General features: G+C 70.6%; 17 protein-coding genes and 1 pseudogene (1 of these 18 running past the window's edge). 16 read left to right on the forward strand and 2 right to left on the reverse strand.

Annotation, left to right across the window (positions count from 1 at the left end; translation table 11 throughout):
* The 16 genes and pseudogenes from AC07AG_RS41315 to AC07AG_RS41390 all read left to right on the forward strand — a co-directional run.
* Window positions 1-4,662, forward strand: a pseudogene (locus AC07AG_RS41315) (type I polyketide synthase) (its annotated part extends 1,809 nt beyond the left edge of the window); the annotation flags it as partial.
* A gap of 5 nt (window positions 4,663-4,667) precedes the next feature.
* Complete coding sequence (locus AC07AG_RS41320; RefSeq protein WP_478762152.1) at window positions 4,668-7,808, forward strand: type I polyketide synthase; 3,141 nt, start codon at window positions 4,668-4,670, stop codon at window positions 7,806-7,808.
* Between the two features lie 193 nt (window positions 7,809-8,001).
* The gene (locus AC07AG_RS41325; protein ID WP_478762154.1) at window positions 8,002-11,124 is read left to right on the forward strand and encodes a non-ribosomal peptide synthetase; all 3,123 of its coding nucleotides are present in this window, start codon (window positions 8,002-8,004) and stop codon (window positions 11,122-11,124) included.
* A gap of 694 nt (window positions 11,125-11,818) precedes the next feature.
* Entirely contained in the window at window positions 11,819-12,034 is a 216-nt protein-coding gene (locus AC07AG_RS41330; RefSeq protein ID WP_478762156.1) for an MbtH family protein, read from the forward strand.
* A 308-nt stretch (window positions 12,035-12,342) separates the two neighbouring features.
* Window positions 12,343-13,929, forward strand: a complete 1,587-nt coding sequence (locus AC07AG_RS41335) for an amino acid adenylation domain-containing protein (protein ID WP_478762157.1) — start codon at window positions 12,343-12,345, stop codon at window positions 13,927-13,929.
* A 33-nt stretch (window positions 13,930-13,962) separates the two neighbouring features.
* The gene (locus AC07AG_RS41340; protein ID WP_478762159.1) at window positions 13,963-14,193 is read left to right on the forward strand and encodes a phosphopantetheine-binding protein; all 231 of its coding nucleotides are present in this window, start codon (window positions 13,963-13,965) and stop codon (window positions 14,191-14,193) included.
* Window positions 14,194-14,331: 138 nt separating this feature from the next.
* The gene (locus AC07AG_RS41345) at window positions 14,332-15,522 is read left to right on the forward strand and encodes an NAD(P)/FAD-dependent oxidoreductase (RefSeq protein WP_478762161.1); all 1,191 of its coding nucleotides are present in this window, start codon (window positions 14,332-14,334) and stop codon (window positions 15,520-15,522) included.
* Window positions 15,523-15,566: 44 nt separating this feature from the next.
* A complete protein-coding gene (locus AC07AG_RS41350) occupies window positions 15,567-23,333 on the forward strand; it encodes an amino acid adenylation domain-containing protein (protein WP_478762162.1) in 7,767 nt (2,588 codons plus the stop codon).
* A gap of 11 nt (window positions 23,334-23,344) precedes the next feature.
* The gene (locus AC07AG_RS41355; protein WP_478762164.1) at window positions 23,345-31,123 is read left to right on the forward strand and encodes an amino acid adenylation domain-containing protein; all 7,779 of its coding nucleotides are present in this window, start codon (window positions 23,345-23,347) and stop codon (window positions 31,121-31,123) included.
* Window positions 31,120-36,105 (forward strand): non-ribosomal peptide synthetase, encoded by a 4,986-nt coding sequence (locus AC07AG_RS41360; protein WP_478762166.1) that lies wholly within the window; start codon window positions 31,120-31,122, stop codon window positions 36,103-36,105. The genes AC07AG_RS41355 and AC07AG_RS41360 overlap by 4 nt, the downstream gene beginning before the upstream one ends.
* The gene (locus AC07AG_RS41365) at window positions 36,105-36,854 is read left to right on the forward strand and encodes a thioesterase II family protein (protein ID WP_478762168.1); all 750 of its coding nucleotides are present in this window, start codon (window positions 36,105-36,107) and stop codon (window positions 36,852-36,854) included. The genes AC07AG_RS41360 and AC07AG_RS41365 overlap by 1 nt, the downstream gene beginning before the upstream one ends.
* A 101-nt stretch (window positions 36,855-36,955) precedes the next feature.
* Window positions 36,956-38,179 (forward strand): cytochrome P450, encoded by a 1,224-nt coding sequence (locus AC07AG_RS41370; RefSeq protein ID WP_478762170.1) that lies wholly within the window; start codon window positions 36,956-36,958, stop codon window positions 38,177-38,179.
* 37 nt (window positions 38,180-38,216) lie between these two features.
* Complete coding sequence (locus tag AC07AG_RS41375) at window positions 38,217-39,599, forward strand: aminotransferase-like domain-containing protein (RefSeq protein WP_478762172.1); 1,383 nt, start codon at window positions 38,217-38,219, stop codon at window positions 39,597-39,599.
* Window positions 39,600-39,632: 33 nt separating this feature from the next.
* Complete coding sequence (gene hppD, locus AC07AG_RS41380; protein WP_478762174.1) at window positions 39,633-40,706, forward strand: 4-hydroxyphenylpyruvate dioxygenase; 1,074 nt, start codon at window positions 39,633-39,635, stop codon at window positions 40,704-40,706.
* Window positions 40,707-40,785: 79 nt separating this feature from the next.
* Complete coding sequence (locus tag AC07AG_RS41385) at window positions 40,786-45,768, forward strand: non-ribosomal peptide synthetase (protein WP_478762175.1); 4,983 nt, start codon at window positions 40,786-40,788, stop codon at window positions 45,766-45,768.
* A gap of 87 nt (window positions 45,769-45,855) precedes the next feature.
* Window positions 45,856-46,956 carry an alpha-hydroxy acid oxidase gene (locus tag AC07AG_RS41390; protein ID WP_478762177.1) on the forward strand — a complete coding sequence of 367 codons (1,101 nt, stop codon included), beginning with the start codon at window positions 45,856-45,858 and terminating at the stop codon, window positions 46,954-46,956.
* Between the two features lie 180 nt (window positions 46,957-47,136).
* On the opposite strand, the gene AC07AG_RS41395 is transcribed toward AC07AG_RS41390, so the two are convergent.
* Both AC07AG_RS41395 and AC07AG_RS41400 read right to left on the reverse strand, forming a co-directional pair.
* Window positions 47,137-48,369 carry a serine hydrolase domain-containing protein gene (locus AC07AG_RS41395; RefSeq protein WP_478762179.1) on the reverse strand — a complete coding sequence of 411 codons (1,233 nt, stop codon included), beginning with the start codon at window positions 48,367-48,369 and terminating at the stop codon, window positions 47,137-47,139.
* Between the two features lie 41 nt (window positions 48,370-48,410).
* On the reverse strand, window positions 48,411-48,800 hold the full coding sequence (locus AC07AG_RS41400) for a DUF1048 domain-containing protein (protein WP_478762181.1): 390 nt from the start codon (window positions 48,798-48,800) through the stop codon (window positions 48,411-48,413).
* Window positions 48,801-48,875: the final 75 nt, after the last annotated feature.

The following is a 48,875-nucleotide window of genomic DNA, read 5'->3' on the forward strand; positions in this document are numbered from 1 at the left end:
GAGGTCTGCGAACGCTTCGACGAGCATCTGCCCTTCGCTCTGAAGCCCCTGCTCCTGGCGGACGAGCCCGCCGGCCGTGAGCGCACCGACATCACGCAGGCCGCGCTGTTCGCCCTGCAGGTCAGCCTGTACCGGCTCCTGGCCGGGTACTGCCCACCGCCGGACCGGCTGATCGGTCACTCCGTCGGTGAGATCGCCGCCGCCCACGTGTCCGGAGTCTTCGGCCTGGACGTGGCGACCCGACTCGTCGCCGCTCGCGGACGGGTCATGCAGGCGGTCGTCGAGCGCGGCGCGATGCTGGCCGTACGCGCCTCGGAAACCGACGTGAGCGCTCTGCTGGGCCCCTTTGAGCGCGTCGGCGTCGCCGCCGTCAACGGCCCGGAATCGGTGGTGGTCTCGGGCCTTCGCGACGAGGTCCACGCCCTGCGTGACCGGCTGATCGAAGGCGGCACGTCGGCCAAACTCCTCGACGTCGACCACGCGTTCCACTCCCCGCTGATGGACCCGGTCCTGGAGGAGTTCGCACGATCCCTCGGCGAGCTCCCCCCGGGCGAGATGTCGATTCCGATCGTCTCGACCAGGCTGGGCCGCGAGGCCACGCTCCAGGAGCTGACGTCCGTCGCGTACTGGGTGGCCCACGTCCGCGAACCCGTGCGCTTCTACGACGCGGTGGAGTGCGCCCGCGCGGCCGGCGCGGACGTCTTCCTCGAAGTGGGGCCCGGAGCGACGCTCGCGAGCATCACCAAGGAGGCCTTCGCCGGCGAGGGCGTGAGCGGCGCACTGGTCCTGTCCGCGGCACGGCGGGACCGTCCGGGAGCAGCCGCACTGGCCGACGCGCTGGCCCAACTGCACGTGCGGGGCGTGCCCGTGGACTGGGACACCCTGTTCGGCACGCGCCGGCAGGTGGACCTTCCCACGTACGCCTTCCAGCGGCAGCGCTACTGGATGGACGCCCCCGCCGGGACGAGGTCGGCGGACATCGCCTCCGCAGGCCTCTTCGCGCCGGGCCACCCGCTGCTCGGCGCCGTGGTGGACCACCCCGGCACCGACGAGGTGGTGTTCACCGCCCGATGGTCCCTGCGGACCCACGAGTGGCTGGCCGACCACGCCGTGTTCGGCGCGGCCGTCGTCCCCGCGACCGCCTACATGGACCTGGCGCTGTCGGCGGGCGACTTCGTCGGCTGCGCCGCGCTCGAGGAACTCTCCCTGGAAGTCCCCCTGATCCTCCCCGACTCGGGCGACGTGCAGGTACGCGTCGTCGTCGGCGCACCCGACGAGGCCGGACGCCGCTCCCTGGACGTGTACTCGCGTCCCGGCGAGGACGGCCGGACCGTGGGCGGCTGGACCCGCCACGCGATGGGGAACCTGACACCGGACACCTCGCGTACGACCGCGTGGACCGACGACACGCGACCGCTCGCCGTGTGGCCGCCGGCCGGGGCGCAGAAGCTCGACATCGACGGTCTCCACGACACGCTCGTGGACGCGGGCTTCGACTACGGCCCGGCGTTCCGCGGACTGCGGGAGGTCTGGAGGCAGGGTGACGACCTCTATGCCCTCGCCACGCTGCCGGAGAGCGCCGACGACCGGGCCGGGGGCGGGTTCGCCCTGCATCCGGCGCTGATCGACAGCGTGCTGCACGCGGTCTTCGCCGGCGGTGTCGTCGAGGTGACGGGCGACCAGGGCTGGTTGCCCTTCTCGTGGTCCGGTGTCGACCTGATCGGGGAGTGCGGCCCGACCGTGCGGGTCCGGCTCTCCCCGGCCGACGAGGGCGTCGTGTCCCTGACGGTCGCCGACGAGCACGCGAACCCGATCGCTCACATCGACGCGCTGACGTTCCGCCCGGCGAGCGCCGAGCAGGTGCGCGCCGCGCGCGGCGGGCAGGAGCGCTCGCTCTACGAACTGCGGTGGCGGCCGCTCACGCAGGGCAAGCAGGAGACCCGCCGCGGACCGTGGGGCGTACTCGGCGCGAAGGACGGCCTGGCCTCCCGGCTCTTCGCGGCGGGCGACGAGAACGTCGCGTTCTACGAGTCCATGGACGACGTCCTCGCGGGAGAGGCACCCGAGCACATCGTCCTGTGCCTGGACGACTTCGTGGCCCACGACCCCGATCTGCTCGCCGCGGTCGGCGGCGCGGGCAAGCGCGTCCTGGACTGGATCCAGCGGTTCGTCGCCGCGCGGACCCACGCCGGATCCACGCTGGTGGTCCTCACCCGCCTCGCCCTCGACACCGGTGCGGGGGAGCGCGTCGAAAGCCTCCCCGGCGCCTCCGTGTGGGGCCTGATCCGGTCCGCGCAGACGGAACACCCCGGCAGGTTCCGGCTGGTGGACATCGACGACCAGGAGACCTCCTGGGCACGCGTGCTGGACGCGCCGGCCACCGGTGAGGACCAACTGGCGCTGCGCGAGGGCACGTACCTCGTTCCCCGCATGGCGCCGGCCGCGCCCGCCGACCACCAGATCGAGCCGCCGGCCGACGGCGCCCACCGGCTCGGCATCCCGAGCAGGGGCACGCTGGAGAACCTGACGTGGGTTGCGTGCCCCGAGGTGGAGGCGCCCCTGACGAGCGGGCAGGTACGCATCGCCGTCCGGGCCGCGGGGCTCAACTTCAAGGACGTCACGATCGCCCTGGGCCTGGTGAACAGCACGGTCGCCGATGCCCCCATCGGCCTTGAGGGCGCCGGAGTGGTCACCGAGGTGGCGGACGACGTGACACGTCTTTCGCCGGGCGACCGGGTGACCGGCGTCTTCAACGGCGCCTTCGGCCGCGTCGCGGTGGCGGACAGCCGGATGCTCACGCCCGTCCCCGACGGATGGAGCTACGCCGAGGCGGCGTCCATACCGACCACCTTCCTCACCGCCTACTACGCGCTCTTTCGTCTGCGCAAGCTCAAGAAGGGCCAGCGCATCCTCATCCACGCCGCGGCCGGCGGCGTCGGGATGGCCGCCGTCCAACTGGCCAAGCACGTCGGCGCCGAGATCTACGCGACCGCGAGCCCGGCCAAGTGGCCCGCCCTGCGCGCCCTGGGCCTCGACGACGAGCACCTGGCGTCGTCGCGCGACCTGGAGTTCGCGGAGAAGTTCCTGCACTCCACGGGCGGCCGGGGGGTGGACTTCGTACTGAACTCCCTCGCGCACCGCTTCGTCGACGCCTCACTGACGCTGCTCACCCGCGGCGGCGACTTCGTCGAGATGGGCAAGACGGACATCCGTGACCCGCGCCAGGTGGCGGCCGATCACCCCGGAGTCGACTACGAGGCCTTCGAGCTCTACGACGCGGGCCCCGACACCATCCACGAGATGTTCCGGGCCGTCATGGAACTCTTCGCCGACGGGCGGATCCAGCTGAACCCGATCTCCGTACGGAACATCCGCGACGCACGCAGGACATTCCGCGAGATGAGCCAGGGCCGCCACATCGGCAAGCTGGTCTTCGAGGTGGCCGACGGCTTCGGCGGCGGCACCGTGCTGGTCACGGGCGGTACCGGCGGCGTCGGTTCCCTGGTGGCGCGCCACCTCGTCGCCGAACGCGGCGTACGCAGCCTGGTGCTCGCGAGCCGTCGCGGCCCGGCGGCCGACGGGGTGGGCGAGCTGGTCGCGGACCTGGAGGGCGCGGGCGCCGCGGTCAGGGTCGTGGCATGCGATGTCGCGGACCGGGCCGCCGTGGCGGACCTGCTCGCGGACATGCCCCGGAAGTACCCGCTGACGGCGGTCGTGCACGCGGCGGGCGCACTGGCGGACGGCACGGTCGAGTCGATGACCGCCGAGAGCTTCGACCACGTTCTGCGCGCCAAGGTCGGCGGCGCGGTCAACCTGCACGAACTGACCGAGCGGCACACCCTGTCGGCGTTCATCCAGTTCTCCACCGTCGCCGGGACGCTCGGCACCGGAGGGCAGGCGAACTACGCGGCGGCGAACGTGTTCCTGGACGGACTGGCGGCGTGGCGCAGGGCATCCGGCCTGGTCGGCACCTCGCTGTGCTGGGGCTGGTGGGAGCAGAGCAGCGGCATGACCGGCGGCCTGGACCAGGCCGACCTGTCACGGCTGCGGCGGATGGGCATCGCCCCGATGCCGACCGACGAGGCGCTGGCCCTGTTCGACGCGGCCTGCGCGCTCGACCGGCCGGTCCTGATCCCGGCCCGGGTGGACGTCGCCGCGCTGCGGAACAAGACGGGTCAGGAGCTCCCGCTCCTCCTGCGCGACCTCGTCGACGGCGGCCGTCCGCGCCGCAACAGGTCGAGTGCTGCGAAGGACGGCGGCGCTCCCGGCCTGGCCGCCAGGCTGGTCGCCCTGCCTGCGGACGAGGCGAAGGCAGCCGTACTCGACTGGGTCCGCGACCAGGTCGCCGTCGTGCTCGGGCACCCGTCCGGCGCGGCCGTCGACGTCGACCAGGCGTTCAACCAGCTCGGATTCGACTCACTGACGTCGGTCGAACTCTGCAACCGCCTGGCTTCCGCGACCGGACTGCGCCTGCCCTCCACCCTCGTCTTCAGCTACCCGACGCCGCGCGAACTGGGCGAGCACCTGTCCGGCCTGCTGCGTCCGGAACCGGACACGAGCGACGCCGATGACGCGGAGGTCAAGGAAGCGCTGGGTGCGGACGAACTGTCCGACCTGGACCTGGAAGCACTGGTCGGTCTGGCTCTGGATGAGAAGAGGTAAGTGACATGACCAACTCCGCGGATCGTACGGCGGACGGCGCGGACCGGGTCCAGCGTGCGCTCCGCACGCTGCTCGAGGAGCGCGACCGCCTCCGGCAGGAGAACGACGCCCTGCGGGCCGGCCGCGGCGAACCCATCGCCGTGGTGTCCATGGCGTGCCGCTACCCGGGAGGCGTGTCGACGCCCGAGGAACTGTGGGACCTGCTCCGCGAGGGCCGTGACGTCGTGGAGGAGTTCCCCAAGGACCGCGGGTGGCGGGACGTGTACGACGCGGACCCCGACGCCGTCGGCAGCACGTACGCGCGTCGGGGAGGCTTCCTGAGCGACGCGGCCGGCTTCGACGCGGGCTTCTTCGGCATCAGCCCGCGTGAGGCGCTGGCGATCGACCCGCACCACCGCCTGCTCCTGGAGACGTCGTGGGAGGTCCTCGAACGGGCCGGCATCGTCCCCGCCGACGTGCGCGGATCCGAGGTCGGTGTCTTCTCCGGGGTGAGTTCGTCCGAGTACGGGTGGCGCTTCCTGGAGGGCGGCCAGAAGGACCTGGAGGGCTACCTCCTGTACGGCAGCGCGCTGAGCGTCGCCTCCGGCCGGGTGGCCTACGAACTGGGCCTGACCGGACCGGCGGTGTCGGTGGACACCGCGTGCTCGTCGTCGCTGGTGGCCCTGCACATGGCGGCGCAGTCCCTGCGTTCGGGGGAGTGCTCGCTCGCGCTCGCGGGCGGGGCGACGGTGATGGCGACGCCCTCGTTCTTCGTGGAGTTCGCCCGGCAGCGCGCCCTGTCGGCCGACGGCCGGTGCAAGGCCTTCTCGGACGCCGCCGACGGAACCGGCTGGGCCGAGGGCGTGGGCGTACTGCTCCTTGAGCGGCTGTCCGACGCCCGCCGCAACGGCCACCCGGTGCTCGCCGTCCTGCGCGGTTCCGCCGTGAACCAGGACGGCGCCAGCAACGGACTGACCGCACCCAACGGCCGCGCCCAGGAGAAGGTGATCCGCAAGGCACTGGCGAACGCGGGGGTGTCGGCCTCCGAAGTGGATCTGGTCGAGGCCCACGGCACCGGGACCAAGCTGGGTGACCCCATCGAGGCGGGTGCGGTCCTTGCGACCTACGGACAGGGCCGGGCGGAGGGCAGGCCGCTGTGGCTGGGCTCCCTGAAGTCGAACATCGGTCACTCCATCGCCGCCGCGGGCGTCGGCGGGGTCATCAAGTCCGTGCTGGCCCTGCGCCACGGGTACCTGCCCAAGACCTTGCACGTGGACGCGCCCTCACAGCACGTGGACTGGTCGTCCGGCGACGTGGAAATCCTGGCGGAGGGGCGTGAGTGGCCCCGGACGGACGGGCCGCGGCGGGCCGGTGTGTCGTCGTTCGGGGTCAGCGGCACCAACGCGCACGTGATCCTGGAGGAGGAGCCGCCGCTGGAGTCCCCGCAGGATCCCTCACCGGATCTTGCACAGGAGCGCGCGGCGGACCCGGGCGTCGTCGGCGGCCTCGTGCCGTGGGTGGTGTCGGGCAAGAGCGCGGCGGCCCTGGAGCGGCAGGCGGGCAGGCTGAGCGAGTTCGTCGCCGCGGATCCGGGCGCCGATGTCGCCGACATCGGCGGGTCGCTGGTGTCGGGCCGGTCGCGCTTCGAGCACCGCGCGGTGGTCCTCGGCCGCGGTCGTGACGAGCTCCTGAGCGGCTCGGTGGCGCTGAGCGAGGGCGCCGAGTCCGCAGCGGTGGTGCGGGGTGTCGCCGGGAAACTCGGCGGCGTCGCCTTCATGTTCCCCGGCCAGGGATCGCAGTGGGCCGGCATGGGCCGGCAGCTGTACGCGAACTTCCCCGTCTTCGCGCGGTCCCTCGACGCGTGCGCGGCAGCGCTGTCCGAGTGGGTCGACTGGTCGCTGCTGGACGTGGTGCACGGCGTGGAGGGCGCGCCGACCCTGGAGCGGGTGGACGTCGTCCAGCCGGCGCTGTTCTCCGTGATGGTGTCCATGGCCGCACTGTGGCGGTCCTGGGGTGTGGAACCGGCCGCGGTGGTGGGACACAGCCAGGGCGAGATAGCCGCCGCCCACGTGTGCGGTGCGCTGTCCTTGCGGGACGCCACCAAGGTCGTGGCGCTGCGCAGCAAGGCCCTCCTGGACGTGATCGGGCACGGCGGCATGGCATCGGTCGCGGAGTCCGCGGACGTCGTGGCGCAGCGCCTGGCTCCGTGGAGCGACCAGGTGAGCGTCGCCGTGGTCAACGGACCCCGCTCGGTGGTGGTGTCCGGAGAGCCGGACGCGCTGGACGAGTTCGTCGAGAAGATGAAGGCCGACGGCGTCCAGGCCCGGCGGATAGCGGTCGACTACGCCTCCCATTCCCACCATGTGGCCCGGGTCCGGGACCAGGTGATCGACGCGCTGTCCGACGTGAGCCCCACGACGTCGACGCTTCCCTTCTGCTCGACGCTGTACGGCGAGACCATCGACACCGCCCGGCTGAACGCCGACTACTGGTACAACAACCTGCGCGAGAAGGTCCTCTTCGAGCCCTCCGTGCGGCAGTTGGCCGACGACGGCTTCCGGGTGTTCATCGAGATGAGCCCGCACCCCGTCCTGACCGTCCCGGTGCAGGAGACCGTCGAGGACGTGGACGACGCGCTGGTCCTCTCCTCGTCGCGGCGGGAGCGGGACGAGGTGGAGTCCGTGATCGGCTCGCTGGCCCAACTGCACGTGCGGGGCGGGTCCGTGGACTGGGACTCCCTGCTCGGGACGCGTCGGCGGGTCGATCTGCCGACGTACGCGTTCCAGCGGCAGCGGTACTGGCTCAGCTCATCGCACACGGCGGTGGAGGCGTCCTCGACGGAGCTGCCGCCCGAGGCCGACGACCACGTCGTCTCCCTGGCGGACAGGATCGCCGCCCTCGCCGACGACGACGCCAGGGCACTCGTCCTGGACCACGTACTCGAGAAGGTCGCCGTCGTGCTCGGACACTCCTCCGGTGAATCCGTCGACCCCGACCAGCAGTTCAAGGAGCTCGGATTCGACTCACTGCTGTCGGTGGAGCTGAGCAAGCGCCTGAGCGCGTCGACCGGACTCAAGCTGCGCGCGAACACGGTGCTGCGGCACCCGTCACCGCGACTGGTCGCCGAGCACGTCACGACCACGATCGCCAAGCGGGGACCGCGGTGAACCGACCGTCCCGCCGGCGGGACACCGCAAGGCCGGGAGCGGAGTGTCCCGCCGGGCACCGACTTGTCTTGAACGGCTGGATCACTTCCCGGAAGGTGGGAGTGATCCGTGGAATTCTCCGATTCCCGGTCCTATTTGCTTTGAGGGGTTGATTTCTGTGCGTTCGTTCGGTGCGTCGTCTGCGCATATTGGGATGTGGCGGGCGCAGGAAATGTTTCCCGACATGCTGAACCATGCGCTGACCATGTGGGACGTGGACGGTGAACTGGACACGGCGGTCATGGAATCCACGTTCCTGCACGTGATGAACGAGGCGGAGGTGCTGCGCGTCAATTTCGTCGACGGCGACAGCGGACTGCGCCTCGTGCCGAGGGAGTTGGGGGACTGGCGGCCGTTCTTCCTGGACCTGAGCGCCGAGGCCGACCCCGAGCAGGCGGCGCGCGAGGCACTGGCCGACCTGGTGCGCAGGCCCTTCGACCTGGAGCGGGACCTGCTGTTCCGGCTCGGCGCGGTCAAGCTCGGGGCGAGCCGCTCCCTCCTGGTGATCGCCTACCACCACCTCATATCGGACGGGTTCGGCTCGGGCGGTCTGCTCTCGCGGCGCCTGGCCGAGGTGTACACGGCGCTGGCGCGGGGCGAGAAGGCACCGGAGCCGGCGCACCCGTGGGACGCCGAGTCGTTCGCGACCGAGGCGACGCAGTACCTCGCCTCCCCCCAGGCCACCGAGGACACGGAGTTCTGGCGCGACTACCTGAAGGACGCGCCCGCGCCCGCCCAGGTACCGCGCGTCGCCCTGTCCGACGCGCAGCGCACCGCACTCGACGAACCGACGGGCAGCGCCGACCGCTGGGGTGAGCTGACCGAACCCCTCGGCATGGTGAGCCGCACACTGAGCGTCGGGCGCGCCGAGGCGGACGCGTGGGCCGAGACCGCGACGTCCATGGGCGTATGGACGTCGTCGCTGCTGACCGCGGCCGCCGCGGTGTACTTCCGGCACCGCTGCGACCGTCCGGAGTTCCTGCTCTCGCTGGCCGTGGGCAACCGGGTCGGCGTGGCGAGCAGGACGCCGGGCCTCGCGGTGAACGTGGTGCCGGTGCGGGTGAAGGCTCCGCTCGGCGCGACCTTCACCGAGATCGCCGACGCGATCGGCGACGAGACGTACGACATCTTCGATCACACCGCATGCCACTACTCGGAGATCCAGCGCGCGATCGGCACCGTCCTGGACGCGCGCGGCAGCTTCGGTGCCGTCATCAACGTCGTCGACTTCGTGGAGCAGCTCCACTTCGCGGACAGCCCGGCGCGTTACCTCGGCGGGACGACCGGTGTCTTCGACGAACTCTCCATCGCCGTCTACAACGACGGGACCGCCGACAGCGACCTGTTCATCCGGCTCGACGCCCCTGCGAGCCTGTACTCCCGCGCGGAGCTGCGCTTCATCGGCGAGGATTTCCTCGCCCACGTCCGTGCCGCGGTGGCCGCCGACGAGCAGCCGGTCGGCGCGCTGGACGTGGTGAGCGGCGCCGAGCGCGACCGGCTCCTGACGGCGCCGGACGACACGGACGCGCGGGTGCCCGGGACGACGGTCGCGGAGCTGTTCGCCCGTCAGGTGGAGCGGGACCCCGATGCCGTCGCGGTGGTGTCCGGGGACTCGGCCGTCGCGTACCGCGAGCTGGACGAGCGCTCCAGCCACCTGGCCCGCTCGCTGCGACGCAGGGACGTCGGGCCCGAGACGGTCGTGGCGGTGGCCATGGCTCGGTCGGCGGACCTGGTCGTCGCCCTGCTGGGCGTGGTGAAGGCGGGCGGGGCCTACCTGCTGCTCGACCCGGCGCTCCCGGCCGAGCGGCTCAGGTCAGCGGTCAAGGACGCGTCGGCGAGCGCACTGCTCACCGACACAAAGACGGCCGAACGGCTCCCCTCCGACCTGGGAGTTCCGGCGATCGCCTTCCAGGACGTCGCCGCGGACACCTCCGGTGACGACAGCGGCGGCGCGGGGGAGACACCCGCCCCGTCGCATCGCGACAGCCTGCTGGCCGTGTCGTACGGATACGCGGCGAACGGCGAGACCACCCCGGTCGCCGTGACGCACGGCAACCTGCGCCGGTTCGTCCTGGACCACCGCCTGCGGGAGACCGGCGACCGTACGGTGCTGTGGCATGCGCCGCACAGCGCCGACGTACTCGCCATCGAAGTGTGGGCGCCTTTGCTGAACGGCGGCCGGGTGGCCGTGGCTCCTGCAGGGGAGCTGGACACCGACGCGCTGGCCGAGGCGCGGGCGGCGCACGAGATCTCATCGGTGTGGCTGCCCGCGGGCCTCTTCTCGGCGATCGCGGCGCAGCGCCCCGAACTCCTCGCCGGGTTGCGCGAGGTGTGGACCGGCGGTGACCGCGTGTCCGCTGCCGCGCTGCGCCGGGTGCGCGAGGCCTGCCCCGAGCTGACGGTCGTCGACGCCCACGGCCCGGCGGGAGAGACCGGCTTCGCCGCGTCCGCCCGCTACGTCCTGGGCCCGGGACTCGCCCCCGTCCCCGTCGGTGTCACCGGGGAGCTGTACGTGGCAGGACCCGGCGTGGTGCGCGGATATCCCGGGCGCCCCGGTCGGACCGCGGCGGACTTCGTGCCCTGCCCGTTCGGTCCGGCGGGCGGGCTGATGCACCGGACCGGACAGCGGGTGCGGTGGGCCGCCGACGGACGGCTCGAGTACGTGGGCGGCGCCGGTACGCGGACCGATGTACGCGGTGTCCGGGTGGAGCTGGCCGAGGTCGAGGAGGCGCTCTCCGAGCACACGGGCCTCGCCCGGGCGGTGGTGGCCGTCCGGCAGGACGACGCCGGGCAGCAGCGGCTCGTGGCCTATGTGGTCCCGGCGGGCGGCCGAACCGTCGAGGCCGAGGAACTGCGCCGGTTCGCCGCGGGGCGGTTGCCCGAGACGATGGTGCCGTCGGTGTTCACGGTCGTCGAAAGCCTGCCGGTGACCGCCGACGGGAGGGTGGACCGGGCGTCGCTGCCGAAGCCCGTGCTCGACGACGGGAAATACCGCGCACCGCGCAACGAGACCGAGCGCATCCTGGCCGCGGCCTTCGCCGAGGTGCTCGAACTGGACCGGGTGGGCATCGACGAGGACTTCTTCGACCTCGGCGGCAACTCGCTGCGGGCGATCAGGCTGGTCGGTCTGATCCGGTCGGAGCTGAACCAGGAGGTGTCGATCCGCCGGGTGTTCGCGGCGCGCACCATCAGCGGTCTTTCGGACATGTGGAAGGACCTCGCCCGGTCCAGCAGGCCGGCCCTGCGCAGGAGGACGAAGGAGGGCGCGGTCGTCTGAGCGGGCCGACGACAGGACCTCCCGGTGTCCCGCCGACTCATGTCGGTCGGACACCGGGAGGTCCTGTCGTCGTTGTGTCTCGATGCCGGTCAGGCAGCGGCGGCGCCCGCCACCGCCTTGGCCGTGAACGCGGAGGCGTTGTCGAAGTCCGGCAGTCGGCCATCGAGGCCGCCGAGGCCGCCGAGGCCGCCGAGGCCGTCGAGCAGCCGTGTGAGTGGTCCGTCGTTCCCCCTTGGATCGGACCAGCCGCGTATCGACCTTAGAGGGGCGTTGGTGGGGCGGGGCGTGGGCGCGAGGGGAGTTCCGCTGCTGCTGGAGCGGCTCTTGAGTGGTTCTCGGAGGGCCGGCGGTGCTGGGGGTTGGTGCTCGGGCCGCCCGGTGGGCTGCGTCCGGGCTGCGTCCGGGGTGCGGGTGGGGTGCGGCCGGGCATCGTGGCACATGAAGGCGGTGGGGTACAGGAGTTCGGGGTGGGTGTGGGCTGGGGTGGGTGGCTGGTTGGTGGCGGAGCTGGTCGCTCTTGTAGCTGCGGTGGCGGCGTCCTTACGGTGACGTCGCAGTGCCGGGGTCGCCTCTTGTGTCGGATGTCCCGTCGACCGGACAGCACCGACGGGTGACCCGCGCCCGGTGCCTTTTGGCATCCGGCCCGGCGATGCCTGTTTCCCAGTAGCTCTGTGACGGTTAAGGACGGTGCCAGTTGAGCGCGAACCCGTTTGATGACGAGGACGGCCGCTTCTACGTCGTGGTCAATGACGAGGAGCAGCACTCCCTGTGGCCGGTGTTCACCGAGGTGCCCGTCGGCTGGCGGGTGGTGTTCGGTGAGGCGGCCAGGGCCGAGTGCCTTGAGTACGTCGAGCAGAACTGGACCGACCTGCGTCCCAGGAGCCTGCGCGAGGCCATGGCCACGGACTGAACACCACCCGCATCTCTGCCGAGTTGATGCGGCCGGGCCGTTGGACCTGCGCGTCACCGACGACGCCGACGCGCTGCTCCGCCCCGCCTGCCGCGGCTGAATCCTCGGCCGGCCACGTCCGCAGCTGCTGAAACGCGCCCGGCAAGGTCACCACGTCGGCCATCGAGCTGCCGGTCCGCCCACCGGAGCGCTACCCGCACATCGGCTGCCCTGCACGGTCTGCCCCTCGACAAGGGGGCGGCCCAGGTGCTCGACACGCAGACCGGCCCGCTCCGGACCGGCACCTCTCACACGTTTGGAGTCAGTCAATGAACCTTCAGGGAAGGCGAGTTGCCCTGCCCCCGGAGCCCGTCGTCCACCAGCAGTTCGAGGCGCACGCGAAGGCCACCCCCGACGCCGTGGCCGTCTTCTGCGCCGGTCGGCAGGTGACGTACGCGGAGCTGGACGCGAAGGCGAACCGGTTCGCGCACTTCTTGATGGCGCGCGGACACGGCCGGGGGGCGAAGGTCGGTGTCTGTCTCGACTATTCGATCGACATGCTCGTCGCCATCCTCGGCACGCTGAAGGCAGGCGCGGCCTACGTACCGTTCGACCCGGCCTACCCCGCGGCGAGACTCCAGCTGCTGCTGGGCCAGGTGCCCTCTCTCGCCCTGATCGTGGCCTCTCCGGAGACGGCCGGACTGGTCGGGTCCACGGATACCGAGGTCGTCGATCTGGAGCAGCTCTCCGATCAGCTGGAAGGCCTCCCGCCGACCGGTCCCGGCGTCCGCGTCACCGGCGACGACGTGTGCTACGCGGTCTTCACGTCCGGATCGACCGGCACACCGAAACTGACCGCGGTGCGGCACGAGGGCTGGTTCAACCTGATGAACTGGCTGCAGATCGAGTACGGCCTGCACAGCGGGTCGAACAACCTGGTCGTCAGCGCGTTCGGGTTCGACCTCTCCCAGCGCAGTCTGATGACGCCGCTGTTCTGCGGCGCCACCCAATACCTCATGGCGAGCCGGAACTTCGACGCCCTGATGGCCTACCGCATGCTGACCGACCACGAGATACGCACGGTGCACTGCGCCTCCAGCACGCTGTACCTGCTGGTGGACTGGGAGACCGCACGCGGTGGTGAGGTGCTCTCCAGGCTCGACTACATGCTGTTCGGCGGGGAGCCGCTGAAGGTCGAACGGATCGCCAACTGGGCGCACCGCGAGGGCAATACGTGCACCCTCCTGCACCAGTACGGCGTCGCCGAGTGCACGGATGTCGCGACGTCGTACGACCTTGCCGCGTACCGGCCCGGCGACCAGGACATCCCGCCGGTCGGAAAGCCGGCCTACAACACCGGCATCCACCTCCTCGACGAGCAGTTGCGCCCTGTCGGGCCGGGGGAGCACGGCGAGATCTGCATCTCCGGGGCCGGCATCGGAGCGGGTTACCTCAACGGCACCGGTCCCGAGAACGAGAAGTTCACGACCATCGAGGTCGACGGTGCGCCGTGCAGGCTGTACCGGACGGGTGATCGCGGGCACGTGACCGAGGCCGGTGAACTCGTCGTCGCAGGCCGGATGGACGCACAGGTGAAGGTGCGAGGCATGCGCATCGACCCCACCGACATCGAGCGTGCGCTCGGCAGGCTGGCCGGGGTCCGCGAGGCCGCCGTGGTCGTCGCCCACAACGCCTCCGGCGAGGCCGAGCTGATCGCGTTCGTCGTCCCGTCGGCGAACGAGCTCACTGAGGACGATCTGCGCGCCCGCCTCCTGAGGACGCTGCCGCGGAACATGGTTCCTGCCAGATTCATGAATGTCCTGCGAATTCCCCTGAGCCCGCACGGAAAAGTCGACCGCGCGGCGCTGGTCGAAACATGCCGGAACCTGTACGCCAACAGCGGCACGGCGGCATAGCCGACGGCCTTGATGACAACCGAGAGGACTGTGATGATTGCCGATAGGGTGCGCGCCATATGGTGCCGGGAACTCCAGCGTGACGACATTTCTTTCGATGACGATTTCTTCGCCGTCGGAGGCCAGTCCGTGATCATGTCGAAGATTCAGATCGCCTTCATCGACGAGCTGGGAGTCGAGGTCGCCATGGACCGGATGTACCTCAACCCGACGGTTGCTTCGATATCTGCGTACATCGAATCCATGGATTCGGTTGTGCTGTAACTCGAGGCCGGATTGGTTCCGCATTCTCTTCCGTCGACCCGCTGCCGACTCGCTGCGTCGACCGTGCTCCACCGCATTTACTCTCTCGGCTACGGCCGTTGGGATCTTTGAATCCAATCTGGTACGAGAGGTGCCGCCATGTACGACGTAATTGTCATCGGTGCCCGCTGTGCGGGTTCGCCGGCGGCCATGCTGTTCGCTCGGCAGGGATATCGCGTCTTGCTGCTCGAGAAAGCGAAGTTCCCGCAGGACACGCTGTCCTCGCACTACATCCACCAGCCGGGTGTGGCGTTGCTCGATCGATGGGGGCTGCTCGACGAACTCCGCGACGCGGGGTGCCGGCCGATCAACCACCAGAGCTATGAGGCGCTCGGTGTCCGGCTGGAAGGGTTCTCCCTGCCGGTCGACGGCCATCGGACCACGTACGCGCCCAGGCGCTTCGTGCTCGACCCGATCCTCGCGCGCGGGGCCGTGGCCGCCGGCGTGGAGTTCCGCGAGTCGTGTGCCGTCAACGACCTGCTCTACGAGGGTGACCGGGTCGTCGGCGTGCGGTACACGACGCCCGGCGGCGCCGAGGCGACGGAGCGTGCGCGACTGGTCGTCGGTGCGGACGGCATGCGCTCGCTGGTGGCCCGCAAGGTCGGTGCGCCGAAGGTCGTCGAGCGCCCGCGGATGACCTGCGCCTACTACAGCTACTGGGAGGGAGTCCCGGCCAACTTCGAGCTGTACGAGCGGCCGGGCCGCTGGATCGCCCTCGCCCCCACCAATGACGGCCTCACGCTGATCATGACCTACTTCCCGCAGAGCGAGTTCTCGCAGGTCCGCTCCGTGGGGGTGGAGACCTCCTACCTCGAAGCTGTCCGTACGACGGCTCCCGAGCTGTACGGGCGGATGTCCGAGGGCAAGCGCGTGGAGCAGATGTACGGCACGGGCGCCCAGGAGAACTACTTCCGCAAGGCCTACGGGCCCGGGTGGGTACTGCTCGGCGACGCCGTGCACCACAAGGACTCCATCACCGCTCGCGGTATCACCGACGCCTTCCTCCAGGTCCAGTCGCTGACCGGCCACATCGGGGATCAGTTGCACGACGAAGAGGCGCTCACGGCGGCGTTGAGGCGCTACGAGCGTGATCTGGACGACAAGTTCTACAGCTTCTACCAGGGCGCGCTCAACGTCGCCGAGCTCAAGCCCGAGCGGCACACGGAGATGGTGCAGAAGCTGGTCGGCAACCAGGACCTGATCGACCGCTACTTCTCGACGGTGTCGGGTGCCTATTCCTTCGACGACTTCTACAGCAACGAACTCCTGACAGTACTCGATCAGGGCTGACCGGCGGATTGTTCCCCGACAGACCCCGCCCACTTGGAGACTCAATGATTCCGTTGTCGTTCGCGCAGCGCCGACTGTGGTTCGTGGACCGGTTCGAAGGCCCGTCGCCGACCTACAACGGGGCCTTCGCCCTGCGGCTGACCGGTGAACTGAACGTCAGTGCCCTGGAGTTGGCGCTGCGCGACGTCATCGAGAGGCACGAGATCCTCCGTACGGTCATCGTCGAGGACGGTGACGGGGTCCCGCACCAGCAGGTGCTGTCATCCGGGCAGGATCCGTTCGGCCTGCCGGTGGTCGAGGTCGCCGGGGAAGCCGAGCGGGCGGCCGCTGTCGACGAGTTCGCCACCCGGACCTTCGACCTGGCCGCCGACATACCGATCCGCGCCAGGCTGGTGCGGAGCGGACCGCGCGAGCACTCCCTGGTGATGGTGATGCACCACATCGCCGTGGACGGGGAGTCGTTCGGCCCGCTGTTCCGTGACATCAACACGGCCTACGTGGCCCGCACGGAGGCAAGCGCCCCGGTGTGGGAGCCGCTGCCGGTGCAGTACGCGGACTACACGCTGTGGCAACGGGACGTGCTCGGCGACGAGTCCGATCCGGAGAGCCTGGGAGCCAGGCAGCTGGAGTACTGGCGGCAGACGCTGGCCGACCTGTCCCAGCCGCTGGCGATGCCCACGGACCGCCCGCGTCCCAAGGCGATGAGCCATCGCGGCGACATGGTCCCGTTCTCGATCGATGCCGACCTGCTGCGGTCGGTCGAGAAGCTGGCCGCCGAGGCGGACACCACGGTGTCGATGGTCATGCACTCCGCGCTGGGGGTCCTTCTGCACCACGTCGGCTGCGGTGACGACGTGCCCATCGGGGCACCGATCGCGGGTCGCGTCGATGAGGAACTGCGGGACCTCGTCGGGTTCTTCGTCAACACGTGGGTGCTGCGCGTCGAACTGTCCGGGAACCCGACCTTCGCGCAGCTGCTCCAGCGGGTGCGGGAGCGGGCGCTGGCCGCGTACGACAACCAGGACCTGCCCTTCGAGCGGCTGGTCGAGCTCCTCAACCCGGACCGGTCCACCGCGTACAACCCTCTCTTCCAGGTGATGCTCGCCTGGCAGGAACAAGTGCCGGCGATGCAGTTCCCCGGCCTCGACCTCCAGGTCGCGAAGCTCGAGACCGGCACAGCCAAGTTCGACCTGTTCTTCGACCTGGTCCCGAACGACACGGGCGGGGCGGGTTGCCGGCTTGAGTACCGCACCGACCTCTTCGACAGGAGCACGGTCGAAGACCTCGCGAACCGGTTCGTCCGCGTCCTTGGCCAGCTCGTGGCCGACTCCGAGCGCCCGATCGGCGGCGTCGACGTGCTCGACGCGGCCGAGCGGGAGCGGCTGCTCACCGAGTTCAACGACACCGCCACGGCGGTGTCCGAGCTGACGGTCCCCGAGCTGTTCGAACAGCAGGTGGCGAGGACCCCGGACGCCACGGCGATCGCGTGCGACGACCGCACGCTGACCTACCGGGAGCTCGACGACCGGGCGAACGCCGTCGCCTGGGAGCTGGTCCGGCGCGGTGCCGGACCGGAAGACCTGGTGGTGCTCGCGCTGCCGCGCACGCAGGACCTGGCGGTCGGCCTGCTCGGGATCCTCAAGTCCGGTGCCGGGTATGTGCCGATGGACCCGCAGTACCTCAGTGGGCGGGCACAGAGCGTGCTGTCCGAAGCGGCTCCGCGGTTCGTGGTCACCGACACCGCGACGTGGCAGGACCTGCCGGACAACGACATGTCGTGCCTCAACGTGGACCTGCGCGCGCAGTGGGAGGCACCGGAGGGAGTCCTGGACAACGCCCACCGGGTCTCGCCCCTGGCGCCGGACAACCTGGCCTACGTCATGTACACCTCCGGCTCCACGGGCAAGCCGAAGGGCGCCGCGATCACCCATCGCAGTGTCGTCAACGGCGTGCGGGAACTGGTGCGCGTCCTGGACGCGCCGCCCGGGTCGCGGATGCTGGCGGGCACCTCGGTCAACTTCGACGTCTCGGTCTTCGAGCTCCTGACCACCCTGTCCACCGGCGGCACGGCCGAGATCGTGTCCTCCGCGCTGGTGCTCGGCGAGCGGGACGGCTGGGACGGCCAGGTGATCAGCGCGGTCCCCTCGGTGCTCGGGGAACTGGTGGAGCACCTGGAGAAGACCACCGACGTGCGCACGGTCGTCTTCGCGGGCGATGTGCTCCCGGCCCGGCTGGTGCGGCAGGTGCGTGAGGCCCTCCCCGGCGTGCAGATCGTCAACTCCTACGGGCAGAGCGAGAGTTTCTACGCCACCACCTTCTCCCTCGCGGCATCCGAGGAGTGGACGGACGGCGAGGTCGCGCCCATCGGCACACCGCTGGGGAACATGCGCGCCTACGTGCTGGGCCCCGGCCTCGCCCCCGTGCCACAGGGCGTGATCGGTGAGCTGTACGTGGTCGGGACGTGCGTGGGCCGCGGCTACCACGGCCACCCGGGCATGACCGCCGAGCGCTTCGTCGCGAACCCGTTCGGCCCGGCGGGCGAACGGATGTACCGCACCGGCGACCTGGCCCGCTGGAACGCGCACGGCCAGCTGGAGTGCCTGGGCAGGAGCGACGGCCAGGTGAAGGTGCGCGGCTTCCGCATCGAGCCCTCCGAGATCGAGGCGGTGTGCGAGCTCTACCCCGGCATCCGCGAGTCGGTGGTGATCAGCCGTGAGGTGCCCTCCGGGGGGCGTCAGCTCGTCGCGTACGTCGTGCACGAAGGCGACGGCGCCGTCCCCGACAACGGAGCCGGCGGCGTCGGCGACGCGGACGTGCTGGCCGGTGCCTCGGCCGCCGAGCTGCGCAGGTTCGTGGCGGCGCGGCTCCCCGACTACATGGTGCCGTCGGCCTTCGTGACCGTCGGCCGGATGCCGCTGGGGCCCACCGGCAAGCTGGACCGCTCGGCGCTGCCGGAGCCCGAGTTCGTGGGCGAGGTCTACCGCAAGCCCCGCACGGAGACCGAGGCGATCATCGTCGCGGTGTACACGGACGTGCTCGGCGTGGAGCGCGTCGGCATCGACGACGACTTCTTCGCGGCGGGCGGCGACAGCCTGCGGTCGATCCAGGTGGTGGCACGGGCCCGGGCCCGCGGCCTGAAGCTGACCACGCGGGAGATCTTCGAGTGCCGCACGGCGGCCCGTCTCGCCGAGGTGGCATCCGACCGTCAGGACGAGGTGCCCACGCTCGCCGAGGAGGCCGGCGGCGGCGTCGGCACGATGCCCCTGCAGCCGGTGGCACGGCAGGTGTTCGAGCACGGCGGCGGGATGAACCGGTTCGCCATGGCGATGGCGCTGGAGCTTCCCGCGGGCATCGACGAGGACGGCCTCGCCGCGACGCTGGACGCCGTGCTCGACCGGCACGATCTGCTGCGCGCCCGGCTGGTGCGCGGCGACGACCCCTTCCTGGATGTCCGTCCGCCGGGCGCCGTGCGGGCGGTGGACCTGACCCGCAGGGTTGCCTGCGACGGCCGTTGGGAGGAGCCGTCCTCGCTGCGGTCGGCGAAGGAGGAGCTGGACGAGGCGGCCGGGCGACTCGACCCGGAGGCCGGGACGATGGCCCAGTTCGTCTGGTTCGCCACCGGCTCGGGTGCGGGCCGACTGCTCGTGGTGCTGCACCACCTGGTGGTGGACGGCGTCTCCTGGCGGATCCTCATGTCGGACCTCGCCGAGGCATGGCAGCAGGTCCACGCCGGAAGGACGCCCGAGCTGCCCTCGGTCGGCACCTCCGCCCGCCGCTGGGCCCTTGCGCTCCAGGACGAGGCACTCACCCCGGAGCGGGAAGCGGAGCTGGCGTACTGGCAGGACGTGCTCGAGTCCCCCAACTCCCCGCTGGGCAGCCGGGCGTTCGACCCGGCGGTCGATGTGATGTCCACGGTCGACACCGTGCGGGTGCAGCTGCCCGCCGACGTCACCGAGGCGGTGCTGACCAAGCTGCCCGCGGCGTTCAAGAGCACCGGGACCGACGTGCTGCTCGCCGCCCTCGCCCTGGCGGTGAACCGCTGGCGCGGTACGCAGAGTTCGACCCTGGTCCGCATGGAAGGCCACGGCCGCGAGGAGGACATCGTCCCCGGCGCCGACCTCTCCCGGACCATCGGATGGTTCACCAGCATGTACCCGGCCCGCGTCGACGTGGGCGGGGCGGACCTGGCCGACGTGCTGGCGGGCGGCCCCGCGGCCGGAACGGCGATCAAACAGGTCAAGGAGCAGCTGCGCCAGATCCCGGACAAGGGCGTGGGCTACGCACTGCTGCGTCACCTGAACCCGGAGACCGCCGAGCAGCTCGCCGAGTACCGGGCGCCGCAGATCGGGTTCAACTACCTGGGCCGGATCTCCGACACGGACGTGCCCGAGCACCTGCGCGCGCAGGGCTGGGGTCCCGCGTCCTGGTCCGCCGACCTGATCCCGGCACTCGACGAGGACCAGCCCGCGCTGTCCGCCCTCGAGGTCAACTCGCTCGCCACGGGCAGCGCCGACGGCCCGCGGCTGCAGACCGCCTTCATGTTCCCCACCGGCGTGCTCTCCCGTGAGCAGGTCCAGGAGCTGGCGGAGCTGTGGGTCGAAGTGCTGCACGGCTTGGCCGCGCACGCCACCCATCCGCGGACCGGCGGGCTCACGCCCTCCGACGCCCCGCTGGTGGTGGTGAAGCAGGACGAGATCGAGGCATGGGAGACGCGCTACGGCCGGCTGACCGACGTATGGCCGCAGTCCCCCGGACAGTCCGGCATCCAGTTCCAGGCGGCGATGGCCGAGGACTCCTACGACGTCTACCACATGCAGCTGGTGCTGCACCTGTCCGGACAGGTGGACGCGGCACGCATGCGGGCGGCCGGACAGGCGATGCTGGAGCGGTACCCCAACCTGCGCGCCGCGTTCGGCAGCACGGCCGACGGCGACCCGGTGCAGGTCCTGCCGGAACACGTGGCCCTGCCGTGGCGGCACATCGACGTGACCGGTCAGAGCGAGGCCGAGCAGGACGCGGCGCTGGACGCCTTCCTCGCCGAGGACCGGGCCGACCGGCTCGACCCCGCCCGGCCACCGCTGTTCCGCCTGGGGCTCATCACCTGCGGACCGCAGCAGGCCAAGCTGGTCATCACGGCACACCACACCGTCTTCGACGGCTGGTCGTCGCCGCTGGTGATCAAGGATGTCATCCGGCTGTACGCCGGCACCGGCGACCTTCCCCCGGTCCGCAGCTACGGCGACTACCTGACCTGGCTGTCCACCCACGACCGTGAGGCGTCGGCCGCCCGGTGGAAGGCCGAGCTCGACGGATTCGACCAGCCGACCCTCGTGGCTCCGGACGCCTCCGTCCAGGACGGCGCGTCCGCCATCGGCAAGATCGAGGTACCCCTGTCGATCGACAAGGGACGCGAACTCGCCGGGCGTGCCGCGGAACTCGGCGTCACGCTCAACACGCTCGTGCAGGGCGCGTGGGCGATCCTGCTGTCGAAACTGACCGGACGGCAGGACGTGGTCTTCGGCGCGGCCGTCAACGGCCGCCCGCCGGACCTGATCGGCTCCGACGAAATGGTCGGCCTGTTCATCAACACCCTCCCGATCAGGGTGTTCTGGCAGCTGAACGACAGCGTGGCCGACATCGTCACCCAGCTGCAGAACCGGCAGATGACACTGCTCGACCACCACTACTACGGCCTCGCCGACATCCAGCGCGAGAGCGGACTGCCCGCCCTGTTCGACACGTTCATCGGGTTCGAGAACTACCCGATGGACCGCGAGGGCATGGTCGACGCGAACACCTCGGCGGGACTGGCCATCGATGCCATCCGGCCGATCGCGGGCGCCCACTACGCGCTCGCCCTCGCCGCAGCCGACCCCTATCTGCGGCTCTCCCTCGACTACCAGAAGGACCTCTACACCCTCGCCGAGGCCGAGGCCGTCGGCGCCCGCCTGGTCCGGGTCCTGGAGCAGATACTCGCGGACCCGCACGCACCGGTCAGCGCGATCGAGGTGCTGTCGCAGGAGGAGCGGGAGCGGCTGCTGGAGGAGGTCAACGACACGGCGCATCCGGTGTCGGGGGACACCCTGCCGGGCGCGTTCGAGGCCCAGGCGGAGCGCACCCCGGACCGCGTCGCCGTGGTCGGTGAGCAGGAGACGCTCACGTACGGGGAGTTCAACCGGCGTGCCAATCAGCTGGCCCACTGGCTGGTGGAACAGGGCGCGGGCCCTGATCAGCCCGTCGCCGTGCGCATCCCGCGATCCGTCGACCTGATGGTGGCGGCCTGCGCGGTGGTCAAGGCGGGCGCGGCGTACGTGCCGGTGGACCCCGAGCTGCCCGAGGACCGGGTGCGGCACATGCTCGACAGCGCCAAGCCTCTGCTGGTCATCGAAGAAGACCTGCCGGACGTCTCCGGATATCCGCAGACGAACCCGGAGCGTGCGCTGCTGCCGGACCACGTCGCCTACGTCATCTTCACCTCCGGCTCCACGGGCGGCCCCAAGGGCGTCCAGGTGTCACACCGGTCGATCATGAACCGGCTCGAGTGGGGCCTGGAGCACTTCACCGTCACGGCCGAGGACCGGGTGCTGTTCAGCACGGCCCCGAGCTTCGACGCGTCGATGCCGGAGATGTTCGCACCCCTGCAGGTGGGCGCCGCCGTGGTGATCGCACGCCCGGACGGGCGCCGGGACCCGGCCTACCTGGCCGAGCTGATCCAGCGCGAGCGCGTGACCGGCGCGGTCTTCGTCTCCTCCCTCCTCGCGGCGTTCGTGGAAGAACCCACGGCACGCGCCTGCACCAGCCTGCGCTGGGTCGAGGTCGGGGCCGAGCCGTTCCCGGCCGAGCTGGCCAACCGGTTCGTCGAGCTGCTGCCCGGCTGCGTCGCGCACAACCTCTACGGCCCCACCGAGGCATCGGTGGAGGTGACGACATGGCGGCACGAGCCCGGTGCTGACCGGCTGCCGATCGGCGCGCCGATCTGGAACACCCGGGTCTACGTCCTTGACGCGGCCCTGCGCCCGGTCGCGCCGGGAGTCGCCGGGGAGCTGTACATCGAAGGCACCGCGCTGGCGAGGGGCTACCTCGGGCAGCCCGTGCTGACCGCGAACCGGTTCGTCGCCAGCCCCTACGGCGCACCCGGCGCGCGGATGTACCGCACCGGCGACGTGGTGCGCTGGACCAGGGACGGCGGGCTCGAATACGTCGACCGGAGCGACTTCCAGGTCAAGATCCGTGGCCGTCGCATCGAGCTGGGCGAGATCGAGTCGGTGCTGACCGCGCACCCGGACGTCAGCAACGCGGTGGCCGTCGTGCGCGAGGAGAGCGCCGGTGACCAGCGGCTGCTCGCGTACGTGGTGCCGGGCGGCAAGGCGGACCCCGCCGAACTGGACACCGAGGCCCTGACGGCCCTGCTCCAGGAGCAACTGCCGGAGTACATGGTCCCCTCGGCGATCGTGCCGCTGGCCGAGCTCCCCAAGACCCTGAGCGGGAAGCTCGACCGGGCCGCGCTCCCCGCACCCGACTACGCCGAAGCCGCGGCCGGCCGCGGACCGCGCAACCACAAAGAGGAAGTCCTGTGCCGGCTGTTCGCCGAGCTGCTCGGTGTGGAGGAGGTCGGCATCGACGCCGGCTTCTTCGACCTCGGCGGGCACTCGCTGCTGGCCACGCGGTTGATCGGCCGCATACGCAACGAACTCAACATCGACGTGAAGGTCACGATGGTCTTCGCCAATCCGACTGTCGCCCAACTGGCAGATCGGCTCGATGAACTGGCCACGTCGAACCGGCCCCAGCTGCGTCAGATGACCGTTTAGGAGAAGCGTCGATGATCCCGTTGTCCTTTGCCCAGAGTCGCATGTGGTTCCTCCACCACCTGGAAGGTCCCTCCGCCACCTACAACGGCCCGTTCGTGCTGCGCCTCGAGGGCACCCTGGACACCGCGGCCCTGACCGCGGCGGTACGGGATGTCGTCACCCGGCACGAGAGTCTGCGTACGGTCGTCGCGGAGAACGAGGACGGCACGCCGGAGCAGCGGGTGCTGCCGCCCGAGGAGGCCGCCGTCCCGGTCCGTGTGGTCGACGTGGCCGCGGACGCGGTGGACGCCGCGCTGCACGAGGTCGCGTGCGAGACCTTCGACCTCGGCACGGAGCTCCCGCTGCGGGCGACCGTCCTGCGGGTCGCCCCCCAGGAGCACGTGCTGGTGTTCGTGTTCCATCACATCGCCGCCGACGGGGCGTCGATGGCGCCGTTCCTGCGCGATCTGGTGTCGGCGTACACGGCCCGCCGCCAGGGGGGCGAGCCCCGGTGGACGCCGCTTCCGGTGCAGTACAAGGACTACACGCTCTGGCAGCGGCAGCTCCTGGGCGATGAGACGGACCCGGGCAGTGTCACCTCGGCCCAACTGGAGTACTGGCGCAAGGAACTGGCCGGAGCGCCACAGCCGGTGCAACTGCCGCTGGACCGGCCGCGCCCCACGGTGAACGAACACCGGGGCGGATACGTCGACTTCGAGCTGGAACCGGAGCTGTTCGCCGGGATCGGGAAGCTCGCCGCTGACCGCGGCGCCACGGCGCCGATGGTCGCCCAGGCCGTGCTCGCGGTGCTCCTGCACCACTTCGGCGCCGGCAACGACCTGACGATGGGCAGCCCGATCGAGGGGCGCGCCGATGAGCAACTCGACGACCTCGTCGGGTTCTTCGTCAACACCTGGGTGCTGCGCGTCGACCTGTCGGGGAACCCGTCGTTCGGTGATCTGGTGGAGCAGGTGCGGACCCGGGCCCTTGCCGCCTACGACAACCAGGACCTTCCGTTCGAGCGCCTGGTGGAGCTGCTCGCACCGGAGCGCGTCACCTCCTACCAGCCGCTGTTCCAGGTCATGCTGGCCTGGCAGTTCCCGTGGTCGGAGATCGAGATCCCGGATCTGCGGGTGACTCCCCTTCCGGTGGGCACCGGCACCGCGAAGTTCGACCTGTTCTTCAACTTCGTCCCGGACGCGTCCGGTGGCGCTCACGGACGGCTCGAGTACGCCACGGAACTGTTCGACCACGCCACGGCCGAACGCCTCATCGACCGCTACATACGCGTGCTGCGCCAGGTCGTCGCCGACCCGGGAACGCGGCTCGGCGCGGTGGACGTGCTCACCGGCGCCGAACGGGACCGGCTGACGCAGCTGAACGACACGACCGCACCGGCGCCGGAGGCGACCGTACCGGAGCTGGTCGCCGCTCAGGCGGCACGGACACCGGACGCGACAGCGGTGGTGTCCGGGGAGACCTCCCTGTCGTACGCGCAGCTGGACGGCCGGGCCGACCGGCTGGCCGCCGTCCTGCGCGAGCGCGGGGTCGGGCCGGAAGCCCTGGTGGCCGTGGCGCTGCCGCGGTCGGCGGACCTGGCGGTCGCCCTCCTCGGCGTACTCAAGTCCGGCGGCGCCTACCTGCCGATCGACCCGAACTTCCCGGCCGCGCGCGTCGACCTCCTGCTCGACACGGCAAAGCCGCTGCTGGTCCTCACCGACCGCGCCACGGCGAAGACGGTGGCCACGAGCCGGACGCCGGTACTGCACCTCGACGACCTGGACCTGGACGCTCCGGGACCTGACGCCCCCAAGACGTCACTCGCGCCGGACAATCTGGCCTATGTGATGTTCACGTCCGGCTCGACCGGGACTCCCAAGGGCGTCGGCATCACCCACGCCAGCGTGGTCAACGGTGTACGGGACCTGCGTCAGGTGGTTCACGTCGAGGCCGGCTCCCGGATGCTGGCCGCCACCTCCGTGAACTTCGACGTATCGGTGTTCGAGATATTCACCGCGCTGACCACCGGAGCGAGCGTCGAGATCGTCCGTGACGTACTCGAACTCGGCGAGCGCGGCAGCTGGTCGGGCACCACCATCAGCGCCGTGCCCGCAGTGTTCGCCACCCTGCTCGACAAGATCGGCAACGAGGGCCCCGACGGCCTCGAGCTCGACGTGGAAACCGTCGTCTTCGCCGGTGAGGCGCTCTCGTCCGACCTGGTCGGCAAGGTGCACAACGCCCTGCCCGGAGTCCGGGTCGTCAACGCCTACGGACAGACCGAAAGCTTCTACGCCTCCACGTTCACGCTGCCGCAGCAGTGGACGGACACGGGCGCGATACCGGTCGGGCAGCCGCTCGCCAACATGCGCGCCTATGTCCTGGGGCCGGAACTGGCTCCCGTTCCGCCCGGCGTGACCGGCGAACTGTACGTCGCGGGCTTGCTCGCCCGCGGCTACCACCAGAGCGGCGCAGCGACCGCGGAGCGGTTCGTGGCCTGCCCCTTCGGTCCCGCGGGCACGCGCATGTACCGCACCGGTGACCTGGCCGAGTGGGACGACAACGGCCGGCTGAGGTACGCCGGGCGAGCCGACGCCCAGGTCAAGGTGAACGGCATCCGGGTCGAGCCGACCGAGATCGAGACGGCCCTCGCCCAGCATCCCGCCGTCAGCCAGGCCGCGGTGACGGTGTGTGAGGACCGCGTCGGCACACTGCGGCTCGTCGGCTACGTGGCGCCGGTGGGCGCCGCGGAGGGCGACGCCGCCCCGGACACCGACATCTCGGTGGCGGAGCTGCGGCGGTTCGTGGCCAAGCGGCTGCCGGACTACATGGTGCCCGCCCAGCTGATGGTGCTCGACCAGCTGCCGCTCACCGCGAGCGGAAAGCTGGACCGGGGCGCACTGCCCGAGCCGGAGTTCGCGGGGGCCACGTACCGGGCGCCGCGCAGCACGGCGGAGCGGGTGCTGGCCGAGGTGTTCGCCGATGTCCTCAGCACCGAACACGTGGGCATCGACGACGACTTCTTCGCCAGCGGCGGAGACAGCATCCGTTCCATCCAGGTGGTCGCGCGCGCCAAGACGCGCGGCGTCGTGGTCAGCACCCGGGAGATCTTCGAGCACCGTACGGTCGTCCGGCTCGCGGAGCTGGTCGAGGGACGGGCCGAAGAGGAGCGGGTGACCCTGCCCGAACTGCCCGGTGGCGGTGTCGGCTGGGCTCCGCTGCCGCCCACGGCGGCGCACATGCTCGGCCTCGGCGGCGGCATCAACCGGCTGTGCATGTCGGCGATGCTGACCCTGCCCACGGACATCGACCGTGCGGGACTGGTCGCCACCTTGCAGGCGGTCCTCGACCGCCACGACGTGCTGCGCTCCCACCTCGTCCTGACCAACCCGGGACTGCGCACAGGACCGGCCGGCAGCGTGAACGCCGGTGCGCTGGTGCGGCAGGTCCCCTACGGCGACGCCGATGTGAAGGCCGAGCTGGACGCGGCCGCCGACCGTCTCGACCCGGCCACGGGCGTGATGGCGCAGTTCGTGTGGTTCACCTCCGACACGCCCGCGGAAGCGGGCCGGCTGCTCATCGTGCTGCACCACCTGGTCGTCGACGGGGTGTCGTGGCGCATCCTGCTCCCGGAGCTGGCCTCGGCCTGGCAGCGGGTCCGGGACGGCCACACCGCACAGCCCCCGGAGACCGGGACCTCGCTGCGACGGTGGATGCACGCCCTGGCCGACGAGGCGGCCACGCCGGAGCGGGAGGCGGAACTGCCCCTGTGGACCGAACTCCTCGCGGGGGACGACCCGTTGCTCGGCCGGCGCGAGCTCGACCCGGCGCGTGACGTCGCGGCCACCGTGGACACCGTCCGCATCCAGGTGCCCGCCGAGGTCACCGAGACCCTCCTGAACACGCTGCCCGCGGTGTTCCACGGCGGCGTCGACGACGGACTCCTGGCCGGCCTCGCGCTGGCGCTGGCCCGCTGGCGCCGGACGAGGGGCGTGCTCGGGGACTCGGCGCTCGTCCGGCTCGAAGGACACGGCCGCGAAGAGCACCTCGTGCCCGGCGCCGACCTGTCCGGCACGGTCGGATGGTTCACCGCGATGTACCCGGTACGCCTGGACGTGACCGGCGTCGACGTGGCGGACGCGTTCGCCGGCGGCCGGGCCGCCGGGAAGGCGATCAAGGCCGTCAAGGAGCAGCTGCGGGCGGTGCCGGACAACGGCATGGGCTACGGCCTGCTGCGCCACCTGAACACCAGGACCGCCGGCACGCTGGCCAAGGCCCGGGAGCCGCGGATCGGGTTCAACTACCTCGGCAAGTCCTCCGGCGCGGACATCCCCGCGGAACTGCGCGGCCTCGGCTGGGGCCTGGACACCACGCACCAGGACCTGATCGCCGCACCGGACGCGGACATGCCGGTCCTCTCGGCCCTGGAGATCAGCGCGGTGGCCGCCGACACGCAGGACGGCCACGAGCTGACCGCCTACTTCGGCTTCCCCACCGGTGTGCTCTCCCGTGAGGAGGTGAGCGAACTGGCCGGGCTGTGGGTCCAGGCGCTGACCGCCCTCGCCCGGCACGCCACCAGTCCCGAGGCCGGCGGGCTGACCCCGAGCGACGCCCCGCTGGTCGAGGTGGGCCAGGGCGAGATCGACGCCTGGGAGGACCGCTTCGGCAAGCTGGCCGAGGTGTGGCCGGCGACACCGGCCCAGTCCGGGATCCTCTTCCAGGCGAAGCTGGCCGGCGGGTCGTTCGACCCGTACCACATCCAGCTTGTCTTCCACCTCACCGACGAGGTCGACCCGGAGCGGATGCGCCGGGCAGGTCAGGCACTCCTCGACCGCTACCCCGTCCTTCGCGCGGCGTTCGTCGACCGGGAGGACGGCGACGTGGTGCAGGTGGTGCCCGAGACGGTGTCCCTGCCGTGGCAGCACCTCGACCTCACGGCGGCCACCGAGGCCGAACGGACCGAGGCGTTCGAGCGGTTCCTCGAGCAGGACCGCACCACGTACTTCGACACGGACGGCACACCGCTGATCCGGCTCGCACTCGCCGTCCTCGAACCGGGGCGCCCCGAACTGGTGCTGACCGCCCACCACGTGCTCTACGACGGCTGGTCCACACCGCTGCTCCTGCAGGACCTCCTGCTGCTCTACGCCGCCGACGGCGACGCGTCCGGCCTGCCCGCGCCCCGTGACTACGGCGACTTCCTCGCGTGGATGACCGGGCAGGACCGGGAGGAGTCCGCACGGGTGTGGGCGGCGGAACTCGAAGGGTTCGAGGAGCCGACCCTGCTCGCCCCGGGCTTCGAGGCCGCGGAGGACAAGGGCCGCGGCCAGGTCGACATCACGATTCCGCGCGATGTGGCGCAGGAACTCGACCGGGTCGCCTCCGATCTGGGCATCACCATGAACACCCTGGTCCAGGGGGCCTGGGCACTGGTCATCGGCGACCTCACCGGCCGCAAGGACGTGGTGTTCGGCACCACCGTGTCCGGGCGTCCGCCCGCGGTGACCGGCGTCGAGTCGATGGTCGGGATGCTCATCAACACCGTTCCCGTGCGGGTCACCTACGCGCCCGGCGACACCTTCGCCGAGTTCCTCACCCGGCTGCAGAGCCGGCAGAGCGGCCTGGCGGACCACCACTACTACGGGCTCGCGGAGATCCAGCGGGCCACCGGCCTGCAGTCGCTCTTCGACTCGCTGTTCGTCTTCGAGTCGTTCCCCGTCGACGAGGACGGTCTCAGCGCCGCCTCCGACGCCGAGGGCGGCATCGCCTACGACGGCTTCAGCCCGTCCGCGGGCAACCACTACCCGCTGTGCCTGATGGCGGCGGCCGCCCCGCACCTCGACTGCATCATCCAGTACGCGCTGGGCGCCTTCGACCAGGACACGGTCGAGACGTACGCGGCCCGGCTCGTCCGCGTCCTGCGGCAACTGGCCGCCGACCCCGAGCGGAGGATCGCGCAGGTCGACTCCCTGGAGCCGGCCGAACGCGACCGGGTGCTTGCCGTGTTGAACGACACGTCGGGCCCGGCCCGTGAGGTCACGCTCACCGAGCTGTTCGAGGCGCAGGTGGCCCGGACCCCGCAGGCGGTGGCCGTGGTCGCCGAGGGCGAGTCGCTCACGTACGCCGAACTGGACGCCCGCGCCGAGCGGCTGGCGCTCGCGCTGGTGGAGCGCGGGGTGGGCCCGGAGAGCGTGGTGAGCATCGTCCTGCCGCGCACGGCGACCATGGCGGTGGCCCTCCTGGGCGTGCTCAAGGCGGGCGGAGCCTATCTGCCCGTCGATCCCGCCTACGCCGCGGCCCGGCTCCCGCACATTCTCCCCGGCGCCCGGCCCCACCTGCTGCTGACCGACGCCGGTACCCGGGCGGTCGTCCCGGCCACGGACACGCCCGTCGTCCTCATCGAGGACATCGACCTGGCGGCCCCCGCGGAGGCCGCGAAGGCGGCGGCGCGGCGAAAGCCCCGGCCGGAAAACCTCGTCTACGTCGTCTACACCTCCGGTTCCACCGGCGTGCCCAAGGGCGTCAGCGTCACCCACACCACCGTCGTCAACGCCGTGGACACCATGGCCACGCAGGCCGGGATGGAGTCCGGCCGACGGGTGCTGCTCGCCGCCTCGTTCGGCTTCGACGTCGCCACCTTCGAGCTGTTCGCCGCACTCACCAGGGGCGGCAGCGTCGAGATCGTCCGGGACGTGCTGGCACTGACCGAACGCGACACCTGGGACGTCGACGTCATCTGCTCGGTGCCGTCGGCCTTCGCGGAACTCGTCGACCAGCTCGGCGAGCGCATCAGCCCCACGGCGCTGAACATCTCCGGGGAGGTGCTGACCCCGGCCCTGGCACAGCGGGTGCGCGGACTGTGGCCGCAGGCACGGGTCATCAACAGCTACGGCCCCAGCGAGACCTTCTACGCCACCGCGCACCTCCTGGACTCCGGGCAGCCTTACGCCGACGGCGTGCCCATCGGCCGACCCTTCCCCGGAGTGCGCGCCTACATCCTCGGTCCGCGCCTGAACCTGCTGCCGCCGGGCGCACCGGGCGAGCTCTATCTGGCCGGCGCGGGCCGCGGCTACCACCGCCAGCCCGCCATGACCGCCGACCGCTTCGTCCCCGACCCCTATGGCGCCGCCGGCGCCCGGATGTACCGCACCGGTGACATCGCCCGCCTCACCCCGGACGGAGAGCTGCAGCACCTGGGCCGCGTCGACACCCAGGTCAAGATCCGTGGCTTCCGCGTCGAACCGGGCGAGATCGAGGCCGCCCTGACGACCCATGCCCACATCGCCCAGGCCGCCGTCGTGGTCCAGCACAACGGCGACCGCACACCCGACCTGATCGCCTACCTCGTCCCTGATCCCGGCGGAGCCACTCCTCCCCTGGAGGACCTGCGCGACCACTTGGCCGAGCGGCTGCCCGAGTACATGGTTCCCGCGGCCTACGTCCCGCTCGACCGGCTTCCCCTGTCCCCCAACGGCAAGCTCGACCTCAAGGCACTGCCCGCCGCCGAAGTCACGCCCACCACGTCCTTCCGGGCACCGCGCACCGCCCGCGAGGAGGTGCTGGCCAAGCTCTTCGGCGAGGTGCTGGACCTGGAGAAGGTCGGCATCGACGACGGCTTCTTCGACCTCGGCGGGCACTCCCTGCTCGCCACCAGGCTGATCAACCGGGTCCGTGTCGACCTGGGGATCGAGATACCGATCCGCAAGATCTTCGACCTGCCGACGGTATCCGCGCTCGCCGCGTGGACGGAGGCATCCGCCGTACCCCTTCGCCCCAGTCTCCGCAGGATGATCACCGAGGAGCGAGACCAGTGATTCCGCTTTCTTTCGCACAGCGCCGCATGTGGCTGACGCACCAAATGGAGGGCGGCGCGGAGACCTACAACATCTCCCCGGCGTTCCGGCTGACCGGGGCCCTGGACCAGGCTGCCCTCATCGCAGCGATCCGTGACCTGGTCGAGCGGCACGAGCCGCTGCGCACCATGTACGTGACGGACGACCAGGACGAGCCCTTCCAGCGGATCCTGTCGTCGGCGGAGGCCTCGGTGCAGGTGCCGGTGGTCGACGTGGCGCCCGACGCCGTGTCCGATGTGGTCGATGAGTTCATCACCCACCGGTTCGACCTGGCGGCCGAGATCCCCTTCCGGGCGACCCTTTTCCGCTGCGGCCCCGAGGACCACCTGCTGGTCCTGCTCGTCCACCACATCGCATCGGACGGCGTCTCCGGCGGCCTGATGGCACGGGACATGGGCATCGCCTACGCCGCCCGCGTGGAGGGCAAGGCGCCTCAGTGGGAGCCGCTGCCCGTGCAGTACAAGGACTACGCGCTGTGGCAGCGCGAGCTGCTCGGTGATGTGAGCGACCCGGGCAGCCTTGCTGCCGCGCAGGCCGAGTACTGGCGCGAGGAACTGGCCGGAGTCCCCCAGCCGTTGAACCTGCCGCTCGACCGCCCGCGCTCCACGGAAAGGGACCACCAGGGCGGCAACGTCGCCTTCGTGGGGGAGCAGGCGCTGGGCAAGGGGCTGCAGAAGCTGGCCGACGAGCGCGGGATGACCATGTCGATGGTCATGCAGGCCGCGCTGGGCGTGCTGCTCGGCAAGCTGGGCGGCGGCGACGACGTGACCATCGGCGGTCCGATGGCCGGGCGGAACGACGAAGCGCTGGCCGACCTGGTCGGGTTCTTCGTCAACACCCAGGTGCTGCGGGTGAATCTCTCCGGTGACCCGACGTTCGACGCGCTCCTGACGCAGGTGCGCGAGAAGACGCTGGCGGCCTACGAGCGCCAGGACGTGCCGTTCGAGACACTGATCGAGTTGATCAACCCCGAGCGCAACACGGCCTACCAGCCGCTGTTCCAGGTGATGCTCGCCTGGCAGAACTTCGAGAAGCAGGACTTCGAACTCCCCGGACTCCAGGCGGAGTTCGAGCAGCACGTCACGCAGACCTCCCTCGTCGACCTCACCATGTTCTTCGACGTGAACGACTCGGGGGAGCTGCGGGGCGAGCTCCAGTACGCGACCGCGCTGTTCGACCGGGACACGGTCGAGGCCATCGCCGCCCGGTATCTGCTGGTTCTGCAGCAGATGGTCGCTGACCCGCAGGCGCCGGTCAGCTCGACCGAGATCCTGCTGGAGGAGGAGCGGGACCGGTTGCTGCGGAGTGTCAACGACACGGAGCATCCCGTGGCCGAGGAGACTCTGCCGGGCGCGTTCGAGGCCCAGGCGGAGCGCACCCCTGAGCATGTCGCGGTGATCGGCGAGCAGGAGACCCTGACCTACCGGGAGTTCAACCGGCGCGCCAATCAGCTGGCGCACTGGCTGGTCGAGCAGGGCGCGGGTCCCGACCAGCTGGTTGCCGTCTCCATTCCGCATTCCGTGGATCTGCTGACGGCGATCTACGCGGTGGTCAAGTCGGGTGCTGCGTATGTGCCGATCGACCCCGAGCTGCCCGAGGACCGGGTGCGGCACATGCTCGAGGGCGCCCAGCCGCTGCTGGTCCTCGACGACGCGCTGCCTGACGTCTCCGGCTACCGGGAGACGAACCCCGCTCGCCGGGCGCTGCTGGCGGATCATGTCGCGTACGTCATCTTCACCTCCGGTTCCACCGGCGGTCCCAAGGGCGTGCCGGTGTCGCACCGGTCGATCATGAATCGGATGCAGTGGGGCCTTGAACACTTCGGTGTCACGGCCGAGGACCGGATGCTGTTCGCCACCTTGGCGAGCTTCGACGCCTCGATCCAGGAGATGTTCGCCAGCCTGCAGGCCGGCGGTGCCGTGGTCGTCGCCCGCCCGGACGGCCGCAAGGATCCGGCCTACCTCGCCGAGCTGATCCAGCGCGAGCGGGTGACCAGCGCGTTCTTCGTGCCATCCCTGCTGGCCGCGTTCGTCGCCGAACCCGCGGCCAAGGAGTGCACCAGCCTGCGCTGGATCGAGTCCGGCGGCGAGGCGTTCCCGCCCGCCCTGGCCAACAAGCTCGTCGAGCTGCTGCCCGGCTGCACCGCGCACAACCACTACGGCCCCACCGAGGCAGCGGTGGAAGCCACCGCCTGGCAGCACGAGCCGGGCGCTGACCGGCTGCCGATCGGTGTGCCGCTGTGGAACGTCCAGGTGTACGTACTGGACGCGGCACTGCGCCCGGTCGCACCGGGGGTCGCCGGCGAGCTGTACATCGCCGGTGCCGGCCTGGCCCGCGGCTACCTCGGGCAGAGCGCGCTGACCGCGCACCGGTTCGTCGCCTGCCCCTTCGGCGCCTCAGGGACCCGGATGTACCGCACCGGGGACCTGGTGCGGTGGAACAAGGGCGGCCAGATCGAGTACATCGGCCGCAGCGACTTCCAGGTCAAGGTCCGCGGCTACCGCATCGAGCTGGGCGACATCGAGCACGCACTGGCCTCACACCCCGCCGTCGCACAGGCAGCGGTCGTGGTCCGCGAGGACCAGCCGGGCGAGAAGCGTCTGGTGGGATATGTGGTGCCCGACGCGGACGCCGCGGTGGCCGATCCCGAGGCCCAGGTCGAGGAGTGGCGCCGCGTCCACGACGCGAGTTACGCCGATTCCGACGAAGAGGCATGGGGCGAGGACTTCCAGCTGTGGACGTCGGTGTACGACGGCGAGCCGGTTCCCAGCCCTCAGCTGGTCCAGTGGCGGGACGCGGCGGTGGCGCAGGTGCTGCGGTTCGCACCGCGACGGGTCCTTGAGATCGGTGCGGGGTCCGGCCTGCTCCTCGCCGAGATCGTCGGCGAGGTCGACGCGTACTGGGCCACCGACATCTCCGCCACCGTCGTGGACCGGGTCCGCGCCCAGGCCGAAGAGGCCGGCTACGGCGACCGGGTCAAGCTGAGCGTCCAGGCCGCCCACGACGTCTCCGGACTGCCCAAGGGCGGATTCGACACCGTCGTCCTCAACTCCGTGGTGCAGTACTTCCCCAGCGTCGAATACCTGGACCAGGTACTGGACCAGGCCCTCGAACTCCTCGCCCCGGGTGGCCGCCTGATCGTCGGCGACGTCCGCAACGCGACCACCCTGCGCCTTCTGCTGACCGCGCAGAAGCGTGCGGCGCAGCCGTACGCCTCTCATGAGGATCTGCGGGCGCTGGTGGAGCAGGCGCTCCTGGCCGAGCGGGAGCTGGTGGTCGCCCCGCAGTGGTTCGCCCAATGGGCAGCGGACCGATCCGTCGGGGCCGACATCCGGCTGAAGGCGGGGCGGGCGCACAACGCGCTGACCCGCCACCGCTACGAGGTCGTCCTGCACAAGGACCCGGCCGACGTGCTCGACCTGACCGCAGTGCCCACGGTGCCGTGGGGCCGGGAGGTGTCCGACCTGGGCGCCCTGGACGGCCGTGTGGAGCGGGCGGGCGGCCCGGTCCGCGTGACCGGGATACCCAACGCACGCCTGGTGGCGGAGGCCGCCGCGGCGATCGCCAACGGGGTGGTGCGTACGGAAGCCCCTTCCGGTACGTCACTTGACCCGGCGGACCTCGCCGCATGGGCGCGGCAACAGGGCCTGGACGCGGTCATCACGTGGTCCGGCCAGGCCGTCCACGCCTTCGACGCGATCCTCCTGCCCGGACAGCCGACCGCGCAGCAAGCCGTCTGCGGAGGGTTCGTTCCCGGCTCAGGGAACGGACAGGCTCGCGCGAACACCCCCGCTCTGGCCACCTCGATCGAGCCGCTCCTCGCTGAGCTGCCCGAGTACCTGCGCGGGCGCCTTCCGGACTACATGGTCCCGGCCGTGGTGGTGCCGCTCTGGGAACTTCCGCTGAACCCGGCCGGCAAGGTCGACCGGCGAGCGCTGCCGTCGGAGCACACCACGGCCGCGCGAGGTGGAGGGCCGCGCAACTCCCACGAGGAGAAGCTGTGCTCCTACTTCAGCGAGTTGCTCGGCGTGGAGCAGATCGGTATCGATGACGACTTCTTCGCGCTCGGCGGGCACTCGTTCCTGGCCACCCGGCTCAGCGCCAGCATCCGCAAGGAGTTCGGCCTGGACATGCCCCTGCGGACGATCATCCAGCACCCCACGGTGGCCGAGCTGAGCGCGCTGGTGCTCACCGGCCGGATCCCCGGCAACCACGACGAGGCGTTCGATGTCGTGCTGCCGCTGAACAAGGATCCCGAGACGGGCAAACCGCCGGTGTGGTTCCTCCACGGAGGGGGCGGCCTCGGCTGGGCGTACTTCACCTTCGCGCCGTACGTGGACCGTGCTGCCTACGCCCTGCAGTCCCGCGGCTCCAACGGCGTGGAGCCGCTGGCGGCGTCGGTGGAGGAAATGGTCGAGGACTACCTCGGCCAGATAGTGAAGGTCCAGCCGGAGGGGCCCTACCACCTGATCGGCTGGTCCTTCGGCGGCCCGATGGCGCATGCCCTCGCGGAGGCGCTGGACCGCAACGGGCACGAGGTCGCTCTCCTGGCCATCCTGGACGCCCAGCCCGCGAGCTCCGACGCGGGGAGCGGCTTCAAGGCCATCGCCGGCAGGACGGCGGAGCTGTACAGGGGAGACCTCGAGGAAGTCTTCGGCCAGTTCATGAACACCAAGAACATGGACTCCCTGCTGGACAACATGTCGAGGGTGGGTTCCAACAACCTGAACCGGATGGCCGAGTTCGAATCCCCGGTCTTCCGCGGTGACCTGCTGTTCTTCAACGCGACGAAGGACAAGGACCATTCGTACGCGCCCGACTGGCGCCCGTTCGTCCGCGGCTCGATCGAGGAGCACTCGGTGGACGCCACGCACAACGATCTGCACATGCCACAACCAGCGGGCCAGGTCATGCGGATCATCGCCCAGAAGCTGGGTGACTGATGGGACCGGCCGGGGTGACAGAAGGCGGCGTGCGTGAGGAAGACCGGCAGCGGAGCGCGCTGTTGTGCGTGCCGTTCGCCGGAGCAGGACCTTCGTTCTTCCACCCGTGGCGGGCGCTGTCCGCCGACCGGTGGCATGTGACGTCGGTCGAGCTGCCCGGCAGGGAGCGGCGGATCATGGAGACGCCGTACCGGAATGTGTTCGAAGCAGCCAAGGCCTCGGTCGACGACATCGTCGCGGACCTCGGCGGCAGGGCACGGACCGTGGTGTTCGGGCACAGCCTGGGCGCGGTGCTCGCCTACGAACTGGTGCATCTGCTGAGCGCGCGCGGTGTGCGCGTCGAAGGGCTGTTCGTCAGTGGTTCGCCGGGGCCGTGGACGCAGCGGGAGCGGCGGGCGACCGGGCTGCCCGACGAGGAATTCCTCGCCCGGGTCGAGGAGTTCGCGGGATTCAGGCACGAGGCTCTGGACCACCCGGAGATGCGTGACCTGATTCTCCCCGTGCTGCAGGCCGACTGCGAAATGCACGAGAACTACGTGCCGAGCACCGATGAACCGATTTCGGTGCCGATCTGCTCGCTGCGTGGCGCTTCCGATGGCCTGGTCAGCGCGGAGCAGGCACAGGAGTGGCAGAAGGCGACCACGGGTGAATTCAGATATGCCGAATTCCCGGGCGACCACATGTACTTGGTGGATCAAGGCCGTCAGATCCTGGACCTGATCGAGGCGGAATCCGCCCGTGCGCGCTGATGTCCTGCGCCGGATCCGTCCGGCGCAGGACCCCCCTCTCATGTGCCACCACCGTTCGACTGCCACCACCGTTCGACGAGGACGTCAAGGAGACGCAGACCATGCCTGAGCCGTTCGTGAGCCTGCTGGCTCCTGAATTCACCGATGACCCCATCGGTTCCTACGCGCGACTGAGGGAGGCGTCTCCGCTCGTTCGCATCGGGTTTCCCGGCGGGCCGCCGGTCTGGCTGATCACGCGGAGCGAAGACGTCTCGTCGGCGCTGAGCGACCCGCGGCTCGTCGTGGACCATCAGAACGTGCCGGGTCATCATGGGCCCAGCCTGGCCGATCAGGCGGTCGCGGCACTCGATCTGCCGGACGAGTTCCGGGAGTATCTGGCGGCCAACTTGATGCTCGTGGACGGCGCGTACCACTCCCGGCTGCGCCGGCTCGTGACGCCCGCGTTCAGCGCCAAGCGGATGAAGGCGATGCGGCCGCGCATCGAGGAGATCTCCGCCCGGCTCATCGACGCCCTGGTCAGGAAGGGATCAGGGGACCTCATCGACGAGTACTCCTCACCGCTGACCGGCACCGTCATCTGCGAACTCATCGGCGTTGACGAGCCCGATCAGCCGCAGGTGCGCAAGTGGATGAACGACTACGCCGACGCCGGCGCCGATGTCGCCGCGAGCATCCGCGGCCTGGCCGATTACGTCAAGGAGCTCATCGCGCGGCGCCGGGCCGAGCCCGCGGACGACATGATCTCCTTCCTGCTCCGCAAGAGCGAGGAGAACGGTGACCGGCTCACCGAGGCCGAGATCGTCTCGCTGGTGCTCGTCGTGGTGAACAACGGGCACCACTCCACGGCCCACTTCATTCCGAACGCGATCGTCACGCTCCTCGACAACCCGGATCAGCTGGCCCTGCTGCGCGCCAAGCCGGAAGCCCTGCCGCACGCCATGTACGAGTTGATGCGGGTCGCGAACCCCGTCCCGCTCGCCGGTCCCCGGTACGCGACCGAGGACATGGAGTTCGCCGGGGTCCCGGTCTGCAAGGGCGACGCCCTGACGGGCTCCCTGCAATCGGCCAATTACGACCCGAGCCTCTTCAGCGAGCCCGAACGGTGCGATGTGGAACGGGTCTTGAAGCGCAAGGAGAGCCACGTCGCCTTCGGCGCGGGCCCGCACTACTGCCTCGGCGCGATGCTCGCCTACATCGAGGGCGAGGTGGCCCTCGATCACCTGCTGATCCAGCGTGACGGTCTGAAGATCGACGGCCGCCTGAGTTACCACGAGCCCGTGGCCGGCGGTGCCAGGCCGCTCTCAGCGTTCCCGGTGCGCTGGTGAGCGGTGCACCGGGCCGGACCCTTGGAAGGCGATCGCGATGAGCGAGACGTACGGCGTGACGAAAGACATCGGTGGCGATCGTGTCCCGCCGCCCATGCCGGGCGGCGCAGCGGTGCTGCGCATGGAGGATCTGCACCCCGGCGTCGCGGATCCCGTGATGGACACGATGAACTTCCTCAACGAAGTCACCCTGAATTACCCGCAGGCCATCTCCTTCGGTCCGGGCAGGCCGCACGAGGACTTCTTCGACACCGAGCAGATCTTCGCCCATCTGCGCCGCTTTCTGGACCACCTGGCCGCCCAGGGGCGCACACCGGCCGAGGTGCGCAGCGCGATGTTCCAGTACGGGCCGTCCGCCGGGCTGATCCGCGAACTCGTCGCCGATTCGCTCCGCGTGGACGAGGGCATCGACGTACCGGCGGAGTCGATCGTGGTCACGGTGGGCTGCCAGGAGGCGATGTTCCTGGCCCTGCGCGCGCTGATGTCCGGTCCCGACGACACGCTGCTGGTCTCCAGCCCCTGCTATGTGGGGATCACCGGCGCGGCGCGGCTCCTGGATGCCGAGGTGGTCGCCGTCGAGGAGCGGGCGGGCGGCCTGTCGTGCGCCGACGTGGAGGCCGCGGTCCTGGCCGAACGCCTGCGCGGGCGCAGGCCCCGCGCGCTGTACGTGATCCCCGACCATTCCAACCCGTCCGGCGTCACGATGCCGCTGGAGACCAGGCACGAACTGCTGGCCCTGGCCGACCGGTTCGACCTGTACATCCTGGAGGACAGCCCCTACCGGCTGGTCAGCCCCGGCGTACAGGTGCCCACGCTGAAGTCGCTCGACCAGGGCCGGCGCGTGATCCACCTGGGCTCGTACGCCAAGTCGCTCTTCCCGGGCGCGCGCGTGGGCTATGCCGTCGCCGACCAGAAGGTGTTGAGGGCGGACGGGACCACGGGGCTGCTCGCCGACGAGCTCGCCAAGATCAAGAGCATGATCACCGTGAACACCTCGCCGCTGAGCCAGGCGGCCGTGGCGGGTGCCCTGCTGGCCTCCCGCGGCCGGGTCGCCGAGCTGAACGAGAAGGCGGCCGCCCACTACGGGGACACCATGCAGGTCGCCCTGCGGGGCCTGGAACGTGAGTTCCCCGCCGAGCGCAGGTCCCGGCTCGGCGTGAGCTGGAACGCGCCCAGCGGGGGTTTCTTCCTGACACTGCAGGTCGCCTTCCGCGCCGACGACGCCGCGCTCGGCCGATCCGCGCAGGACTTCGGGGTCATCTGGACGCCGATGTCCTACTTCCATCCGGACGGCGGGGGTGATCACACCATCCGGCTGTCGACCAGCTACCTGACCCACGCCGACGTGGAGGAGGGGCTCCGACGGCTGGCCGATTTCATCGAGTCCGAAGTTGCCGCGGCACAGCGCCGCGGCTGCTGAGTCCGGTCAAGTGTTCACCCCTGGAGGTGGCGTGTGGATATCCAGTCGATCGATCACATAGAGCTTTTCGTTGATGACGCCGAGGAGGCGGCCCTCGAGCTGCGCGACCAGTTCGGCTTCGCCGTCGCCGGTCGGGGTGGCGCCCGTACGGGTCTGCGCGGATGCGAGTCGGTGCTGTTGCGCCAGCACAACATCACCCTGCTGGTGACCTCGGCCACCAGCCCCGATCACCGTGCCGCCGAATACGTCGAGCGGCACGGCCAGGGCGTCGGCGTGATCGGGCTGCGTGTCGACGACGCCCAGGCCGCGTTCGCCGAAGCGGTCGAGCGGGGGGCCCTTCCCGTCGCCCCGCCCGAGAGAGTCGGCCCCGAAGGAGCCCAGGTCGTCTTCGCCTCGGTGAGCGGGTTCGGCGACGTGGAGCACCGCTTCGTCTCCCGCGGCCGGCCCGACGGCCCGTTCGCCCCGCTGATCGAGGAGACCGGCTGGGACCGTTCCGGCGAGGGACTGTTCACGGAGATCGACCACCTCGCGGTGTGCGTGCCCGCGGGCACGCTCAAGGAGACGGTGCACGCCTACGAGGAGATATTCGGCCTTCGGCAGACCTTCGAGGAGCAGATCATCGTCGGGTCCCAGGCCATGGACTCGAAGGTCGTCCAGAACGGATCCGGACGGCTGACCCTGACCATCATCGAGCCGGACGTCACCCGCGCCCCGGGCCAGATCGACCGGTTCATCGAGGCCCACGACGGCGCCGGCGTCCAGCACATCGCCTTCCTCACCGAGGACATCCTGACCGCCGTGCCCAAGAGCGCCGAGCGGGGCGTGCGTTTCCTCACCACACCGCAGAGCTACTACGAGGCGCTGGGATCGCGGCTCGGCCCGATCGGCGTCCCCGTGGAGGCGCTGCGCGAGCTCAGCGTCCTCGCCGACCGCGACCCGGCAGGGGTCATGCTGCAGATCTTCACCGAGTCGCGGCACACGAGGGGCACCCTCTTCTACGAACTGATCGACCGCCGGGGTGCCAGCACGTTCGGCAGCAACAACATCAAGGCCCTCTACGAAGCCGTGGACCGCCAGCAGACGAGCAACCCGACCGGCCAGGCCTGAGGCCTGAGACCTGCCCGCACCGGTGACGGCCCCGCGTCGCCCCCCCACCTCCGCAGGATGACCACAGAGGAGCAGACCAGTGATTCCGCTTTCTTTCGCACAGCGCCGCATGTGGCTGACGCACCAAATGGAGGGCGGCGCGGAGACCTACAACATCTCCCCGGCGTTCCGGCTGACCGGGGCCCTGGACCAGGCTGCCCTCATCGCCGCGATCCGTGACCTGGTCGAGCGGCACGAGCCGCTGCGCACCATGTACGTCACGGACGAGCAGGGCGAGCCGTTCCAGCGGATCCTGTCGTCGGCGGAGGCCTCGGTGCAGGTGCCGGTGGTCGACATACCCGCCGACGAACTGCGGGGCGTGGTCGATGAGTTCATCGCCCACCGGTTCGACCTGGCGGCCGAGCTGCCCTTCCGGGCGACCCTCTTCCGCTGCGGCCCCCAGGAGCATGTCCTGGTCCTGGTCATCCATCACATCGCCTCGGACGGCGCCTCGGTGGCGCCGCTGGTGCGGGACCTGTCCGCGGGGTACGCCGCGCGCCTGGAGGGCAGGGCACCGCAGTGGGAGCCGCTGCCCGTGCAGTACAAGGACTACGCGCTGTGGCAGCGTGAGCTGCTCGGTGACGTGAGCGACCCGGGCAGCCTTGCTGCCGCGCAGGCCGAGTACTGGCGCGAGGAACTGGCCGGAGTCCCCCAGCCGTTGAACCTGCCGCTCGACCGCCCGCGGTCCGCGCAGCGCAGTTCACAGGGAGACAAGGTCACCTTCGTCGCGGAATCAGAGGTGGGGACCGGGCTGCAGAAGCTGGCCGACGAGCGCGGGATGACCGTGTCGATGGTCATGGAAGCCGCGCTGGGCGTGCTGCTCGGCAAGCTGGGCGGCGGCGACGACGTGACCATCGGAAGCCCGATCGCCGGGCGCACCGACGAAGCACTGGCCGATCTGGTCGGGTTCTTCGTCAACACCCAGGTGCTGCGGGTGGACCTCTCCGGTGACCCGACGTTCGACGCGCTCCTGACGCAGGTGCGCGAGAAGACGCTGGCGGCCTACGAGCGCCAGGACGTGCCGTTCGAGACACTGATCGAGTTGATCAACCCGGACCGCAGCACGGCGTACCAGCCGCTGTTCCAGGTGATGCTCGCCTGGCACAACTGGGACCGAGGGGAGTTCGAACTCCCCGGTCTCGAGGTGGAGTTCGAGCAGCACGTCACCTCGACGGCCATGTTCGACCTGTTCTTCAACATGGCCGTGGACGACTCGGGCGGCCTGCGCTGCGACCTCCAGTACGCGACCCAGCTGTTCGACCGCGACACGGTCGAGGCCGTCGCCGCCCGGTTCATGCGGGTCCTGGAACAGGTGGCCTCCGACCCGACGGCCCCGATCAGCACCGTCGAGGTGCTGTCGCCGGGAGAGCGCGACTGGCTGGTCCGAGGCGTCAACGACACCGGACAGCCGGTGGAGCCCGGCACACTGCCCGATGCGTTCGAGGCCCAGGTGGAGCGTGATCCCGACCGCGTCGCGCTGATCGGCGAGACGACGCGACTGAGCTACGGAGAGTTCAACCGGCGGGCCAACCAGCTGGCACATTGGCTGGTGGAGCAGGGCGCGGGACCCGAGCGGCTCGTGGCGGTGCGCATACCGCGTTCGGTGGACCTGATGGTGGCGCTGTACGCCGTGGTCAAGGCGGGCGCCGCCTATCTGCCGATCGACACCGACCTTCCCGAGGACCGGGTGCAGCAGGTGGTGCGGGGCGCGGATCCGCTGCTGGTGCTCGACGAGACGCTCCCGGACGTGTCCGGATACCCGCAGGACAACCCGCGGCGTGAGCTGTCGCCGGACAACGCCGCCTACGTCATCTTCACCTCCGGATCCACCGGCGGCCCCAAGGGCGTGCAGGTCTCGCACCGGTCGATCATGAACCGCCTTGCCTGGGGTCTCGCGCACTTCGATGTGGGTACCGAGGACCGGGTGCTGCTGAGCACGTCGGCGAGTTTCGACGTGTCGGTGCCGGAACTGTTCGGACCCTTGCAGGTGGGTGCGGCCGTGGTGATCTCGCGTCCGGACGCCCGCAAGGATCCCGCCTATCTGGCCGAGCTGATCCGGCAGGAGCAGGTGACCGGCGCCGACTTCGTGCCCTCCCTCCTGGAGGTGTTCGCCGCCGAGCCCGCGGCGAAGGAGTGCACCAGCCTGCGGTGGATCGAGGTCGCGGGTGAGGCGTTCCCGCCGGCACTCGCCAAGAAGGTCGCCGACGTGCTGCCCGGGTGCGGTGTGCACAACCTGTACGGCCCCACCGAGGCGTCGGTGGAGGTCACGGCATGGCAGCACGTGCCGGACGCGGACCGGGTCCCGATCGGCGCACCGGTGTGGAACACCCAGGTGTACGTCCTGGACGCGGCGCTGCGTCCGGTCGCGCCGGGGGTCGCCGGCGAGCTGTACCTGGCCGGTGCCGGACTCGCCAGGGGCTATCTGGGGCAGAGCGCGCTGACCGCGCACCGGTTCGTCGCCTGCCCCTTCGGTGCGCCCGGCACCCGCATGTACCGCACCGGGGATGTCGTGCGGTGGAACAAGGACAGCCAGGTCGAGTACCTCGGACGGGCGGACTTCCAGGTGAAGGTCCGCGGTTTCCGCATCGAGCTCGGCGAGATCGAGAACGCGCTGGCCGGGCACCCGGGAGTGGCGCAGGCGGCGGTCCTGGTGCGGGAGAACCAGCAGGGCGACAAGCGCATCGTCGGGTACGTGGTGCCCGATCCGGACGCCGCGGTGGCGGACACCGGCGATCAGCTGGATGAGTGGCGCCAGGTCTACGACGAGACGTACGCCGAATCCAGCGACACGGAACTGGGTGAGGACTTCGAGCTGTGGAGGTCGGTGTACGACGGCGAGCCGCTCCCGCGTGAGCAGATGGACGAGTGGCGGGACGAGGCGGTGGCCCAGGTGCTGCGGTTCGCACCGCGGCGTGTCCTTGAGATCGGCGTGGGCTCCGGCCTGCTGCTCGCCAAGATCGTCGACGCGGTCGACGAGTACTGGGGCACCGACATCTCCGCCACGGTCGTGGACCGGCTCCGGGCCCAGGCCGAGCAGGCCGGCCACGGCGAGCGGGTCCGGCTCAGCGCGCAGGGGGCCGAGGACGTCTCCGGGCTGCCCCTCGGCGCGTTCGACACCGTTCTGCTCAACTCGGTGGTGCAGTACTTCCCCGATGCCGAGTACCTGGACCAGGTGCTGCGCCAGGCCGTGGAGCTCCTCGCGCCGGGCGGGCGCGTCATCGTCGGTGACGTCCGCAACGCCACCACCCTGCGGCTGATGACGACCGCCGTGCAGCGTGCGGCGCACCCCCACGCCTCGCGTGACGAACTGCGCGCGCTGGTCGAGCAGGCGCTGCTCGCCGAGCGGGAGCTGGTGGTCGCCCCGGGGTGGTTCACCCAGTGGGCGGCGGAGCGTTCCCTCGCGGTCGACATCCGGCTGAAGCCGGGCCAGGCGCACAACGAACTGACCCGGCACCGCTACGAGGTCGTCCTGCACAAGCAACCGGCCGACGCCCTCGACCTGTCCGGCGTGCCCGCGGTGCCGTGGGGCCGTGAGGTGTCCGACCTGGCCGGCCTGGAAGGCCGCGTCGACCGGGCGGGCGGCGCCGTCCGCGTGACCGGGATACCCAACGCACGCCTGACGAACGAGGCGGCCATGGCGACCTCCACCGGTGTCCTGACCGCGGCCGCCCTCCCCGGCAGGCCACTTGACCCGGAAGACCTTGCCGCGTGGGCGCGCCGGCAGGGCCGCGGCGCGATCCTCACCTGGTCGGGCCAGGCCGCCCACGCCTTCGACGCGATCGTCCTGCCCGAGCGGGAGGAGGGGCAGCGGACCGTCTCCGGAGGGTTCGTTCCCGGCGAGGAGACGGGGCGGGCCCTGGTGAACGCGCCCGCGCTGGCCACGGCGATCGGTCCGCTCCTGGCCGAGCTGCCCGAGTATCTGAGGGGGCGTCTGCCGGACTACATGGTCCCGGCCGTGGTCGTCCCGCTCTCGGAGCTTCCGCTGAACACGGCCGGCAAGCTCGACCGGCGAGCGCTGCCGTCGGACCGTGCGACCACCGCGCGGGGCGGAGGGCCCCGCAACTCCCACGAGGAGAAGATCTGCTCCTTCTTCTGCGAGCTGCTCGGCCTGGAGCGGGTCGGTGTCGAGGACGACTTCTTCGCGCTCGGCGGGCACTCGCTGCTGGCCACCCGGCTCAGTGCCAAGATCCGCAAGCAGTTCGACATCGACATGCCCCTGCGGACGGTCGTCCAGTTCCCCACGGTGGCCGAGCTGGCCGCGCTGGTGCTCAGCGGCGTCGCGCCCGGCAACCACGCCGACTCGTTCGAGGTCGTGCTGCCGCTGAACAGGGATCCCGGAACGGGGAAGGCGCCGGTGTGGTTCTTCCACGGAGGGGGCGGCCTCGGCTGGGCACACTTCAGTTTCGCCCCCTACCTGGACCGGCAGGCCTACTGCCTGCAGGCCCGAGGCTCCAACGGCACGGAGCCGGTGGCGGGATCGGTGGAGGAGATGGTCGACGACTATCTCGCCCAGATACTCAAGGTTCAGCCGGAAGGTCCCTACAACCTGGTCGGCTGGTCCTTCGGCGGCCCGTTGGCGCAAGCCATCGCGGATGTGCTCGACCGGCGCGGCCACGAGATCGCCCTGCTGGCCGTCCTGGACTCCCAACCGGCGTGTGAAGGCAGCGGGTTCAGGCTGCCGGAAGTGGCCAGCAGGTCGGAGGAGGGGTACCGCCAGGACGTCGAGGAGGTCTTCGGCCAGTTCATGAACACCAAGAGCATGAACTCCTTCCTCGAAAGCATGGCGAGGGTGGGTTCCAACAACCTGAAGAAGATGGCCCTGTTCCAGTCGCCGGTCTACCGCGGCGATCTGCTGTTCTTCCACGCGACGCAGGACAAGGACAAGTCGTACGGGCCTGATTGGCGGCCGTTCATCCTCGGTTCGATCGAGGAGCACGACGTGGACGCCACACACCACGACCTGCACATGCCGAAATCCGCGGAACACATCATGAAGGTCATCGCCACCAAGCTGGCGGACTGACGAGGAAGGCATCGGTTCAACTGCGCCGGACCCTTCCGGCGCAAGGCCCCCGTACGGCACCACCACGAACACCATGGAGGACGGGCGATGAGACTCACGCTCGGCGATTTCGAGAGATCGGCCAGGTCCCGACTCGCCCCCGCCGTCTGGGACTTCTTCGCGGGCGGCGCGGGCGAGGAACGGACGCTCGCGGCCAACTCCGGGGCGTTCGACCGGCTGTGGCTGCGGCCGCAGGTCCTGCGTGGCGCCGTTCGTCCCGAGACGGCGGTCACGATCCTCGGCCGCTCCTGGGACGCGCCGGTGGCGGTCGCACCGCTGGGTTACCACACGCTGGCCCACCCGCTGGGTGAGCTCGCCACGGTGCGCGGGACGGCGGCGGCCGCCCGTGTGCCCGTCGTGATCAGCACCTTCGCCGGGCGCTCCATCGAGGAACTCGCCACCGCCGGCGGCGGCCCGCTCTGGCTGCAGGTCTACTGCCTGCGCGACCGGGCGATGACACGGCGCCTCATCGAGCGTGCGCAGGGCGCGGGTTTCGAGGCGCTCGTCCTCACCGTCGACACGCCCCACATGGGCCGCAGGCTGAGGGACCTGCGCAACGGCTTCCGGCTTCCGGCGGGCATCGTCCCGGCCAACCTCGAGGGGCACGACTTCACGGTGCCCGCCGCGCACGCCAAAGCCGAGTTCGCACCTCTGGACTGGTCGGTGGTGGAGTGGCTGCGCTCGATCAGCCCGCTGCCGGTCCTGCTCAAGGGGATCCTCACCGACGCCGATGCGGCGCGCGCCGTCGAGGCCGGGGCGGACGGCATCATCGTGTCCAACCACGGCGGGAGGCAGCTCGACGGTGTTCCCGCGACTCTCGATGCCCTGCCGGAGATCGTGACGGCGGTGGACGGGCGTGTTCCCGTCCTGCTCGACGGGGGAGTGCGCCGTGGCCGGGACGTGCTCGCCGCGCTCGCGCTCGGCGCCGACGCGGTGCTCGTCGGCCGCCCGATCCTGCACGGCCTCGCCGTCGACGGAGACCAGGGGGTGACGGATGTGCTGAACATCCTGCTCGGTGAACTGACCGACGCCATGGGGCTCGCAGGCCTGCGCGAGCTCGCCGACATCGGCCCCGAACTCGTCCGGCCCGCTGCCGGCGCCGATGAGTGGGGCCGGCACCACCGGGCCCGCGAGGTGCTGGGGCGCTAGGTCCTTCGCCGGAGGTGATCGCAGAGGTTGTGCGGGTGCTTTCGCGGGGGCCGCAGGGTTACGCGGAGTGGGCTCCGGGGGTGATCCCGGGGCCCACTCCGCGCCGAAGGACGGTCAGGTGCGCCAGTCACGGCCGGGGGAGACGTGACGCGCGCCGGGCCGTCCTGGACCGGTGGCAGGTCAATCGTCGATTGCCTGGTAGAGGGTGGTCCAGAAGTCGTGGATGGCCCGCGCCGAATCCGGGGTGGACATCCCGGTCTGGGTGAGCAGGATGCCGACGACCTGGTTGTCCGGGTCGGCGTACGTCGAGGTGCCGGCTCCGCCGTCCCAGCCGAACTGGCCGACGGGCGCGAAGTCACCGCGGTAGGTGCGCACCGCCATCCCGAAGCCCCACCCGCCGTGCTGCCCCTGGCCGTGCGACAGATGGACGACGTCGCGGGCCCAGGCTTCTCGGGCGGCCAACTGCTCGGGCGTGAGGCGGTTGGTGGTCATCAGCTCGACGGACTGCCGGGACAGGACTCGTTGGGTGCCGTGCATCCCGTGGTTCAGGAGCATCCGGAAGTAGGCGTGGTAGTCGTCGACGGTCGAGTCCAGTCCGCCGCCGCCCGAGGGGAACGCCGGGGGCCGGCTGTGGTGTCCCCCTTCGACCTCGTCCGCCACCGTGAACTCCCCGGTCTGCGGGTCGGGGGCGTACAGCGGAGGAAGCCGGTCGATCTTGTCGGCGGACACGTGGAAACCGGTGTCCTTCATGCCCAGGGGATCGAGGACGCGTTCGCGCAGGAACGTCTCGAACGGCTGGCCGGTGACCCTGGCGACGAGCACGCCGAGCACGTCGTCACTGATGTTGTACAGCCACCGCTCTCCGGGCTGGTGCATCAGGGGGAGGGTGCCCAGGCGACGCATCCACTCATCCGGCTCCACCGCGGGCAACAGCCATTCCTGCCCGTAGACCCCCTGCTCGAAGAACGCGCCCATCATCGGAGAGTGCGGCGCCGTCATGTCGAGGCCGAGTCCGAACGTGGAGGTGAGCAGGTCCCGCACGGTGATCGGACGCCGCGCCGGCACGGTGTCGTCCAGCGGGCCGTCGGGCCGCCGGAGGACACGCCGGTCGGCCAGCTCGGGCAGCCAACGGTCCACCGGGTCGTCCAGCCGCAGTCGGCACTCGTCCAGCAGGACCATCCCCGCCGCCACCGCGACCGGCTTGGTCGTCGAGGCCATCCGGCAGATGGTGTCCCGGCGCATCGGGGAGTCGCCGTCAGGGCGCATCGTCCCGATCGTCTCGACGTGTGTCTCCTCGCCCCGGCTGACCAGGGCGACGAGCCCGGGAATCCTCTTGGACTCCACATGCCGTATCAGCACCTCGCGCAGTCGACGCAGTCCTGATGTGGATAATCCGTTGCTGCCTGTTCCCATCGCGAATCTCCTTGCGTGCGGCGAGCGTTGGTGCTGTGGCGTTACCGGCCCGTCTTGTCTTCTCCGTCGTCCTCGTTCGCGGCTTGGGTGATGGCGTCGGTGAGCTGTTTGCGGGCGCGGTCGGGGACGTAGCCGCCCTGTGAGTAGTTCTGGGCGAACGCGTCGACGAACTCGGCGGGGTCGTCGCCGACGATCCCGCGGATGGGGGTGGCGTCGGCCGCGGCCTGCTCGAAGAGGTCGGCGAGGTCGTCGAACATCGAGGTGGTGGCGTCGGCGTCGGTGGGCACGAAGTGCATCAGGTACCGCTCGATCGCCTCGGCCGCCGTGCGGTAGCCCTCGGGCAGGTCCTTCACGCGGGCCTTGTAGGCCCGCCAGTGCTTCTTGGGCCCGATCATCTTGGCGATGAAGCCACTCTTCTCGTCCTGGGACATGGTCACTTGCTCCCTTCGTGGAGCTGTTGCAGTCGTTCCGTGAGGAAGCTCCAGGTCCTCCAGAACTCGTCGAGG

This window comes from Streptomyces sp. NPDC044044, from assembly GCF_056434405.1.

Coding starts and splice junctions, on each gene's coding strand:
- AC07AG_RS41320 (WP_478762152.1), top strand. CDS start 4,668: ATGACCAACTCCGCGGATCGTACGGCGGACGGCGCGGACCGGGTCCAG.
- AC07AG_RS41325 (WP_478762154.1), top strand. CDS start 8,002: ATGTGGCGGGCGCAGGAAATGTTTCCCGACATGCTGAACCATGCGCTG.
- AC07AG_RS41335 (WP_478762157.1), top strand. CDS start 12,343: ATGAACCTTCAGGGAAGGCGAGTTGCCCTGCCCCCGGAGCCCGTCGTC.
- AC07AG_RS41340 (WP_478762159.1), top strand. CDS start 13,963: ATGATTGCCGATAGGGTGCGCGCCATATGGTGCCGGGAACTCCAGCGT.
- AC07AG_RS41345 (WP_478762161.1), top strand. CDS start 14,332: ATGTACGACGTAATTGTCATCGGTGCCCGCTGTGCGGGTTCGCCGGCG.
- AC07AG_RS41350 (WP_478762162.1), top strand. CDS start 15,567: ATGATTCCGTTGTCGTTCGCGCAGCGCCGACTGTGGTTCGTGGACCGG.
- AC07AG_RS41355 (WP_478762164.1), top strand. CDS start 23,345: ATGATCCCGTTGTCCTTTGCCCAGAGTCGCATGTGGTTCCTCCACCAC.
- AC07AG_RS41365 (WP_478762168.1), top strand. CDS start 36,105: ATGGGACCGGCCGGGGTGACAGAAGGCGGCGTGCGTGAGGAAGACCGG.
- AC07AG_RS41370 (WP_478762170.1), top strand. CDS start 36,956: ATGCCTGAGCCGTTCGTGAGCCTGCTGGCTCCTGAATTCACCGATGAC.
- AC07AG_RS41375 (WP_478762172.1), top strand. CDS start 38,217: ATGAGCGAGACGTACGGCGTGACGAAAGACATCGGTGGCGATCGTGTC.
- AC07AG_RS41390 (WP_478762177.1), top strand. CDS start 45,856: ATGAGACTCACGCTCGGCGATTTCGAGAGATCGGCCAGGTCCCGACTC.
- AC07AG_RS41395 (WP_478762179.1), bottom strand. CDS start 48,369: ATGGGAACAGGCAGCAACGGATTATCCACATCAGGACTGCGTCGACTG.
- AC07AG_RS41400 (WP_478762181.1), bottom strand. CDS start 48,800: ATGTCCCAGGACGAGAAGAGTGGCTTCATCGCCAAGATGATCGGGCCC.